Origin of the sequence: Pseudomonas sp. Irchel 3E19 (genome assembly GCF_900187585.1) — a bacterium.
GTDB lineage: Bacteria > Pseudomonadota > Gammaproteobacteria > Pseudomonadales > Pseudomonadaceae > Aquipseudomonas > Aquipseudomonas baetica.
On sequence record NZ_FYDT01000024.1, the window covers coordinates 1 to 57,671 of the forward strand.

Below are 57,671 nucleotides of genomic sequence, written 5' to 3' on the forward strand. Positions count from 1 at the left end.
GAGCACGAGGCCTGCGGCCTCGCGTTTGAATTCAGCGGAAAAAGAACGACGTTGTTTGGTCATCAGACACCTCTATCTGGCGAGCATTCTCGCCTAAATGGGTGTCCGGTTTCATTAGACCACTACAATGCTCATGGAGGCGGCTCAGAAAGTCGACGCGGCACTCAAGCCCATGAGCGACGAAGAAGCCAGCTTCATGGTTCGCTATCAGAGCCAGATAGAATCCATTCTTTCGCAAGGCTCAACATCCATTGGCGTGGGTGAATCGATCTTTGCCAAGAACCTGGAAGATGTGAAAACCTCGCTGAAGGAAATCGAAAACCTGCACCAGAAAAGTTTTCAGCGTGACGGTCATTTGCGTAGCTCAGAGTTCTTTGATGAGCGTGCACGACTGTTTGCCAAACTCGATAGACAGCTCACCGGGCTAACCAGAAAGGGCATCGGGTTCCCTGATCACCCAAGCCTGAAATCAGCCCTTGGCATATCAAGCAAAAGCCTGGTGCATCACTGGAGTCTGGCCGGTGCTCCGGGGCAGATTCCCGGTTATGCCACTCACGCGGATGGTGTCGCCAGAGCAGCCAAAGTTGTGAAGTACGGTGGCTGGATTGGTACAGCCGTAGGGGGCGGGGCGTCTTACATGAAGGTTCAAGAAGTCTGTGCGGCAGGTAATAAAGACGCCTGTGAAAAGATTAAATACACCGAGGGCGGGAGTGGACTTGCCCCTACAAAACCGGACACCAACTCCCTGTTAAATTGATGCCACTGCCAAGCGCCTGAACTCCCTCGGTGAACGGTAGTTCAAGGCGCTGTGCGGATGCTGCTCGTTGTAATGTTCGAAGGCAATTGCCAGGTTACGCAACGCCGTTTCTCGATCCGGTTTGGGCATGTGCGCCACGTAGTCACGCTTGATCGTCTTCACGAAGCTCTCGGCCATGCCATTACTCTGCGGGCTACGCACTGGTGTGGTCACCGGCTGCAAGCCGATCTGCCGAGCAAACAGGCGCGTCTGTTCGGCGGTGTAGGCCGAACCGTTATCGCTGAGCCACTGCACCGGCGTTGCAGGCAGTTGATCACCGAAGCGCTTCTCCACACTTTCCAGCATCAAGTCGCGGATATCATCGCCGCTGTACCCGGTCGGGCTCGCGACCCAGCCGATGGCTTCGCGATCACAGCAGTCCAGGGCGAAGGTCACGCTCAGTTTAGCGCCGTCCTCACAACGGAACTCAAAGCCGTCCGAGCACCAACGCGTATCGCTGGTTTGCACCGCAATACGGCCTTCGTGCCGACGCGGCACGCCGGGTTGTTTGATCCGGCGCTCAAGCAGCAGGTTGTGATCACGCATCACCCGGTAAACTCGCTTCACGTTGATCGCAGGTAGCAGCTGGGTTTCACGGGCGCGACGCAGCAATCCCCAGACTCGACGGTAGCCATAGCTGGGCAGATCGCTGACCTGTTGCTGGATTTCGGCCACCAACTCAGCGTCGTTCACAGGCCTGCTTCGCCGTGTCTTGGGCGATACCGATTGCTTGATTCGAACCGTTAATTGCGAGCGCGCCACACCGAGACATTCGCTGACCAGTTTCACTGGTCGTCCCCCGGCAACAAGGGTGAGTGCGCAATCCATTTTCGCGACCGGGCGATCTCCACGGCCTCTTTGAGGATTTCCGCTTCCATCGTTTTCTTGCCCAACATCCGTTGCAGTTCACGGATCTGCTTGAGCGCATCGCTCAGCTCGGAGGCCGGTACCACGGCTTCGCCAGCACTGACCGCCGATAGACTGCCGTCCTGGTACAGCTTGCGCCACAGGAACAACTGGTTGGCATTGATGCCGTTGCGCCGAGCCACGACCGAAACGCTTTGTCCTGGTTCAAGGCTCTCTCGAACCATGGCCAGCTTTTGCTCTGGGCTCCAGCGACGACGCCGCTCCTGGCCCAAAAGCTCACCACTCTTATCGTTGCTATTAGTCATAAACATAACCGTTTGCCTATCCCTTATCGTAAGGGGGAAACGGTGTCCTGTCTTTCATGGGGCTCGTTCAGGGAGCTTCATAGGTGGTGTGGCCGGTGGCGCGATGACAGGTGCAGCACTAACTGCTCCAGTGGTAGGTGCAATCTGTGTGGGGCTTGGCGTGCCTACGGGTGGATTGGGAACCCTCGCTTGCGGCGTGGTCGTTGTAGCGGCAGGCTCATATGCTGGCGGGGCGGTTGGAGGGGCCGGCGGTGAGATGTTCGGCGAAGTGATTTACGAGGTGACTAAATGAATACCGCTGAACTGATAGTCGGAGGATTGTGTGGCGTAGTAATTATCTCGATGCTCATCTGGATCGGGATTGCTCTCTACATTGCACATATCAAGATGGACGTGATCCTTGAACACCTCAAAAACAGCTCTGCCGGCGCTAGGTTAGCTGCGCTGAAGCACGGAGGTGCGTGGGGCAGATTGCTTTTAGTAGGTGGTGCCTCTGGCCTCGTTACGTTCACGAATTTCTATATGAGACGCGGCACGCTCAGCGCCGATGACGTAGAGAATTTTCCTTCGTCACTCAAGCAGAGACTTGTGTTGATGCAATGGAGCGCAATAGCACTGCTTTCTGCGATGGTTGTGCTGGTTGCTTTGGGGAAATCAGGAGTACTCAAGTAACCGGATGAGAAGTGTGCTCAGCCCCGTTTGAGCGCTTGGAAACTAAAAGCGAGTGAACTGGTGAGAAAATCTACTCGGCAGGGAAGTGAGTTGAACGTGGTTGATAAGGTACTTCTGTCCATTGCCATCGTTGATCTGGCAGGGCTGATTCTTTGGATAGGCCTCTGTTTGCACCTGGCCTATACGAAGATGGATTTGATGTTGGAACACCTGAAGAATTGCTCAGCCATCATGACTCGGGCACCGCTACGGCATGGTGGGCCTTGGGGAAGGCTTCTGCTTGTAGGCGGCATTTCGGGAGTTGTGACGTTCCCTAAGTTTTACTTGAAAAGGGGCGAGCTGAGCTCTGAAGATTTGGCCAGTTTCCCAGCTCCCCTCAAACGGAAGCTGGTAATGCTGCAATGGAGCGTCATTTCTCTGTTGTTGGTCATGATCAGCTTTGGGATCGCTGTTAAGTCAGGTTTTATTTAGCGGTGCTGAACAGTGAGTTATCAAAGCCAAAAAATCTGCTTCCACTTCCGGCACGGCAAAAATGAAAAAGCTTTTAATCGCGGCAATCCTCGCTGTAGCGACCATGCTCTACGTCGGCTACTACAACGCCGTTGAGGATGGCGACATCGAAACCATTGTCTTCATCAAGAAACACCCCACGTTTCAGATGAAGTTCTACAACATCCACGCCAATGATGGAGAGATCAGGAAGGTGGAGCGCCTGACGGCAGAGGAGCGGGGGTGGATTGTTGATTACTGCAGGTACCGGTTGGGCATCGATACAGACCTGAGCACTCAGGATGACGTCGATATGTGCTGGAAGAAATAGCACTGTTTATATGGCCGAGGTTGTCAGTTACGACTGGCAATCTCGGCCATTTTCTTTCGTCTGTTGGGGCGGGGACGGATCTGTCGTGGGGGCCGAGACGGAATGAGGTCTAGATAAACACCAACGTTTAAAAAGACATCTCCAGACACTCTCTCAGGCTACATATCCTTGCGCCTTTGCCTACAGCTACGCCAGAATCCGCCGGCTTGTGGGCTTTATACCTGGTCTATATCGTCTATGGGTCGCTGGCAACCCAGCGACCGGGTTTAGCGACCTGACCAGGTATAAGTACAACGACGCTCCAGTTTGTCGCAGACGTTTGCGACGACGATATGGTGGCTGTGCGTGGGAGACCTTCGGGTCTGCCGGGTCTTATACCTCTCGGTTCGCTAACCCGCGTACAGCTGCCACCCTTACTTGTTTAGCGACAGGTGTTGGTGGTTCCACCAGGTATAAATTTGGAGCGTCACCATGATCAAACCAACACCCAACCCGCCCGAATCTATCTGCACGTCCCCCTACGAATCCATCGATTCCAAAAAACTCCACGAAGCCGCCGACCGCGCGCTCGACCATTACCTCTGTCCACCCGGTTCCATGCCGCCCCCACGTAAAAACCGTGGGATGTACGCCGTGACGGCGGACAATAAAACCGAAGAACTGCTGGTCGATGCCAGTGCAACACTCGCTTCGGCCAAAACCATCGCCCAGAACGTCTCCAGCCTGTTGCCGGCATCGCAGCGCCATGCGCTGGCGGGAATTGCGCAGTTGATTATGCTCGGAGAGTTGGCTGTGAATCGGGCTTTGGATAATTTGCAATTGCCGGAGTGATGCGGGTGTTGGGATCACCTGGTGATTGATCGGGCGTTCATTCTGGCGCTTTCGCGAGCAGGCTCGCTCTCACAGGGTTTTATGCTGATGGCAGATGTTGTGTGCGACGCTGAAACCTGTGGGAGCAGTTGATTATTACCGTGCCATCCTCGTGTGGTTATTGAGGCGCTTCAGGACATTCGCGGGTCCATCGTGTCACGGTCATGTCATTGAATTGCTCACCGATGGTATCGACGCGTAGGCAAGTTCCTTTCTTCGCGTAGTACAAGATGCAGCGCGAGCTATCAAACGAGCAGGTATCCAGTTCGAAAAAACTGCGTGTAGCCAGCTCCTTCTCCACACCACTGTATTCATAGCCGTCGTTGGTATGCATCCGCGTCGGCTTCCATCCTTGTTTGAGTAGCTTGGACTTGGCCGCAGCCAAACGCTCACCGACGACGATGCCTGCTGGCCCTCGCTGGTCGTTTGGCGCCTGTGAGGCATCTGCAAACGTTGCGCTGATACCCATGCAATAAAGTGCGAAAAATGCGAGGGTCGAAGCCTTCATTTGATCGTTCTTATAGCCGCTTTTTAGCTCGACAATGGTGATTTCTTCTGCCTGGCTTCTCATAATCCCCCCGCATCGCCAGCGAAAGAGAATCCTATACGATTAAGTCGGTGGAGCATGGTTTGACGAGGGGTATTCAGGGTTTCCCAATGCCTTTACTATCGGCGCCCCTCACAAATGTCACGGTCAAAACAGCTTGATACAAAACCGAGCGGACCAAAGGAAATGGAAAGCAAGAGTAAGTTATGGAAAAGCAAAGCAAGGTCGAACACTGGGCATATCCGTTCAAGCTAAAGCGAGCAGGTAACCAGCACGTCGAGGCACAGGATCCCAAGCAATACTATGAAGCATTGGCGAAGGCCCACGGTGGGTTCTACCCGATGGGTACTAATGGTTCATGGCATGGTGGAATTCATTTTGATGGAGGAACGGGAGATGTCCTCGATCAATCCTCAGTGCGCTGTATCGCAGACGGAGAGGTAATCGCATATCGAGTCGACGAGACTGCCCCCGTCACAGAGTATTTCGGTGAGCATATGCGTGTTGTACAAGCCCCGTATTCCACAGGACTCGTACTTATCCGGCACCGACTCGAGATACCGAGCCAAAATAGTGATCAAGATGAGAACGCACCACCAGTTGGAGAGCTGATTTTTTACAGCCTCTACATGCACTTGCTTGACTGGGCTGGCTACCAGAAACACGATGCGCCTCTGCCTCCAGCTCTTTTTGGGCCGTTGACCTATAGCCCAAAAGCAGAGAAATCTGCCGATAATTTCCTCGGGTTGAACACTAGGGCTGGAGCCCCTAGAACTGCTGCCCACAGCATCAAAAATGCCATTTTGCCCAAAGGTGTAAAAATCAGAACCGCGGAGTCAGCGGCCGCCCCCAATGAAAATTGGAAGAAGCTGAGCGCCGTGCTTGAAGGGAACTCCATTCCCCAAACGATTAGTGAGGCATGGGTTTACACCGGAGAGCTTGAGGCTGCTGGTCCCGACATCTATTTAGTGTCCGTACGGTCCAATGATTTGAATACGGGGTTGCTGCCTGGGAAAGGGTTGAATGTCTATAAAACCTCAAAGGGGAAACAAAAAAACTCGATAACAGGCGTCTTGCCTTTAGGGGTGAAGCTCACTCTGGAAGACGGTAGCGGAGATCTTCGGAAAATCAGCAGTCTCACCGAGGGCGTGGATACCTTCCCGCTTACAGCTGAAAGTGCCAAAAATATTCATGGTTACGTAGCCATTAGTGCCTTGCAAGCACAGCCAAGCAAGCCGGTTACTGATTCTTTTCATCTTTTGCCAGAACCTTACAAAGTCAAGGCGGGGGAAGTAGTCGGACATCTAGGACCTTATCAAAACGTCACTGACAGTGAATCAAAGTCGCTCCTGCATTTAGAGATTTTTAGCTGTGATGACGTACCAACGTTTATCGCTAAAAGTCGAAATCATGCAAAAGCTTTGGCTGAGACACAAAAAACACTACTAAAAATCCACAAGGGTGCGAGTCGGCTGATTAAGCATAAGGACGGTATTAATGCCCAAAACCCACCTGATATATGTCAGGAAGGGGCAGTTGTTGGAGCCGATCTTATAATTCCTCAGCGGGTTCTTGAGGATCTGCCTGCAACCTATCAGTTGTCAGATAATAAAACCTTTCCCGCGAGCACGCCGGCCCAAACTATTCGCTGGTGGCGCTTGGACAACTTACTCGAAGACTCAGAAGGTCATCCGATCAATGGCTGGCTTGGTGAGCAGGACTTGATTACTACTCGTCATAGTCCTTGGGAGTGGGAGGGTTTTGAATTCATCGAGGAGAGCGGGAAGCCGGTTGAGCATCTTGCCCATCTTCTGGATACACGAGGCTTACTCAGTAACGAAGAGCGAGAAAACTATCGTGCCAAAATTAGCCAGGCAGATAACGGCCCAGTCAAGCAAAGGCTTTACGATATCGTAGATCCTAACAAGGATAATAAATTTAGTGTCGAAGAGATTCACTCTGCATTAGCTAAACTCTGGCATGCTCAATCAATATCACAACTCATGACACGTTATGAAAGTGAGTGGTTTTGGAACGCTGAAAAATGGGACGAGCTTGACCCTCTGCTCAACCATTCGCCATCACAGCCGAATCAAAACTGGGTGAATGAGAAAAAAAGAATCGAAAAGTTGTCGTGGTGGAAAAACGCTGGCTTATCGACTGATGGGAAAGCATGGCACTTTCATCTAATGGGATTGCTTGGGAACTTTACCTATCCGACTGATGATAATGATTTGAAGTGGCTGAAGGTGCCTTACGGACAACTGACATTCAATGTCGAGGGGAACGACTTTGAAGATGCTGGACATCCTGCTCATCGCTATTTCAGCCGAGTCGTGCACTGGCCAGAAGGTGTGTCAGGGGTGACGATCGGTCGAGGATACGACCTGGGTCAACAGGCTGATCCAAGGGCGGACTTAATTAATGCCGGAGTAAAAGAGCCTCTCTTGTCGTGGTTGGTTGGGGCGAAAGGCTTGCATGGTCAAGCCGCAAAAGCATATTTAGATAATGCGAGCCAAGAAATCAGAAAACATGTAATAACAAGAAAGCAGCAATACATGTTATTCATATCTGTTTATGAATTCATGAAAAAAGACATTTTTAGGATTTCGGGCACAACTAGCAACGTAGAGAAATATGGTGCCTTGCAATGGGAAAGTGTTAATAAAAAAATTCAAGACGTCATTGTAGATCTTCGATACCGAGGAGACTATCACGTGGAATCCAGAAAATTCATTCAAAGGCCTTTTACTGATAATGATCTGGCGAAAATAAAAGTAGAAATGTCGAAGCATAGTAATTGGGTAGGTGTGCCACCAAATAGGTTCGCCGAAAGAAAAAGTTACTTGGAGAGTAATTAATGCGTATTTTACGTCTGGCAGCGTACACGGTTTTTGGACTGGCCTGTCTTTCATCTGCGACAGCGGCTGAGTTTGACTACAAACGGGTCTACCAAGCAGATGCAGGGAAAATAGGTAAATATATTGTCAGGTATTTGAGGACATTCGATTCCCCGTGCATACGGGTGCAATCGCTCTTGCCCGGGGGTAACGGCAAAATAGTTAAAGAAAAAGAGCTATGCTCCATTGATGGTAAAAGCTTTCTCGACGGGTACACCCAAGTTGAATTGAAAAAAGGAGAGTTTAAAGAAGAGAAACTGACTTTCTTGTTTGAGATAATGCCGCTTGAGCCAGCACCCGAGTTTTCAAAAACATGTACTGTTCCATTTAAGGATGGCGCGCCTCAGGATCTTGTTTGTGAAACGATAACGCCGTGAGTTGAAAGCTCTGGAGGAAAAGGGGACGAATTTATTTTTTAAAAATAGATCCGTCCTTTTGAATGCAGATGCCCATCTAGCGGTGCAACCTCTGACGGGGCACCGCAACAAGATCTGCCTAGTCGCCAAAATCAACGGCATTACCGCTAGCCCGGACATAATAATTATCGAATTCACCGCTTTCGACGAACACGAAGCCATGGCGAGTGTAAAAACGATTTGAAGCGCTTTCCTTGAGAGCTCCCACCTTGATGGGGCGCCCGATCTCATCAGCCTCTCTGAAAATCCGAGTAAGCACTTCAGAGCCGATTCCTGCTCCTTGAGCACTGGGTATCACATACAAGTGGTCAAGCAGAAGCTCGCTCTGCTGGTCTTTGATTACGACAAAACCGACCAGATCACCTGATACTTCTATGCGGCGTGTGCTGTTAGCGTCGAACCCACCAATAAATCGTTCGCGCGCACGATCCGGGTCAAATCGTCCAAGCCGTTCAAGGCTCTCGCGCATGGCCTCAATCCGGATGGCTACCAGATCTTCCAGGTCGTTACTGGAAGCTGCGCTTAAAACGACAGCGGTGTTTTGATCAGCGGAGGTTGGCATAACAGGCACCCTAAACATGGCCGGTCGGTGATTATAGAGAACAGAATCCGCATAACCACTGCGGCCTCGGTTCAATGGAGACGATGGCTCTATATCAGCTTCAGGGGGATGTGTTCGCCGGACGCTTAGTCTGTTGGGGCAAGGGGACGGACGCAATGAGGATTCCGATAAACACCAACGTTTAAAAAGACATCTCCAGACACTCTCCCAGGCTACATATCCTTGCGCCTTTGCCTACAGCTGCGCCAGAATCCGCCGGCTTGTGCGCCTTGGGGGCGGGTTCTATTGTGGTTCGGTCGCTGACGAATCAGCGATCGGGTTTCGCAGCCCGGATCAATCAAGGCGCACAGCGCTCCCAATCTCGTTGCCATTTTCGGCAATGGTGCTTTATGGCGGCTGTGCGCGGGATACCTTCGGGTATGCCGGGTGCCTTGATTCCCGGTCTGCGAACCTGCGTACAGCTGCCACCTCTCTTCGTTTCGCAGCGAAATGTGGCGGCTCCAATAATCAAGGAGCTCCACCATGATCAAACCAACACCCAACCCGCCCGAAACCGCCTCGGTTTCCCCCTACGAATCCATCGACTCCAAAAAACTCCACGAAGCCGCCGACCGCGCTCTCGACCATTACCTCTGTCCGCCCGGTTCCACGCCGCCCCCACGTAACACCCGTGGGATGTACGCGGTAACCGCGGACAACAAAAACGAAGAACTGCTGATCGATGCCAGTGAAACACTTGCTTCGGCGCAAACCATTGCCCAGAACGTCGCCAGTCTGTTGCCGGCTTCGCAGCGTCGGGCGTTGTTGGGGATTGCGCAGTTGATCATGCTCGGGGAATTGGCGGTGAATCGGGCTTTGGATAATTTGCAATTGCCGGGGTGATGCGGGTGTCGGGATTATCCAGTGATTGATTGGGTGTTCATTCTGGCGCCTTCGCGAGCAGGCTCGCTCCCACAAGGTTTTGTGTTGGTCATTGATGTTGTGTCCGGCGCTGAAACCTTTGGGAGCTGGGCTGGCAGCGATGGCGATGACACATGCGCTGTTTCCGTTGCCTGAGATATTTGTGTGGGAGCAGCCGAAGGCTCGGGCCGCGATCGGACGATCTTTTGATTTTGATCCTGAAAAACAAGATCAAAAGATCGCAGCCTTCGGCAGCTCCTTGTATCTCGACTATCGCTCCATCAGGAGCGATAGTTCTCGACTGATCATCGAGGGAGGGATTTGGAAGCCGTGCAGCTCCTTAGGCTTTTTGCCTGTGATGTAGATCGTGCTCCAGCCCTCCACACTCACTCGTATAGTTCGAACGGTATCTACAGGGGGCGGGTGAGTAGGGTTTCGAGTTTTTCCAGTGGCGGCGCATCCTGGTTGCGGTCGAATACTTGGATGCCGATCTTCAGCAATCGACCATTCTCCGCCGTTGCGATCACTTGCTCGCAGCGCAGCAATAGTCGCCCCTGATCGCAATCCTGCGACTTCATCCCCATCGGCAACCGACCCTCCAGCCGCAACTCCGCCAAACGGCTTTGCCCGGCCAATAGAGCAATCGACCGATCCCGCAACACCCCATTGCTCTGCGTCATCAACCCCGCCACGCGTACAGCCGCTGACATCGCCACGGCAATAATCGCCAGTGCCACCAGCACTTCAATCAGGGTGAAACCCGCTTCTTGCGAACGCGCACGCATAAATGGCCCAAAACCAAAGCACAGCCCTCGACGCTAACCCCCGTCCTTGACGGCTTGACGACGAAAACTCCCGAGGATTTTCAACATCCCTGACATATCTTCTTGCAACACTGCGCGTCGAATCGAATCAAGCCAAGGAATGTCGAGATGGATATCGCACAGTTCAAACCGCTTAAAAAGTCGCCTCGGTTGCCCCATGACCAGCAGGGTTTCACCCTGATCGAGATTATGGTGGTTGTGGTGATTCTCGGGATTCTGGCGGCGATGGTGGTGCCCAAGGTGCTCGATCGTCCGGATCAGGCGCGGGCGACGGCGGCGAAGCAGGACATTGGCGGGTTGATGCAGGCCTTGAAGTTGTATCGCCTCGACCATGGCACTTATCCGAGCATGAACCAGAGTTTGAAAGTGCTGGTGGAGCGGCCGGCGGATGCGAAGAACAGCAACTGGCGTTCGTACCTGGAGCGTTTGCCGAATGATCCGTGGGGCCGTCCTTATCAGTACCTCAACCCCGGTGCCAACGGCGAGATTGACATTTTTTCGCTCGGTGCCGACGGTCAGCCGGACGGCGACGGCGTGAATGCCGATATCGGTTCCTGGCAGCTGTAAGGCCGGCCATGAACAGACATTCGCCTGATGGGGCGAAGCAACAGGGCATGGCGATCATCAGCGCGCTGCTGATTGCGGCCGTGGTGGCGGTGATTGCGGCGGGCATGTTGACCCGCCAGAGCGTGTCGACCCGTGCGCTGGAGGCCGATCAGCAGCGTGTGCAGGGGCGCTGGATTGCGCAGGGCGGCGTGGAGATCAGCCGTCAGTTGCTGTGGGATGCCCGCCAGCGCGATCCGCTGACCCGGCTCGATCAGCCGTGGGCACAGCGCTTGGTGGCCCAGGGTTTCGAGGGGCGGCTGGAGGACGAGCAGGGCAAGTTCAACCTGCGCAATCTGGTGGCCAACGAGCGTGTCGATGAAGCGCAGGTGCAGGCGTTTCAGCGTTTGTGCGAGTTGATCGGGATCAGCGCCGGTTTGAATCAGCGCATCCGTCAGCGGGTGATCGAGTCGTACCCGCGCCTGTTGAATCCGCAAATGGCCGAGAACAACAACGGCTTCGACAGCGGTCGGGCGACGTCGCCTAACGCCTCGCGCAAACCACAAAATCCAAAGTTGCCGATGCTGCGCAGTCTCGATGATTTGCGCAGTGTTGACGGCGTCAATGACGCGGTGATCGGCAAACTGGCGCCGTACCTCACGGTGATTCCCGCGACCACTTGGGTCAACGGCAATACCGCCACCGCACCGGTGCTGGCAGCGTATGTGCCGGGGCTGTCGCTGGAGCGCGCGCAGGCGTTGATCAATGAGCGTGACGCCGGGCGCTGGTTCATCAACCGTGGCGATTTCGTCAACCGCTTGCGCATGCCGAAGCTGGAAGTCAGCAGCGTCAAGGTCGGCATCACCAGTGACTGGTTTCGCCTGCGTGGCGAAGCCCGGCGCGAGCAGCGTCGGGTCAGCCTTGAGGCGTTGTTGCATCGCAGCCAGGACCGGTTGCCGCAGGTGATCTGGTCGCGGGTGGGCGTATGACTCAGCTAAGGGTTGCGCTGCCGCCATTGGCGGAGCTGGAGCTGGACAGCACGGTGAATTGCGCCTGGCTGGATCGTCAGGGCCAGGTCAGCCGTGAAGACTGGCTGACGTTGGCGCAGTTGGGGCAGTTGCCGAAACTGCCGCCGCTGCTGTGTTTTCTGCACCCAGCGGACAGCCTGCTGGCGAGTATCGATCTGCCGCCGCTGCCGGGCAACAAAACGGCAGCGGCGGTGCAGTGTGCGGCGCAGGCGCTGATGCTCGGCGACAGCAGCGAAATGCACATCGCCCACAGTCCGCGTGACGAAGCGGGGCGGGTGCAGATTGCGTGGGCGCCACGTCAGCGTCTGTTGCACCTTGCGCAGTTACTCAAGCAATCCGGCCTTAACCTGCGCGGTCTGTACCCGGCGGCGTACAGCTTGCCGGTGCTGCCGGGCCTTGTCGCGTATGTGCAGGACGGCCATCTGTTGCTGCGCGAAAGCCTGCAATCGGCGCGGGTGCAACCGTTGTTTGATGAGGGCGTCGACAACACGCTGTGGGAGCCGGGCGTAACGCTGCACTGGATAGGCACTGCGCCGCCACCGGGCGCCGAACTGCCCATGAGCGAGGCGCAGCGCTGGACCGGGCCGGTAACGGGTTGGGGCTTGCACGGTGTGCTGCAACAACAAGTCACTGACCATCGTGGTTGGGGGCGGGCGCTAGGGTTGTCGGCGCTGGCCGTGGCGGTGTGGGTGATCGGTTTGAATCTGTATGCCGCGCGCGAAGCGAGTCAGGGTCAGCAACTCAAGACGCAAATGAATCTGCGGGTGAAGCAGGCCTTCCCCGAGTTGCCGGTGATCCTCAATCCGCTGCAGCAGGCCCGCCAGCAATTGGCGGCGCGGCAAAAAGGCGCGGTCGACGATCCGGCGCAGAACTTCAGTCGCCTGGTGTTGCAGGCGGGCACCGGCATGCCGTTCATGGCCGGTAGCGTCGGGCGTCTGGCCTATGTCGACGGCACGTTGCAACTGAGTCTGCTGACCGACGCCCGTCGCAGCGGCAATGACAAGGATTGGCAAAACGCCCTGGCCCAGGCCGGGATCAGCGCGACGGCTGACGACGAGGGCTGGACGTTGCGCCCGGCCGCTGAAGCCACCGCCAGTGAAACCGAAGACAACCGCAGCGAGGCAGAAGATGAATAAGGCTGCGTTGGCGATTTACCGCGCCCGCTGGCAGGGCTTCAACCGTCAGTTGCAGGCGCGTTGGCAGCCGTTGGCGTTGCGCGAGAAACGCATGGTTGCGGGGATGGCCATCGCGCTGTTCGGTCTGTTGGTCTGGGTGGCGCTGATTCAGCCACCGCTGAAAAAAATCACTTATTGGCAAAGCGAAACGCCGAAGCTGCGCGCGCAAACCGAAGCACTGGAAGTGCTGCTGCGCGAGGTCAGCGTGCGCCCGGACGGGCAAAGCGTCGGCCAGTCGCTGGAGCAAACCCTGCTGGCCAGTGGTCTGGCCGGACACTATCAATTACAGGCGGCGGATTCGGCTTCGTGGCAACTGACCTTCGACGCCGCGCCGGCCGACGCGGTACTCGACTGGTTGTTGAGCCAGCCGTCGCAACTTTCTCTGCAAGTGGTCGAAGCCCGTTTGCAACGCGTGGAAAACGCTTCGACCGAAGTCACTGCCGGCACTTTGTCAGGCACCGTTCGCATGGATCAGGCGCTGGGCGCTAAGGAAGCTTCATGAAGGGGTCAGGATCCAAACCGGCACGCATGGCACTGCCGATGCTGCTGATGGCGTTGAGCGCGTGCAGCAACACCAGCACACCGCAGAACCAGCCGCCGTTGCTGGTCGACAGCGAACTCGGTCGGCCATTGGCCAACACTCAGCGCAGCGGCGATGCGGTACTCGACCGCGAGCGGGCGCAGGCACAAGCCCGACCGGCGCCAAAGCAGTTGCACAACATCACCGAGCGCAGCCGTGGCGGCGGCGCGGCACGCGGGACCACGCTGCCGAGCAATCCGCTGGGTGAGCAACCGGTCACGCTGAATTTTGTCGAGGCGGATATTCAAGCGGTGGTGCGCGCGTTGTCGCGTTCGACGGGTCAGCAGTTTCTCGTCGATCCACGGGTCAAAGGCAACATGACGCTGGTTTCAGAGGGGCAGGTGCCGGCGCGTCAGGCTTACGACATGTTGCTGTCGGCGTTGCGTATGCAGGGTTTCGCCGTGGTCGATGTCGGTGGGGTCGCCCAGGTGGTGCCGGAGGCTGATGCAAAACTGCTTGGCGGGCCGATCTACAGCGCTGACAAACCCGCCGGTAACGGCATGCTGACCCGCACGTTCCGCCTGCAATACGAGAACGCGGTGAACCTGATTCCGGTGCTGCGCCCGATCGTCTCGCCGAACAATCCGATCAACGCCTACCCTGGCAACAACACCATTGTCGTCACCGATTACGCCGAGAACCTCAATCGTGTTGCGCAGTTGATCGCCGGCATCGACACGCAGAGCGCCATCGATACCGACGTGGTGCAGATCCAGAACGGTATCGCCGCCGACATCGCACCGATGGTCGCCGATTTGCTCGACGCGCCGGGCAACGATCCGACGCAAAAAATTGCCGTGATTGGTGATCCGCGTTCCAACACCATCATCATCCGTGCCGGTAGTCCCGAGCGCACGGAGTTGGCGCGCAACCTGATCTACAAACTCGACAACGCGCAGAGCAATCCGAGCAACCTGCATGTGGTATATCTGCGTAACGCGCAAGCGGCGAAACTGGCGCAGGCGTTACGCGGTTTGCTCACGGGCGAAAGTGACAGCGGCACCAGCGACAGTGCGCGTTCGGTGCTCAGTGCGATGGGCAGCAGCGGCAATAATGGTGGTTCGAGCGCTCAGAGTGGCACGCAAACCAGTGGCGCTACTTCGACCACTTCCAGCAATGGCAGCACGGGCGGCAGTTATGCGCAGGGCAGCAGCCCGACCAGCAGCAGCGGCACCCAGACCAGCGAGCAAAACGTCGCCTTCAGCGCGGGCGGCGTGACGATTCAGGCTGACGCGACCACCAACACCTTGCTGATTTCCGCGCCCGAACCGCTGTACCGCAACCTGCGCGAGGTCATCGACTTGCTCGACCAACGCCGCGCACAAGTGGTGATTGAAAGCCTGATCGTCGAAGTTGGTGAGGACGATGCCAGTGAATTCGGCGTGCAGTGGCAGACCGGCAACCTCGGCGGCAATGGCGTGATCGGCGGGGCGAATCTGGGTGGTTCGGGGATCAACGTCAACGGCAAGACCAGCATCGACGTACTGCCACAAGGTTTAAACCTCGGTTACGTCAACGGCACGGTCGACATTCCCGGCATCGGCAAGATTCTCGACCTCAAGGTGCTGGCCCGGGCCTTGAAGAGCAAGGGCGGCACCAACGTGCTGTCGACGCCGAACCTGCTGACGCTGGACAACGAAGCAGCGAGTATTTTTGTCGGCCAGACCATTCCGTTTGTCAGCGGCAGCTACGTCACTGGCGGCGGTGGCACCAGCAACAACCCGTTCCAGACCGTGACCCGCGAAGAGGTGGGGCTGAAGCTCAACGTGCGCCCACAGATTTCCGAGGGCGGCACGGTCAAGCTCGATATCTATCAGGAAGTCAGCAGCATCGACGAACGCGCGTCCACCAGCGCGAATGCGGCGGGCATCGTTACCAACAAACGTGCGATCGACACCAGCATCTTGCTCGACGACGGACAAATCATGGTGCTCGGCGGCTTGCTGCAGGATGGCTACAGCCAGAGCAATGACGCGGTGCCGTGGTTGTCGACGATACCGGGGATTGGCGCGCTGTTTCGCAACGAACGCCGGGCGATCACCAAGACCAACCTGATGGTGTTCCTGCGCCCGTACATCATTCGCGACAGCGAAGCGGGGCGCGGCATCACGCTGAACCGCTACGACTTCATGCGCCGGGCGCAGGGTGGTTTGCAACCGGAGCGCAGTTGGGCAATGCCGGATATGCAAGCGCCGCAGTTGCCGACGGCGGCGCAGGGGGTTCCAAGTTCGGTTCCGGCTTCGGGCCCCCGTGCGACCATCAAAGCCGTTCCGATTGAGGGAGGCCCGCGTCTGTGAGTCTTTTGCCTTACGCCTGGGCCAAGGCGCAGCGCATTCTTTTGTGCGATGGCGTGCTGACGGTGTGCCCGTCGACACCGGGCTGGTCGATCAGTGAAGCGCGGCGGCAGTTCGGCGCGAGCACGATACAGCGCGTGCGCGACGATGAACTCGATGGCCTGCTCGCCACGGCTTACGCCGACACCGGCAGCGCCGCGGCGGTGGTCGGTGCGGCAGAAAACGAAGTCGACCTCGACCGACTCATGCAGGACATGCCGGAAATCACCGACCTGCTCGACACCCAGGACGGCGCGCCGGTGATCCGCATGATCAACGCCTTGCTGACCCAGGCCGCCCGCGACGAGGCCAGCGACATTCATATCGAACCGTTCGAAACCCATTCGGTGGTGCGCTACCGCGTCGACGGCACACTGCGCGATGTGGTCTCGCCGCGCAAGGCGTTGCACGGTGCGCTGGTGTCGCGGATCAAGATCATGGCGCAGCTCGACATCGCCGAAAAACGCCTGCCGCAGGACGGTCGCATTGCCTTGCGCGTCGCGGGTCGGCCGATCGATATTCGTGTCTCGACCGTGCCCACCGGCCATGGCGAACGGGTGGTGATGCGTCTGCTCGACAAGCAGGCCGGGCGCTTGCATCTGGAAACGTTGGGCATGGACGCGCAGGTGCTGGCCAAACTCGATCACCTGATCCGCCAGCCCCACGGCATCGTGCTGGTCACCGGCCCCACGGGCAGCGGCAAGACCACCAGCCTCTACGCGGCGCTGGCGCGGCTGGACGCGAGCACCAGCAACATCCTCACCGTTGAAGATCCGGTGGAATACGACCTGCCGGGCATCAGCCAGATTCAGGTCAACGCCAAAATCGACATGACCTTTGCCCTGGCACTGCGGGCGATTCTGCGCCAGGACCCGGACATCATCATGATCGGCGAGATCCGCGATCTGGAAACCGCACAAATCGCCGTGCAGGCCTCGCTGACCGGTCACCTGGTGCTGGCGACGTTGCACACCAACGACGCGGTGTCGGCGGTCAACCGCTTGATCGACATGGGCGTGGAGCCGTTTCTCTTGGCCTCGTCGATGCTCGGCGTGCTCGCCCAGCGACTGGTGCGACGGCTGTGCAAGGCGTGCAAACAGGAAGACCCGGCAGCCCGCGGTACATGGCGGCCGGTCGGCTGCGTAACGTGCAATCACACCGGTTACAGCGGCCGCACCGGCATTCATGAGTTGTTCTGCATCGACGACGACATCCGCACGCTGATCCACCAAGGGGCAGGGGAGCAGGCCTTGCGCGCCGCTGCCGCCAAGGCCGGCATGTTCAGCCTGCGTGAAGACGGTGAACGCTGGATCCGCAGCGGCGCCACCGCCCCTGAAGAAATCCTCCGTGTGACACGGGACGCCTGATGAATCGCTATCGTTTTGAAGCCGCCGACGCCACCGGCAAGATCGAATCCGGGCATCTGGAAGCCGACAGTCAAACCGCCGCGTTCAGTGCCTTGCGCGGACGTGGTTTGACCGCGTTGTCGGTGCACAAGGAAAGCAATGTCGCCAGCCACGGCGGTGGTGGACTGTTCAGCGCGAAACTCTCGGACAACGATCTGGCCTGGGCCACGCGGCAATTGGCGAGTCTGTTGGGCGCGAGTCTGCCGTTGGAAGCGGCGCTGAGTGCCACGGTCGAGCAAGCCGAGAAGAAGCACATCGCCCACACCCTCAGCGCCGTGCGTGCGGATGTGCGCAGCGGCATGCGTCTGGCCGAATCGCTGGCGGCGCGGCCACGGGACTTTCCCGAGATCTACCGCGCGTTGATTGCGGCGGGGGAAGAGTCCGGCGATCTGGCGCAGGTGATGGAACGGCTGGCCGATTACATCGAGGAGCGCAACAACCTGCGCGGCAAAATTCTCACGGCGTTTATCTATCCCGGTGTGGTCGGGCTGGTGTCGATCGGCATTGTGATTTTCCTGCTCAGCTACGTGGTGCCGCAGGTGGTCAGTGCGTTTTCCCAAGCGCGGCAGGATTTGCCGGGGCTGACCCTGGCGATGCTCACCGCCAGTGATTTCATTCGCGCTTGGGGTTGGCTGTGTGCGGCGATCATCGCCGGGGCGTTCTGGAGTTGGCGGCTTTATTTGCGTAATCCGGCGGCGCGTTTGAGTTGGCATCATCGGGCGTTGAAGTTGCCGCTGTTCGGGCGGTTCATTCTGGGGCTGAACACCGCACGTTTCGCCTCGACGCTGGCGATTCTTGGTGGCGCCGGGGTGCCGTTATTACGCGCACTGGAGGCGGCGCGGCAGACGCTGTCCAACGACCGCTTGAGCCTGAGCGTCAGCGACGCCACGGCCAAGGTGCGCGAGGGCGTCAACCTCGCTGCGGCATTACGCGTGGAGAACGTGTTCCCGCCGGTGCTGATCCATTTGATCGCCAGTGGCGAGAAAACCGGTTCGCTGCCGCCGATGCTTGAGCGCGCGGCGCAGACCTTGTCTCGGGATATCGAGCGCCGGGCAATGGGCATGACCGCGCTGCTTGAACCCTTGATGATTGTGGTGATGGGTGGGGTGGTGCTGGTGATTGTGATGGCGGTGCTGTTGCCGATTATTGAGATCAACCAGTTGGTGCAGTAGTGATATGCCTGATGCCTTGGTGGTGTCTGGGCTGGCCTCTTCGCGAGCAGGCTCGCTCCCACAGGGATTGAAGTTGTTAATGCAATTTACTTCACAACACAGAACCCTGTGGGAGCGGGCTTGCTCGCGAAGGGGCCAGTCAGGGCAATAAATAATCCAGATTTTTTTCCAGGACTTCAGCATCACCCGACCGTTGATTCCACCATCCTCGGGTTCTCCTTTCTGTCATCTGCAACGACCCGTCAACGGCTCCAGCCCGATTCAGCCAAACCCCTGAGCCAGACACGTCACCGCGCCCCCCAAACACCCGAGAAATCCCCCCGAAAATCACCGCGCACCTCCCGAGGTTTTTTCCTTTATCTGTCACCGGAAACTGCGAATTTCTCAGTGCGACTTAACCACGGCCAACGCTAGCGAGGGCCAGGTGAGTCTTCCCAGTGTCATGCAAGTTCCCTGAAAACCTGTGTTCACAACCTACGTTGAAAAGGAGATTCTTCATGTTCAAGCGCACTCTGATCGCCGCTTCCCTGACCGTCGCCGCTCTGGCTTCCGCGCAAGCCATGGCCGTTACCGGTGGTGGTGCAACGCTGCCAGCCGCTCTGTACAAAGGCTCAGCCGACAGCATCCTGCCAGCCAACTTCAGCTACGCCGCCATCGGCAGCGGCGGTGGCAAGACGGCCTTCCTGAAGAACAATCCAGCCGGCTTCGGCACCACCGGCACCGTGCATTTCGCCGGCAGCGACTCGATCCTCAGCGCTTCGGAACTGAGCACCTACGACACCGACTTCGGTGCTGCTTACGGCCCGCTGATCCAATTGCCTTCGGTAGCCACTTCGGTTGCCATCCCGTACAAAAAAACCGGTCAGACTGCTTTGAACCTGACCAGCGCCCAGCTGTGCGATGCCTTCTCCGGCGCGAAAACCACTTGGGGCGAGCTGCTGGGTACTTCCGACGCCACCAAGATCCGCATTGTTTATCGCAACGTCTCCAGCGGCACTTCGGAAATCCTGACCCGCCACCTGGCTTCGGTCTGCCCGACTCAGTTCACCACCAGCAGCACCTTCACCAGCGCTCGTCTGCCAGCCGGTTCGACCCTGCCTTCGAACTGGGTCGGCGTAGCCAGCACTTCTGAAGTAGCCACCACTGTGAACGCAGTCGACGGTTCCATCGGTTATGTCGGTCCGGACGGTGTTGACGTTACCAGCAACGCTGTGGTTGCCCGCGTCAACGGCGTTCAGCCAACGTCGCTCAACGTGACCCTGGCCCTGTCGTCGGTTTCCGCGCCTGCGACTCAAGCGGCGGCTTCCAACCCGGCCAACTGGTCGCCAGTGGTGGCTAACCCGGCTTCGGGTTACAAACTGGCTGCCTACACCAACTTCATCTTCGGCCAGTGCTACAAGGATGCAGCGGTGGCCGCTGACGTCAAAGCCTTCCTGACCACTCACTACAGCATCCCAGGCAACAACGCTGCGACTCAGGCTCACAAGTTCGTCGCTGTGCCTAACGCCTGGAAAAACGCTGTAACCGCAAGCTTCATCACCAACACTTCCGGCTACAACCTGGACATCAACAACGCTAGCGTCTGCAACGCTATCGGTCGTCCTTAAGCTCAAGCTGGCGTAATCGAAAGGGCGGCAACCTTCGGGTTGCCGCCCTTTTTTTGCTCGAATACACCGCGAACATGAAGTTTGTGTGACATCCGTTCGGTCGCGCCCCTCGCCAACGGCCTATGTCGTAACAGCAGGTTTTTGCACGCCTGCGGCCTTGCGTGGCAACCCAAGTGTGGCAATCAAAAAGGATCTCGTAGTGATGCTCGCTCGCCCATCCCGTCGTCGTACCAACGTTCCGTCCTTCAAGCGTGATGCCGTGGACCCGGCGCTGTGGCTGCTCAAGCCGTTGGCGCAAGCGGTGGCGTTGTGTCTGGTGGCGGGCAGTGCGCACGCACAGACGGCGTTCAGTTCGGGTTGGTTCGCCGCCAAGGGCGCCGCGCAGCAAGCCGCGGCAGCACGGCCGAGTGTCGGTGGTTTGCCGGGCATGACGCCGCCATTGGCGCAGCAACAGAAGGCCAATCAGCAGTTGCAGCGGTCGATCCAGACCTTGAACAATACGGTCGCAGCGATTGCCGCACAGCAAGCAGCGCAGGCGGCCGGACGTGCAGCGGCGTTGGGCTCGGTGCAGTTTGTCCCGGACGGTCTGGGCGAGGGCGGTTTGAAGGTCGATAACAGCCTTGCGCAAGGTTGGCAGAACGCCAAGGGGCCGCAACAAACCCAGGCCGACGGCAAGACCACGGTGAAGATCGAGCAGACGGCCGACAAGGCGATCCTCAATTGGCAAACCTTCAACGTCGGTCGTAACACCACGGTCGAGTTCGCTCAGCAAGCGAACTGGGCGGTGCTCAACCGCGTTAACGATCCAAGCGCACGGGCCAGTCAGATCCAGGGCCAGATCAAGGGTGACGGCACGGTGATGCTGATCAACCGTAACGGCATCGTGTTCAGCGGCAGCAGCCAGGTCAACGTGCGCAACCTGGTGGCGGCGGCAGCGAATATCACCGATATCCAGTTCCGTGAGCGTGGCCTGTATTTCGACAGCACCGGCACTCAGCCGACCTTTACCGACGCTGCCGGCAAGGTGCTGGTGGAACGTGGCGCATCCATCGCGACGCATAAACCGGCGGCCTCCACCGATGCGGGCGGCTATGCCTTGCTGCTCGGCAACGAAGTGCAGAACGACGGCAGCATCAACACCACCAAGGGCCAGACTGTATTGGCGGCCGGTGACCGTTTCTACATCCGTAAAGGCTCGGGCACCGAAGGCAATGCGCTGTCCACCACCTTCGGCAGTGAAGTCATTCCAGGCTTCAAGGCCGGCGCTGTGGCGGGCAAAGTCACTAACAACGGCTTGATCCAGTCCGCCACCGGCGACATCACCTTGACCGGCCACGAAGTGGTGCAGAACGGTGTATTGCTCGCCAGCACGTCAGTGGCGACGCGCGGCACGATTCACCTGACCAACCCAAGCACCGACAGCAACGGCAGCGTCACGCTGGGGCAGGGCAGTGCCACGGCGATCATGCTCGACAGCAGCGATCTCACCGCCCTCGACAGTCAACATGACGCGGCACTGAGCGGCGTCAGCGCGAACAACCGGATTCGTGGCGATCAGTCGCGCATCGAGATCCAGAGCGGCGGCAGCGTCGAGTTCCAGAACGGCTCGATCACCCTGGCCACCGGTGGGCAGGTCGCGGTCAGCGCGCAGCGCCGCAGCCTGGTACGTGACGGCGCGATGATCGATGTGTCCGGTGCCCTTGGCGTCAAAGTGGCGATGGAAACCAACAACATCAAGATCAACGTGCAGGGCAACGAGCAGCGGGATGCCTCGGTCAACCGTGAGAAGGGCGCGCTCAACAGCAATGACATCTGGGTCGATGTACGTGAGTTGGTCTATGTGCCGGCCGGCACCAACGGCTATGCCACGGATCGCTGGTACACCGCGGGCGGTTTGCTCGAAGTTGGCGGCTACCTCGGCACGCAGGGCCATAGCGTTGGTGAGTGGATGGCGCAGGGCGGCACGGTGAGTTTTGCCGGCAACGATGTGGTCACTGAAAAGGGCTCGCTGATCAACCTGTCCGGCGGCACCCTCGATGTGCAGAGCGGCGAGATTCGCCAGAGCTGGCTGCGTGGCGCCGACGGCAAATTGTATGAAGTCTCCAGGGCACCGGGCGATCTGCTCTACACCGGGCTGTACAAAGGTTATGAAGACAGCAGCGAACGCTGGGGCCAGACGACCTACTTCTACAACCCGCTGATTGCCCCGCGCTCGCGTTTCGAGTCGGGGTACACCGTGGGCCGCGACGCCGGGCAACTGGTGATCGCCACCGCCAACGCCGCGCTCGCCGGGCAGATGATTGGCGAGGTGTATCAGGGCGAGCGGCAGAATCAGGCGCCGAAACCGCTGCTTGATGGCTACGACCAAAGCCAGACGGCGCTGGCGCGTCGTGCGCAATTGATTGTTGGCAGCTATGACCCGGCGTATGTGGCGGCGGCGAGTGGATTGCTTTACACGCTCAACCCGTTGCTTGATCGGGTGCAGATTGGCGGCGAGCGCCCGCTGGCCGGCAATGATCTGGATCTGACCGGTGCGGTGTCCGATTCGCGCAAGGGCAAGTTGTTCCTGGATAACGACGCGCTCAACGGCTTGCGCCTCGGTGCGCTGAAGGTGGCGGCCAAGGATCAAGTTGCCGTGGCTGGCGCGCTCACGGTCGATGCCGGTGGCGACATCACCCTGTATGCCCCGGATGTGCACATTGGCGCTGACCTGACGGCTCGCGGCGGCAGTTTGCGTCTGGGTAACGTGCTCAATCAGTTCAACGGCTCGACAACCACCGATACCCGACTCACGGCGAAATCCGGCCAGTCGACACACGTAGTCGTTGCCAAAGGCGTGCGCCTGGATACCCGCGGTGTGTGGAGCAACCTGCGCACCAACCCGGACGATGGCGCGAGTCTGGCGTATCTCAACGGTGGTCTGCTGTCGATTCGCAGCAGTGGCGATATCGATATCGGTGGGGGTAGCCTGCTTGATGTTTCCTCTGGCGGCGCGATGCTTGCCAACGGCAAGACCCGGGGCGGCAAGGGCGGTGATTTGACGCTGGAATCCAGCGCCGTTAGCGCAGCGGGCAAGACCCATTTGAATCTCGATGGCGAGTTGCGCGGCTTCGGTGTCACGGGTGGCGGCACCCTGACCGTGCAGGCTAACAAGATACTCATCGGGCAGAGCGCCAAGGCGCTGGCCGACAACACCCTGCAGCTGTCCGCCGACCTGTTCAGCAAGGGTTTCTCCGCTTACAACCTGATCGGCCTGAGCGGGCTGGACGTTGCCGAAGGCACAGTGATTGACGTGAACATGCCGGTGTACCGCTTTGCCGATGCCGCGCCGAATCAGGTCAGCGGGGTCGATCCGCAATCGGCACTGGCGCTGTGGACGCCAACGCTGTTCCAGGAAAACCCGATCAAGGGTGTGCTGACCCAGCGCGCCGGTGCCAGCCTGACTTTGCAGGGCGGGGCCAGCCTGATCGATCTGATCGACGCGGCCAACAGTCCGTTGACGCTTGGCCGCGGTTCGCGCATCAGCGTCGATCCCGGGCAGAGCATCAAGTTGCGTGGCGCCGGGCAAATCACGGTTGAAGGTGAGCTCAATGCCTGGGGCGGTACGGTTGATATTCGTCAGCAACAGTTCGGCTCGATCAAACCGGAAACGTCGATTCAATTGGCCGATCCGAATGCGCATAACCGTTCCATCTGGATCGGCGAGCAGGCGGTGCTGGATGTCGCCGGTCGCGCCAATACTGCGGTCGATGCGCTGGGCCGCACTTACGGCCAGGTCGGCAAGGGCGGCAGCATCATCATCGGCGGCGAAATCGATTCGAAACTGGCGACGGCCACGGCGGCCGACGCCTACGTGATTGTGCGTCCCGGCGCGCGGCTTGACGCATCCGGCACCGAGGCCACTGTGGATATCGCCGGGCAGGGGCCAACCCGCGTCGCGACGGATGGCGGGCGTATCAGCCTGAGTTCCTACAACGGCCTGTTCCTTGATGGCAACTTGCGTGCGGCGGCGGGCGGTGTCGGCGCTGCGGGTGGTCGTCTGGACATCGCCCTGGAGACGCCGCTTTACGTTGATTCGGCAAGCAATGCGGTGCGGGCGCCGAGGGAACTCATCATCGCCCAGGGTGCGGGTGATAATTCGCTCGCGCAGGATCTGCGTCCGGGCGAGGTCGCCGAAGGCTTGCGCTATGGCCAGGCACGTCTGAGTGCCGACGGCTTGATGGCGGGTGGTTTCGATAACCTGAGCCTGTTGAGCAACGGCCTGCTGTCGTTTGACGGCGACGTCAATCTGCACATGAACCAAAGCCTCAATCTGTACGCCGGGGCGTTGTCGCTGGCCGAAACGTCCGGGGACATGACACGTGTCGACTTGAGCGCTCCGTACTTGCGGTTGTCCGGTGTGGGCAGCTACTTCGCGGGCGTCAACAGGATCCGGCCACGGTTGACCAATAACCCGACCACTCAACTGTCGGACGCGACATTCAAGGCGTCGGCAGACTTGCTGGACGTGGGCAATGGCCTGTCGGTCGGCACGCAGGGTTCGATTCTGCAACTCAATGCCCCGGCTGTTGAGTACAGCCGCCGGGCGTTCGGTGTGGTGTCTCTGGACAGCCGCGGCGACCTGCGTTTCCTCGCGCCAAACGATGGTGCCGAGAAAACCCGGCTGTGGACGCCGGGTGACTTGAATCTTGGTGCTGCGCAGATCTATCCCGGCACGGGCGTCCAGGCTGAAGTGCGGGTCGGCTATCAGGGCGCCGTTGCGGGTTCTGAACACACCTTGCGCATCAGCGGCCGTGGCGCGGCGCCCGCTGAGGTGCCGTACTCGGTATTCGGCAATCTGAGCTTTTCCGCTGCGTACATCGAGCAGGGCGGTGTTGTGCGGGCACCGCTGGGCAAGATTGTCCTGGGCGACGATTTGCTGACCACCAGCCGCGAGGTGCGTTTGCTTGCTGGTAGTACAACGTCGGTGAGCGGTGCCGGTCTGGTCATGCCTTACGGCGGCACGACTGACGGCATCGATTATCTCTACAACGGCAAGTCGGTGGTGTTGAACGGCATCACTGGCGAAAAAAACGGTGTGGCCATCGGTGGGCAATACATTGATGTGCAGAGCGGTGCGCTGATCGATCTGTCCGGTGGTGGCGATCTTCGCGGCGCTGGTTTCATCTCCGGACGCGGCGGTTCTACCGATGCGCGTTTCAACCCGCTGGTGCGCAATGCCATCGACGGCACTTTCAGCTTGCCGGGGCTTGCCAGCAACCCGGTCTACGCCATTGTTCCGGGCAATCAGAGCCGCTATGCGCCGATGCTGGCGGAAGCGGGCGCGGTCGATCCGCGCGTGGGCCAGCAAGTCACCATTGGCGCCGGTGTGCCGGGGCTGGCGGCGGGCACTTACACGCTGTTGCCCTCCACCTTTGCCTTGTTGCCGGGGGCGTTCCGGGTCGAAGTCAACGGGCAGGCAACACCGGCTGCGACCACGGCGGCGCTGCAACTGCGCAATGGTTCGTGGACCAGCAGCGGGCAGATGTCGATTGCCAATACCGGCCTGCGCGACAGCCTGGCCAGTCAGGTCATCCTGACGTCGGCGGACGTGCTGCGCCGATACTCGCAGTACAACGAAACCGGGCTTACCCGATTCATCCAGAACGATGCCGCCAGGCGCGGGGTGCCTCGTGCGCTGACGCCGCTGGACGGCAAGACCCTGGATTTGCGTTTGAGTACCGGTGGTCAGCAAGACATTGCTTTGCAGTTCAACGGGCGCGCGCTGTTCAACGCCGCCGAGGGTGGGTTGATCGGGACGGCGGTGGTGCGCGGTGGGTATGCCGGCAGTGACCTGGAAATCCTCGGCGCCGGGCAGGCACCGACCGCGCACGCCGGTGGTGTGTCGTTGTACGCCGACACGCTGAACAACCTCAACGCCGGGCGTTTGACCCTCGGCGCAATGCCGGATGTCGTGTACAACACGTCAGGCAATATCATCAGCTTCCTCGGCAGCACCGCCAATATCGCGTTACGTGCGGGGGCGGTCCTTTCTGCGCCGGAAGTCTTGCTGCGCACTACCTTGAGCGCTGGCGGTATCACGGTCGAGGCGGGTGCCGGGATCAACACGCTCGGGCGTGGCAACGTGGCCTACGATTCAACGGTCGGTTACCTCTACCAGCCGGGCGCATCCAGCCTGTTGGTCGTGTCCAACGGCTGGACAAACGTGTTGGCGCCGGACGTGGGCAGTGGCACTAGCGGCGCGGGCAGCATTCGAATCGGCACGTGCGCCAGCGCAGCCTGCAGCAATCCGGCGCTGCTGTATTCCAACGGCAGCATTACTGCGGCCACGGACAATCAATTCGAACTCGGTGAAGCGGTGCGTTTTGGCACGCGGCATCTGGCGCTGTCGGTCGGCTCGGTGAATGCTGGCAGTGCCGAGGCGCTGGCGGCGGCAGGCAGTCGCGTACCGGCCGGGCTGACCCTGAACCAGAACGTGCTTGACCGCTTGCTGCGCGGTGATACGCAGTACGGCGCACCAGCGCTGGAAACCTTGAGCCTGACCACCCGCGATGCGTTCAACTTTTACGGCAGCGTCAGCCTCGATACGCTCGATCCGCAGACCGGCCAAAGCAAATTGCAAAACCTTGTGCTGGTCACTCCGGCGATCTACGGTCTGGGCGATGCCAGCGATGTGGCGAGCATTCGCACCCAAAACCTGATCTGGAACGGCGCCACCCAGACACCCGGCGGCGTCATCACTGGCGGTGCGGGCACGGGCAGCGGCACCCTGGACATTCAGGCGCAACGCATCGAACTGGGTTACGGCCCGATGCCGCAGGCCAGCGGCCTGGATCAGAACAATCGTCTGGCGCTGGGCTTTGCCAACGTCAACCTGACGGCCAGCGAACGCATCACCGCCAACCACAAGGGCAGTCTGGCGGTGTATCAGCAGCAGGGCGCTTACGACCCGCTCAAGGGCTACAGCTACAGCGGCGGCAATCTGAACCTGCGCACGCCGTTGCTCACCGGTGAAGCGGCGTCGGTCAGCTTGCTCAAGGCCGGCAACAACCTGACGCTCAGCGGTGGCGCGGCTTCCGGGGTGGCGGATGCCTTGGGTGCGGAACTCAACCTTGAGGCGCGCAGCATCGTTCTGGACAGCCGTATCGCCTTGGCCAGCGGCAAACTGACGGTGAATTCTGCAGGTGATTTGACCCTCGGCAACGCGGCCGTGCTGGATCTGGCCGGGCGTACGTTGCCGTTCAATGATGTGAGCAAATACAGCTGGGGCGGCGATGTGTCGCTGTACAGCGCCAATGGCAATATCCGGCAGGCGGCGGGCTCGCGGATCGATCTGTCGGCGCAGAACAATCAGGCCGGTACGCTCAGCGCCATTGCGTTGGCCGACGCTGCCGGGATGGTCGATCTGCAAGGGCAGATCCTCGGTTCAAGCAGTGGTTACTACGATGCCGGCGGCACGCTGGTACCGTACAAGGCTGGTGGCGTGGACATTCGCGCGCAACGCTTGGGTGGCGATGCCTCTGAGCAGTTTGCCGCGCTCAACCAGCGCTTGAACGCCGGGCAGGTGTTCGGCAGCCGCAGCTTGCAGCTCAAGCAGGGCAGTCTCGTTATCGGTGATGGCCTCAAGGCGGGCGAGGTCAATGTCTCGGTGGATAACGGCAGCCTTACGGTGGCCGGTCTGGTCGACGCCAGTGGTGAGCGCGTCGGCAGTATTCGTCTGTCGGCGAAAAACGCTCTGACCCTGGCCGGTAACAGCGTGCTCGACGCCCATGGCCGCGTCCTGCGCGTCGACAGCTACGGCAAGATCATCGATGCGCCGAACCGGGCCACGGTCGAACTCAATTCCGGTGATGGTCTGCTGACACTGGCCTCCGGTGCCCGAATAGATTTGCGTCATGGCACTGATGCGGTGCCTGGCTATCTGGCGGGGCAAAACGATGGAATGTTGCGTGGCACGCTGGAGCTGAACGCGCCGCGCCTGGGCATCAATGACATCGCCATTGATGCCAGTGGTGCGCTGAGTATTCAGGGCGCGCGCTCCATCGGCCTCAATGGCGTGCGTCGCTACACCGATGCCCGCGATGGTATTGATCAGGCCGTCACTGGCCGACCGTATCAAGTCATCGACCAAGCCATGCTTGATCGGATTCACGGTGACAGCGACACCTTCATCAACGCCGCCCTGGGCAACACCGATTTGTTGCAACGCAAACTCGCCGGGTTGAACAACGCCACTTACGCCTATGCGTTCCATCTGCGCCCGGGCGTGGAAATCGCCAGCAAAACCGCTGACGGCGACTTGGTGGTGGAGGGTGATCTGGATCTGTCCAGTTACCGTTACGCCAGTCTGAATCCGCACACGCGACGGAACCCATCGGTTTACGGCTCAGGTGAGGCCGGTAGTCTGGTAATCCGCGCTGGCGGCAATCTCGATATTTACGGCAGCATCAACGACGGATTCGCCCCGCCACCGCAAACTCAGGATGACGCTGGTTGGAAACTGATCGCCGGTGTGCAGCCGTTCGGTGGCGATCTGATCGTACCGGGCACCGGCGTTTCGCTGGCCGAAGGTACGCAGTTCCCGATAGGCGCCACGCTCAATTACGACGTGACCATCCAAGGCGCGGTTCTGGCCAGTGGCACGTTGCTGCCGACTCAGGCAGTGCTGGGTGAGGCGTATACGTTCAGCGCCGGTACCGTGCTGGCGGGGGCGATCCACGACCAGAACGGCAACCTGTTGTACGCCGCCGGCACGCTGCTCGGCGACAGTGTGACGCTGCCTGCGCAAACACGCCTGGGTGCCGGCATCCGCTTGAACAAGGCCACGGCTCTGCAAGCGATGAACTGGCCCAAGGGCGTGCCGTTGCCAGGCGTTTACGATGCGGATCTGACCAGCGTTTCCGGGGTGAAATTAAGTGGCGCGCTGGCCTTGTTGCGCGGGTCGCTGATTCCGTCGATGACCGATGTGAAGCTCGCAGAAGGCACTTCGGTGATCGAGCTGCGTCCGTTCAACGGTGACCAGCAAGGCAAAAACTGGGCAGTGGCCCGCATGCTGCCGTCGGGCAGCGCGTCGTGGTCGATGCGTGTGGTGGCGGGGGCCGATCTTGACGCCGCTGACAGCCGTGCCGTGAAACCTGTGACCGACGAGGGCAACCTGAGGTTGGCCGACACTCATTACGGGGTGAAGGTAACGACGTCTCCTGGCAGGCTGGTCTGGGCGGCGGGTAACCAATATGGCTTTCCCGAATTTGAACCCGTACCGGATGATGCGCTGGCGGCGTGCACTATTGAGCCGAGCGATTGCGCACCCATGGCCCGCTGGGTCTGGGCGCCGGGCAGCGGAATGGGGGCTGACTACGAGCCGGTTCCCGAGGAAGCTCAATTCATTTGTGATTTACAACCGGAACTGTGTATCGGCAACAATCCCGGCAAAACCGCCAAAGCCCATATGCAGATGTTCAGCGTCCTGCGCACCGGCTCCGGCGATCTCGACCTGATGGCGGCCGGCAATCTGAGCATGGATTCACCATTCGGTGTGTACACCGCCGGTACTCAATCAGCGAATGTCGACCCGCTCTACAACCAGAAGCGCGGGCATCTCTCGGACAATAATTCGGTGCTGGGCACGGCTGGCGCCGACTACGAAAAATGGGTCAACGGTGGCACTGACAGCCTCTATCAGGCCTGGTATCCGCAGCTGGGCGGCAACTTGACGATCAATGCCGGCGGCGCCGTATCGGGTGACTCGGTGGGCACCAAAGCGCAATCGACGTCAGGGGGATTCCGCGAGCAGATGGCCAGTGCTGCGGTGGGCAATTGGCTGTGGCGCCAAGGCACGGGTAACCCGGACGTGCCTACCGCCTGGTGGATCAACTTCGGCAGTTATGCCTCGCGGTTGATGCCAACCGGAGACGCCAATACCGAACCTTACCTGGTGGGTTTCACCGGTTTCGGCACTTTGGGTGGCGGCAATATCAGCCTGCGGGCCGGCAGTGATGCAGGCATGCTCAAACCGATGGGGAATGAAGGTAATTACCCGCGCAGCCAAGGGCTGATCGTGGCGGTGGGCAGCACCGGTCGCATCGCCAGCGACGGCAGCGTGCAGATGACCGGTGGCGGCGACATGGACATTCGCATCGGCGGCGCGCTGAACCCATCGCTGCTGGCACGGGCCGGGGAAAATGGCACCCGCGCGCCGACACACGATCTGCAAGGCGCGCTGATCAACTTGCGCGGCGCGGCGCAATTGAGCGCCGGTGCGCTGGGCGGGATTGACCTGCAATACGGCGCCGGCTACCAGTTCCATGACGCTCGGGAAACCCGCGCATTTGATCCATTCACCTCCACCACCAGTACCGCTTCCGGTGGAGTGGTGCTGATACCCGGTGACTCGGGCATGAGCCTCAACACCCGTGGTGACCTGGTGCTGGGCGGGGCTGCGGATGCAGGCCGGGTGATTTTGCAGAACGCCACACCGGTCTTGAATGCCAACGGGGAGGTTCAGCAAGGTGGGGTGTTGAGCGGTTTCTCCCTGTGGACGAATCACACGGCCATCGACCTGTTTTCGGCTGGCGGCAACCTGACGCCGAGCACGCAACTCGGCGAGTTCAGTGGCAGTAATGCGTTGATCACCGGCCGTAATACTTCGCCGACCGATGGCCGATTCGTGTATCCGTCCATACTGCGTGCCGTGGCGGGGCAGGGATCTATCTATGCCGGGCCGTCAGCCAGCTACACCGGGCTGCCGAATTTCCCGCTGGCCGGTTATTCATTGCTCCTGGCTCCGGCGGCGGCCGGACAGCTTGAGTTGCTCGCGGGTGACTCGATTTATGCCGGTGGTTATGCGATCAATCAGTCCGGTGCCAGTCCCTTGGCGATTGCCACACCGTTCAATCCGGCCTTCAACCGGTATGTCACCAGCAGGGATAGCAAACCTGCGGCGACCAATTACAGCCGCGACGGTATCGTTGCGGTCGGCAACGACCGCTATCCGTTATTCGCCTTTGGCGCCGACAGCTATTCAGGATTGAGCAATGTGCAGGGCCCCGCGCGGTTCTATGCGTTAACCGGTGACCTGGTCGGGGTTCGCAGTGGCGAGACGTTGAATTTTGCAACGTCCAAACGCACTTGGTATGAAGCGGCGGGGCCGGTCTGGATGAGTGCCGGTCGCGACATTGTCGCCTCCGGTACTAACCTGGGGCAGCCAACGCTCGCTCCCAACGATCTGAGCAACATTACAGAAAACATCACTTCCACGGGCAACCTGTTCGTCCATAACAATCCGCGAGACGTATCACGGGTTTCGGCCGGCCGCGACATCCTTTACAGCAGCTTCGATATCGCCGGTCCCGGTACGCTGGATATCAACGCCGGGCGCAATATTCTGATGGAGGACCGCGCCAGCATCACCAGCATCGGTTCCTTGGTGGCGGGTGATCAGCGACCGGGTGCCAGTGTGGTATTGCAGGCGGGCACCGGCGCACCGGGACTGGATTATTCGCGGTTCATTGCGCGCTACCTGAACCCGCAAAACGTCGCCAGTGCGCAGACCTCCCTCGGCGCGCAACCGGGCAAAGTGGTCAAGACCTACCTTGACGAGTTGCGGAGCTGGCTGACCCTCGGCTATGGCTTCAACGGCGCTGAAGAACAGGCGCAAGCCTTCTACGCCGCGCTGCCGAGTGCCGAGCAGGCGATTTTCGCGCGGCAGGTGTACTTCGCTGAACTGCGTGCCGGTGGCCTGGAATACAACGATGTCGACGGCCCGCGTCAGGGCAGTTACTTGCGTGGTCGCAACGCCATTGCGTCGCTGTTCCCGACGGTTGATGTGGCGGGCAACCCGATTCGTTACGACGGCGACATCACGCTGTACGGTGGCGCCGGGGTCAAGACCCTGTTCGGCGGCGACATCCAGATGCTCACGCCGGGCGGTGGCCAGGTGTTCGGCATCGAAGGCGCGGCGCCGCCATCGACGGCGGGGATCATCACCCAGGGCTCGGGCAATATTCAGCTCTACTCGCAGGGCAGCATCCTGCTGGGGCAGAGCCGGATCATGACGACGTTTGGCGGCTCGATTCTCGGCTGGTCGGCCGAGGGCGATATCAACGCCGGTCGCGGTTCAAAAACCACCGTGGTCTACACCCCGCCAAAACGCATTTACGACACCTGGGGCAACGTGAGCCTGTCGCCATCGGTGCCGAGTACCGGCGCCGGTATCGCCACGCTCAACCCGATTGCCGAAGTGAAGCCGGGCGACATCGACCTGATCGCGCCGCTGGGCACCATCGATGCGGGTGAGGCGGGCATTCGCGTCTCGGGCAACGTCAACATCGCCGCGCTGACGGTGGTCAACGCCGCCAACATTTCGGTGCAGGGCAAGTCGACGGGTGTGCCGGTGGTCTCGGCGGTGAATACCGGTGCGATCACTTCGGCCAGTTCGGCCGCATCGTCCGCCACCCAGGCCGCCGAAGATGTCGCGCGTCAGCAACAAGCGGCGGCGCGGCAAAATCAGGCGTCGGTATTTACCGTGCAGGTGTTGAGTTTTGGTAATGAGCAACTGGCGCCGTCCCGCGATGGCGCCAGCCGTGCCCCGGCCCCGGGCTACAACCGGAACAGCCCGGTGCAGGTGTTGGGCGCCGGGGCGCTGGATGAACAGGCGAAACAGCAGTTGACCGAGGAGGAGCGTGGGCAACTGACGTTGTAACAGACTCTCGTGCAGTACGTTTGGGCGGCCAGTGGTCGCCCTTTTTTTTTCAGCAAAAACTTACCAATGCACTGAAACCTCTGTGGGAGCGAGCCTGCTCGCGAATGCGTTGTGTCAGTCAGCATAAGCAGGGCCTGACACGACGCCTTCGGGAGCAAGCCCCCTCCCACATTGGATTGGGGTTGTTTTCAGAAGGCGTAAGGAATGCTGACTTTCGCCCAGAGCATTTCGCCCACGGGGCAACTGACGTTGTAACAGACTCTCGTGCAGTACGTTTGGGCGGCCAGTGGTCGCCCTTTTTTTTTCAGCAAAAACTTACCAATGCACTGAAACCTCTGTGGGAGCGAGCCTGCTGGCCAATCCGGACATGCCGATCGAGCGGATTACCGAAGAGGTGGGCTACAGCGATGTGCGCAGTTTTCGCCGGGCGTTCAAGCGCTGGACGGGGATGAGCCCGAGTGCGTGGCGGGTTGAGAGCACCGCGACGATTTGAAAGATCGCAGCCTTCGGCAACTCCTACAGGGGATCGCATTTCAAACTGTAGGCGCTGCCGAAGGCTGCGATCTTTTGACCCTGCTCCAGATTTTCAACCCCACAAACCCTCCGGCCACAGGTAAACTCCCGCGCACTTTCCCAAGGAGTTCACATGAGTTACTACCAGCCAGGCATTCTCGCCACCCCTGTACCTGCGCAAGCACGTCATCTGTTTTTTGCCCTCCAGTCGGTTGAAGCACTGCCGCAGGCAATCGACAACCTGATGAGTCTGGTGGATGGCAAGTCGGTGGTGGTCGGTTTCGGTGAATCCCTGGCCAAGGCCCTTAACGTCGAGATCGACGGCCTGCGCAGCTTCCCGGCCATGACCGGCGTCGGCGTCGAAAACCCGTCGACCCAGCACGCCCTGTGGGTCTGGCTGCACGGCGTCGACCGTGGTGAGCTGCTCAACCGCTGCAATGCCTTCGAAGCCGCACTGGCCCCGGCCCTGTCTCTGGTTGAGGCTCAGGAAGCCTTCCGCCACAAGGACGGCCATGACCTGACCGGCTACGAAGACGGCACCGAAAACCCCCATGACGAAGCCGCCATCGCCGCCGCGCTGCTAAGCGAAGGCGCCGAAGGTCTGGTGGGTGGCAGCTTCGCCGCGATCCAGCAGTGGCAGCACGACCTCAAGGGTTTTCACAAGCTGTCTGCCGAAGACAAAGACAACATCATGGGTCGTCGCCTCAGCGACAATGAAGAGATCGACGACGCGCCAGTCTCCGCCCACGTCAAACGCACCGCGCAGGAAAGCTTCGCGCCTGAGGCATTTGTCGTGCGCCGCTCGATGCCGTGGATCGAGGGCGATCGCGCCGGTCTGATGTTCCTCGCGTTCGGTTTTTCGCTGGATGCCTTCGAAGCGCAACTGCGCCGCATGAGCGGTCTGGAAGACGGCATCACCGATGGTTTGTATCGCATCAGCCGTCCGATCACCGGCGGCTATTACTGGTGCCCGCCACTCAAGGACGGTCATCTCGACCTGCGCGCTTTGCGCATCGGCTGATTTTCAAGACACGAGGGAGCAACAATGGACGTGGTGCGCTGGGGCATGATCGGTTGCGGCAGCGTCGCTGAACGCAAGAGCGGGCCGGCCTTCTACAAGGCCCCCGGTTCGGCGCTGGTGGCGGTGATGGGCCGACGCCTTGAGGCCGTCACCGATTACGCCACGCGCCACGGCATCGCGCGGGTTTACACCGATGTCGATGCGCTGATCAACGATCCCGAGGTGGACGCGGTGTACATCGCCACGCCCCCCGACAGCCACCACGCCTACAGTCTCAAAGTCGCTGCCGCCGGCAAGCATTGCTGCGTGGAAAAGCCCATGGCGCTCAACGCCGGGCAAAGCCGCGAAATGCAGCAAGGGTTTGCCGACGCCGGTTTGCACCTGTTCGTTTCCTACTACCGCCGTTCGTTGCCGCGCTTTCAACACCTGCGGCAATGGCTGGCGCAGGGGCGCATCGGCGAAGTGCGGCACCTGAGCTGGACGCTGACCAAGGCACCTTCAGCGGCGGATCTGGAGGGCAGCAACAACTGGCGTACTGATCCGGCAGTGGCGGGCGGTGGTTACTTCGCCGATCTGGCCAGCCACGGTTTCGACCTGTTCCAGTACCTGCTCGGCGATATCACTGAAGTCGCCGGTTTCACTGCGCATCAGGCCGGGCTGTATGCGGCTGAAGACGCCGTCAGCGCCAGTTGGCGGTTTGCTTCTGGAGCACTGGGCATGGGCTGCTGGAGCTTTGTCGCGGACAGGCGAGAAGATCGGGTCGAGATCATCGGCAGCGAAGGGCGCATCAGTTTTTCGGTATTTGATGAGCATCCCGTGCAACTGCATGCCGATGAACATATCAGCCTGGAAATCCCCCATCACGAGCACATTCAGTGGCATCACGTACTGGGCATGAATGCGCATATTCGTGGCGATTCACAACACCCGGCAGTCGCCGAACAAGCCCTGAAAACTGACTGGGTCATGGACCAGATTCTCAAGCGCCACTGATTCCCCAGACCCTACACTCTCTTTTTGTGGGAGGGGGCTTGCTCCCGAAGGGGCCGGCATTGCTGGCATCTCCATTGCCTGATACACCGCCTTCGGGAGCAAGCCCCTCCCACCATGTTCTTTGTGTCGTCGCATCTAAGGATATGCCCAAACAATCTTTCTCAACCTTGTCATAACAACTCTAAGATCACGTCATAACTCGTTATGACAAGTGATCCGAAGATGACCGATAACGTTCTCTCCCTCAGTAGCGTGCCTTTGCACACTCAGTTACGCGATGTCCTGCGCGCGCGCATTCTCGATGGCGAATACCCGCAAGACAGCCAGATGCCGTCCGAAAGCGAACTCGGCGCGCTGTTCAAAGTTAGCCGAATCACCGTGCGCCAGGCCTTGGGTGATCTGCAAAAGGAAGGGCTGATCTTCAAGATCCACGGCAAAGGCACCTTCGTCGCCAAACCGAAAACCTTCCAGAACGTCAGCAGCCTGCAAGGCCTCGCCGAGTCCATGACCGGTCGCGGCTACGAGGTGATCAACCGCCTGCGCAGCTTCAAATTCATCCCGGCCGACAAGCGCGTCGCCGAGCGTTTGCAGGTCGCCGAAGGCGAAACCGTGGCGCAGATCAAGCGCGTGCGGCTGATCAACCGGGAGCCCATCTCGCTGGAAATCACCTACCTGCCCAAAGCCATCGGCGAGCGGCTGGAGAAAGCCGATCTGGTCACCCGTGACATCTTCCTGATCCTCGAAAACGACTGCGGCATCGCCCTCGGCCACGCCGATCTGGCCATCGACGCGGTGCTCGCTGACAGCGACCTGACCCAGGCGCTGAACGTCGAGGCCGGCTCGCCGATCATGCGCATCGAGCGCCTGACCCACGATGCTCAGGGCCAGCCGCTGGACTTCGAACACCTTTACTACCGTGGCGATGCGTTCCAGTACCGCCTGCGGATCGACCGGCAAAAAGGGGAGCAGGCATGACACGCAGCACGCTTGAGCAGGAATACGACATCGTCGTGATCGGCGGCGGCACGGCCGGCCCGATGGCGGCGATCAAGGCCAAAGAGAAAAACCGTGATCTGCGTGTGCTGCTGGTCGACAAGGCTAACGTCAAGCGCAGCGGCGCGATCAGCATGGGCATGGACGGCCTGAACAACGCGATCATCCCCGGCCACTCGACGCCCGAGCAGTACACCAAGGAAATCACCATCGCCAACGACGGCATCGTCAATCAGGCGGCGGTGTATGCCTACGCAACGCACAGCTTCGAAACCATCGAGCAACTCGACCGCTGGGGGGTGAAGTTCGAGAAGGACGAGACCGGCGATTACGCGGTGAAAAAAGTCCACCACATGGGCGCCTACGTGCTGCCGATGCCGGAAGGGCACGACATCAAGAAAGTTCTCTATCGCCAGTTGAAGCGCGCGCGGGTGAGCGTCACCAATCGACTGGTCTGCACGCGTTTGCTGACCGACGAGGAGGGCGCGGTCAACGGTGTGATGGGCTTCGATTGCCGCACCGCCGACTTCCATGTGATCAAGGCCAAAGCGGTGATTCTTGCCTGCGGCGCGGCCGGTCGTCTCGGGTTGCCGTCGTCGGGCTACCTGATGGGCACCTATGAAAACCCGACCAATGCCGGCGACGGTTACGCGATGGCGTATCACGCCGGGGCCGAACTGGCGAACCTCGAATGCTTCCAGATCAACCCGCTGATCAAGGACTACAACGGCCCGGCCTGCGCCTACGTCACCGGCCCGTTGGGCGGCTACACCGCCAACAACAAGGGCGAACGCTTCATCGAGTGCGACTACTGGAGCGGGCAGATGATGTGGGAGTTCCATCAGGAACTGGAAAGCGGCAACGGCCCGGTGTTTCTCAAACTCGATCATCTGGCCGAGGAAACCATCCAGAACATCGAGGAGATTTTGCACAGCAACGAGCGCCCGAGTCGTGGCCAGTTTCACGCCAATCGCGGCACCGATTACCGCACGCAGATGGTCGAGATGCACATCTCCGAAATCGGCTTTTGCAGCGGCCATTCGGCGTCCGGGGTGTGGGTCAACGAACGTGCCGAGACCTCTGTGAAAGGCTTGTACTCCGCCGGTGACATGGCCGCTGTGCCGCACAACTACATGCTCGGCGCGTTTACCTACGGCTGGTTTGCCGGGCACAACGCGGCGGATTTTGTCGCCGGGCGTGAGTTCTCCACACTGGATGCCGGGCAGATCGAGAAAGAGAAAGCGCGGGTCTACGCACCGCTGGATCGCGAACACGGCCTGCCGCCGGCGCAGGTCGAGTACAAGCTGCGGCGCTTCGTCAACGACTACCTGCAACCGCCGAAAGTGACCAAGAAGATGCAGATCGGCCTGCAACGCTTCAGCGACATCGAGCGCGACCTCGAGCAGATGAAAGCCAACAACGCTCATGAACTGATGCGCGCGATGGAAACCAGCGTGATCCGTGACTGCGCTGAAATGGCCGCGCGTGCTTCGCTGTTCCGCGCCGAAAGCCGCTGGGGGCTGTACCACTACCGCGTCGATCACCCGCAACGTAACGACGCTGAGTGGTTTTGCCATTGCCACCTGAAGAAGGGCGACGACGGCCAGATGACCAGTTTCAAGAAAGCCGTCGAGCCTTACATCATCCCGCTCGATGCCGAAGAAATGCAGGCCTACGACCGCTTGCGGGTGGGCGCTTTCGCCGCGTGATGCATCAATAACAGAGATCCCGAACCATGGCCTATCAAGCTCAGGAAATCTTCTTCCGCTCCAACGCCCCCGTCACCGTGGACGAGGACAAATGCATCGCCGAAAAGGGCTGCACCGTGTGCGTCGACGTCTGCCCAATGGATCTGCTGGCGATCAACCCGGCCACACAAAAGGCCTACATGGCCTTCGATGAGTGCTGGTACTGCATGCCGTGTGAAAAGGACTGCCCGACGGGGGCCGTGAAAGTCGATATCCCTTATTTATTGCGTTGAAACGCAATCGAAATGTGGGAGGGGGCTTGCTCCCGAAGAGGCCTGCATTGCTGGCATCTCTATTGACTGAAACACCGCTTTCGGGAGCAAGCCCCCTCCCACAAGGGATCTCCTACATTTGGGATTTGTGGCAAACCATTAGCCATCCGGAAACACCGGACGCTGGATTCATCGAAAACCCCTCGTTTCCCACCGCGCCCTGATCGCGGCGGAGACGAACTCAAATAAATGATTCGAGGGGAAACACTTATGTTGCGTGCAGCAATCGCCGGTCTGGTACTGGCCTCGTTCACCTTATCGGCCTCGGCCGAAACCATCCGCATTGCCATCGGCACCCAGGACACCACCATCAACTGCGCCGCCGGCGGGTTGTTGATCCGTGAGCTTGGTCTGCTCGACAAATACCTGCCCCACGACGGCGCCTACAAAGACGCCAGGTACGATGTGCAGTGGAAGAACTTCACCAGCGGCGCACCGCTGACCAATGAGATGGTCGCCGGCAAACTCGACTTCGGCGCCATGGCCGATTTCCCCGGTGCGTTCAATGGCGTGGCGTTTGAAACCGCCGGCAAGCACAGCCTGTTCATCAGCGTGCTGTCGGGCAGCACCAAGGGCGGCGGCAACGGCATCGTCGTGCCAAGCGCGTCCGGCGTGCAGTCGCTGAGCGAACTCAAGGGCAAGACCATTTCAGTGCCGTTTGCCTCCACGGCACATGGCATGTTGCTGCGCGCGGTGGCAGAGCAGGGCTGGGATCCGCTCAAAGACGTGAACATCATCGCCCAGCCGCCAGAAGTCGCCGGCTCCGCGTTGCAGGCCGGCAAGATCGACGCCCACGCCGATTTTGTGCCGTTCGCCGAGCTGTTCCCGAGCCGCGGTTTCGCTCGCAAGATCTACGATGGCGCCCAGGCGAATGCGCCGACCTTCCACGGCGCGCTGGTGGATCAGGCCTATGCGAAAAAGTACCCGGAAATCGTTGTCGCTTATCTGCGCGCCAGTATCGAGGCCAATCAGTTGCTGGCCGCCGAGCCTGAGAAGTACAGCGAGCTGATCGCCAAAGTCACCGGCGTTGATGCCGAGGTCAACTATCTGTTCCACGGTCCGCTTGGCGTGCAAACCCGTGATCTGAGCTGGAAGCCCGAGTATCGCCAGGCAGTCGGCACGGCCATCGACACGTTGAAACTGCTGAAGAAGGCGGATCGTGGGCTGGATCTGAACACCTTCGTCGACGACCAGTACATCCGCGCCGCGTTCAAGGCCTCGAACCTGGATTACACCGCGCAACTGGCCAACTACGCGCAAACGCCGTTGAAAGCGGTGGATGCGGCCAGCGGTAAAGCCATCACCGACTTCAGCCACGTCGCCGAAATCTGGGTGCGCGGTGAAGACAAGGTGCGCCAGTACGCCTCGGCCGAAGGTGCGTTCACCGCGTTGGCCGCTTTGAAACAGGAAGGCAAAAACATCCGTGCGGTGTATGCGCAGGCCAGTGACAGCGGGATCAAGTTGTTGGCGGATCAGGCGTGGTTTGCCAGTGATGCCAAGGGGCGTTTGAGTGCGTTTCTGCTCAAGGGCCAGGCGCAGCAATACGCCTCGGCGCAGGGCGGCAAGGTTTTCGATTTTACCGATGCTACGACCCAGCCCGTCGCCATCCGCTAACCCAGAAACACCTCGGTCAACTGTGGGAGCGAGCCTGCTCGCGAAGGCGTCAGACCTGCCAATACTTCATCGCCTGACCCACCGCTTTCGCGAGCAGGCTCGCTCCCACAGGGGATCTCGGTTGAGAGGAATTATTGTGTACCGATCATTTTCACGCTGGGTTCCGAGAGCCGCCTCCCTGCTGCTCTGCCTGCTGTTCTGGCAACTCGCCGCCAGCCACCACTGGAACCTCGGCTTGGTCACCTTCGCCAACGTCCCCACGCCATTGGCGGTGATCGAAGCCGCACTCGGTCTGGGCGACTCCGGAAAGCTCCTGCAACACCTGACCGCCAGCCTCAGCCGCGTCTTCGCCGGCTACCTCGCTGCATTGCTGATCGGCATCGCCCTGGGCCTGGCCATCGGCCGTTCGAAATGGGCCGAAGACCTGCTCCTGCCACCGCTGGAAGTGCTGCGCCCGATCCCGGCCGTGGCATGGATTCCATTGGCAATCCTGATGTTTCCGTCGTCGGAGCTGTCGATGGTGTTCATCACCTTCACCGGTGCGCTATTCCCGATCCTGCTCAACACCGTGCACGGCGTCGAAGGCGTCGACCCGCGCCTGATCGCCTCGGCAAAAAGCCTTGGCGCAGGGCGCCGGGCGATCCTGCTGGAAGTGACCCTGCCCGGCGCCGCGCCAAGCATCATCACCGGTCTGGCCATCGGCATGGGCACGTCGTGGTTCTGCCTGGTGACGGCCGAGATGATCTCCGGCCAGTTCGGCATCGGTTACTACACCTGGGAGTCCTACACCATTCAAAACTATGCCGACATCGTCGTCGGCATGTTGCTGATCGGCGTGCTGGGCATGGGCAGCAGTGGGTTGATCAAACGTTTGGGCGGGCTGTTCACGCCTTGGCATCGTCCACGAGGAAAAGCCTGATGAGCGTGATGCAAACCCCGGAGGGGCAGATCGACATCCGTCAATTGTCCATTGTCCTCGGCGAAGGTCGGCAAGCATTTGAAGCGGTGCAGGGCCTCGATTGCCAGATCGAAGCCGGGCAGTTCGTGTGCATTCTCGGCCCGTCCGGTTGCGGAAAATCGACCTTGCTCGGCGCGCTGGCGGGGCATTTGAGCGCACACACCGGCAGCCTGAAAGTCGATGGCAGCGAGGTGTCCGGCCCGTCGCCGCAGCGCGGCATGGTGTTCCAGCATCACACACTGTTCCCGTGGCGCACGGTGCGCGACAACGTCGCGTTCGGTCTGAAGATGCGTGGCATTGGCAAGGCCGAGCGCCATCGCGCTGCTGATGAAATCCTCAAACTGGTCGGTCTCGACGGTTTCGCCGAACGCTGGCCGGATCAGCTCTCCGGCGGCATGCAGCAACGGGTGGAGATTGCCCGGGTGCTGGTCAATCGTCCACGGCTGTTGCTGATGGACGAGCCATTCGGCGCGCTGGATGCGCTGACCCGGCTGAACATGCAGGAACTGCTGCTGGACATCTGGACGCGCATCCGCACCACCGTGGTGTTCGTCACCCACGACATCGACGAGGCGCTGTTTCTCGCCGACCGCTTGCTGGTGATGAGCGCGCGGCCGGGGCGAATCATTGAAGACTTGCGCCTGGATTTTGCGCGTCCGCGCACCACGGAACTGGTGACCAGCCATGAGTTCTCGCGTTTGAAACGCCACTGCCTCGACCTGCTGCGCCACGACAACGACCGACCGCTGCCGCGCCTCAATCCGCTCGGCTTGCCTCCCGAAAACCCTTTGCCGCGATTTGCCCTATGACTTCTATTTTTGCTGTGACCGATAACCAGGACATTCTTGACCTGCAACCGCGCCTGACGGCCGAAGACGCGGGCGTGCGGCGCATTGCCCTGATTGATCTGGCTGACCTCGAAGAACCGGATGGCCTGGTGTGGTTGGTCGATCGCCTCGGGTCAGATACAGCGGAAGACGTCCGTGCTGAAGCTGCACGTCTGCTTGAGGCCTGGGAAGATGAGGCCGTTGTACAAGCTTTGTGTGAAGCACTGACCGACCCGTCGCCGGCGGTGCAATCTGCCGCCGCGCAGAGCCTGAGCCTGCTCAAGACCGAAGCGGCAGGCCGGGTGATTCTGCCGTGGACCGAGCATGCCGACGTCAGCGTGCGGATCGCCGCGTTCCGTGCCCTGCGCGAATTACGTTTCACCGACGCCGCGCCGGCGGCCATCGAGGCGCTGAACGATGCCGACGCCCATGTGCGCCGTGAGGCCGTGGGCGTGCTCGGCTGGCTCAAGCAGCTCGACGCGTTGCCGGCATTGGCGCAGTTGGCCAGTGCTGACCCGGACACCGAGGTGCGCCGAGCTGCCACCGGTGCGCTCGGTCTGGCCTCTGGCGCCGACGTGCTGCCAGCCTTGCGCCAGGCCTTGCAGGACGACGCCTGGCAAGTGCGCGAGGAAGCGGCGACTACCTTGGGTAAAGTCGGCCACATCGACGCCGGCCCGGCACTGGTCGACGCCTTGAGTGACGACTACTGGCAAGTGCGCCTGCGTGCCACCCGCAGCCTCGGCCGCTTGCGTTTCGCTCCCGCGCTGGATGCCTTGATCGACACCCTCGGCCATCGCATCAGCAACCTGCGCAAGGAAGCGGCGTTGGCCTTGGGCGAGTTGAATGATCGCGGTGCAGTGGCAGCGTTGCAGGCCGCGCAGGACGATGGCGACCCGGAAGTGCGTAAAGCGGTGCGGATTGCCTTGAGTCAGCTGCAATGAACCCGGTCTCTGTCGGCAATTCACACCGCGAGCAAACCCTGCGCCTGAGCTGGCCGGATGGCAGCGAGTCGGTGCTGGATCACGCCGAACTGCGCCGCCAGTGTCCCTGCTCGCAATGCCGCGCCTTTCGCCTGCGCGGTTCTGCCCCCCTGGTCGATGATCGCGTGCGCATTATCGAACTCAACCCCCAAGGCTATGGCGTGCAACTGGTTTTCAGCGACGGCCACCAACGCGGCATCTATCCATGGCCCTATCTGGCAAACCTCACTCCTTAGGTTCACCACAATCAACTGTGGGAGGGGGCTTGCTCCCGAAAGCGGTGTGTCAGTCAGCTTAGATGTGTCTGACCCACCGCTTTCGGGAGCAAGCCCCCTCCCACAGGTTTTTGCAGTGTCTGTCGGGTTATTGCGCAGCCGTCATCGCCGGCCGGCAGCCATGAAAAATATCCAGTCCCGGCTGATACAGCGATGTCTTGACGTCAAACAGTCCGAGCACCGAATGGTCGCTGTAGTCCTCACGCGGGAACATCGAGAACATGCACGGCACCGACACTGCCGTCGAGGTGCCGCAGGAATGCACCTGGGTGAAATTGAGGACGTTCAGTTTGCTCAGTTCAGGATTGGTCTCGCGCTCATAACCGTTCAGGGAAAAGTGATCGGCACGGGCGGTTTCACCGACCACCAACACCATCAGCGATTTCCTCTCGCGGCTGGCAGGGTGATCAGCGTGCCCAGCGCCTTCCAGGTCGCCAGGTTGTACAGCGCGACCAATGCCAGGGAAAACAGCAGCACCAGTCGGGTAGAAGTGATGGACGGTAAACGCAGTCCTTTGCCCAAAGCCATGTCAAACATTCCTCTACTTAAATAGAAACCACACACGGTTGCGTGTGTAACTGTAGAAGAACATTGGTAAAAAAATCCTAAACATCCTGTAACAACTGCCCGGCGCAGATCGAAACTGTGGGAGCGGGCTTGCTCGCGAAAGCGTTGTGTCAGTCGAATAATATTTTGATGACCTACCGCCTTCGCGAGCAAGGCCGCTCCCACAGGGGGGTTACTGTGTCAGAAGGATTTGCTGACGCTGGCGACAACGGTGGCGGTGCACACATCCTTGAAGCCCCAATTGCTCAGGCACTGGGTCTGCGAAAGATCGGTATCGATGTAGCTCAGGCCCAGCACCACGCCGGCCAGATTGTGGGTGAGTTTGACTTCCCATTCCCGATAACTGTCCTCCGCCTGCCCGGACGTCGAGTACAAGTGCGGATCCTTGAAATCCATATTGCCGTAACGCAGCTTCAGCCCCGAATCGAAGGGCAATTCGGTTTCATAACTGACATAGCTGTAAAGCGAGCTCTGCTTGCTGTCGATGCCCGGCGCATCACTGGAGTAATACGCCGCGAGCTTCACCCCGTAAGCCCCAAGAATCGCGTACACCTCGCTCTGGTTGAACTGACTTTCCCTGGGATAGGCGTATTTCAGGTAGCCCAGATCCAGGCTGACGGCTTCGCTGGCCTGCCACAGCCAGCCGGCGTAGTAGTCGACTTCCTGCCGGGTTTTCAGACCGCCGCCGAAGTCGACGTTGGAACTCCAGGCGCCGAGGTACAAACCGCTGCTGTGGGCCAGGGTCAAACCAGCCTGCGCGGCGGGATCATTCTGGGTTTGCGAGATGCCGCGGGTGCGGTAGTCGCTGGCCAGGGTCAGATCGACCAGCACGGCGAAGTCGTCGTTCAAGGGGATCGCAAAGCTGCTCAACGGCAGCGCACTCAAAAAACTCAGGGCGAACAGAGGCAAGGCTTTCATGTGAAGTCCCGGTGTTGTGATTGTTATGGGAGGGCAGGCCGAACACTTTGTGGGAGGGGGCTTGCTCCCGAAAGCGGTGTGTCAGATAGCGAAGTGTTGTCTGACCGCACTCTTTCGGGAGCAAGCCCCCTCCCACAAAAGTGGGTGATGTTATTGGGCGGCGGTGTAAACCTGACGGCCGGCGAACCAGGTTTGCAGCACCTGGGTGTCGTGCAGGGCCTTGTCGTCGACGCTGAACACGTCACGATCCAGCACGATAAAATCAGCCTGTTTGCCCGGTGTCAGCGAGCCGATCTGCTGCTCCAGGCCGATGGTTCGCGCGGCATTGGCGGTGTAGGCGTAGAACATGGTTTCGCGGTCCAGACGCTCGTCGGCATTGAGCACGCCCAACGGGCCGACGCGGGTGATGGCCTGGGCCATGGCGTTGAACGGGTTCGGTGATGACACCGGCCAGTCACTGGCGCCGGCAATCGTCGCGCCCTGTTTGAGCAGCGAATGCGCCGGGTATTGATAGCGAAAGGCGAGGGCGCTGACGTAGGGCTTGATCATGTCGGTGGTGTAGTCGTCGGCGCTGGCCCACAGCAGTTGCATCGAGGCGATCACGTTCAGCGGCTTGAAACGGGCGAACTCTTTCGGATTGACCATTTGCAGGTGGGTGATCGAGTGCGTCACGCCGCTTTGTCGATCCTGGCGTGCCTGGGCGATGCCATTCAATGCTTCGCGCACCGCGCGGTCGCCAATGGCGTGGATGTGCACCCGCCAGCCGCGCTGGTCGATGGCACTGACCAGTTCGCCGAAATGCTGCGGATCGATGAGCAATTCGCCCTGTTTGTGCGAGTTGCTGTACGGGTCGATCATCGCCGCGCTCTGCGCCGGGTATTCGATCACGCCGTCAGCGAAGATCTTGATGCCGGGCAGGGTGAGGTTGGGGATGCCCTGAAACTGCTGGCGCACCTTGTCGAGGGTATCGAGATCGGCAGGTACACTTTTCGAGTTGGCTACCAATAGCGCCGCGACGTGGACGCTCATCTCACCGCTTTGCGACAGCGCCTTGTAGGCCGGCAGGACGCCGACGGTTTTCTCCGTGGGTTTGAGCGCAAACACCGGCTCACCCGGTGCGGCGTTGGCGGCGGGGTCCATCCAGGCGGTGATGCCGAGGCTGTTGTTGTAGCGCACTGCCGATTTCGCCGCTTCGAGCATGGCGGCGGGGCTCGGTACCGGCATTTTCGAGGCGACCCGATCCCAACCGGCGTCGACCAGAAAGCCGTTGGGTTCGCCGTCCGCCCGTTTGCCGATCGTGTCTTTCTCGGCATCCGGCAAGCTTTTCAGCAGCGCAGCATCGATGCCTGCACGCTTGAGCATGACGTTGTTGGCCCACGCGGTATGGTGGTCGCTGCCGGTGAACACCACTGGCACGTTAGCCCATTCGCCGCTGTTGAAGGTTTTGCCCAGCGCATCGGCCTGCGCCCAATACGCCGAACTCATGCCGGCAATGCTCAGCACATCGCCATGCCGGGCCTTGCCGTCGTCGCGCCAGGCGCGCAGGCGTTTTTCCAGTTCGTCGAGGGCGACGACTTCATCCTCCATGTTCGCCGAGACCATTTCCAGTCCGCCGAAAATCGCGTGGGAATGGCTGTCGATCAGACCGGGCAGCAGCGCTTTGCCTTGCAGGTCGATCACTTGAGTGCCGGGTTCGATCAGGGTTTTGATCTGCGCGTCTGTGCCCACTTTCAGCACTTTGCCGTTCTCCACGGCCAGCGCCTGCACCTTGGGTTGAGCGCGGTCGGCGGTGAAAATCTTGCCGTTAAGCAGCACCAGATCGGCCGCGGCCATGGCTTCCATCGAGGCAAAACTTACTGCAGCGACAAGCAGATTCGGGATGAATCTTTTCATTGAAGATTTCCTTGTTATTGCGTCTGATGGCCAGATTAGTGGCTGGCAACGGCCGACAGAACGCCTTCCTCACGAAAAACGTTTTTGCCTGAATGGAAAAAGCATGGACAAGTTGGGTGCATTGAAAATGTTCGTGGTCACGGCGCAACTCGGCAGTTTCAGCCGCGCCGCCGAGCAACTGGGTAAAACCCCGTCGGCGTTGACCAAAGCGGTCAATCACCTGGAAGCCGAACTCGGCGCACGCTTGTTCGAGCGCAGCACGCGGCGGATTTTGCTGACCGAGATCGGCCGGGTGTATCTGGAAACCGCACGGCTGGTATTGCAGCGTCTGGACGAGGCCAGTGAGGAAATCGAGCAGTTGCAGCACGGTTTGCGCGGCAGCCTGAAAATCACCGCGCCGCTGGCCTATGGCCGGGCGTTTCTCGATCAGGTGTGCGACGGCTTTCTGCAGCAGTATCCGCAGATCAGTCTGCAAGTGGATCTGTGCGACGCGTTCGTCAATCTGCTGGAAAGCGGCTACGACCTGGCCTTGCGCGAAGGACACGATGACCTGCCGGGGCTGATTGCGCGGGTAGTCGGCAGCAATCGCCTGGCCTTGTGTGCAAGCCCTGAGTACCTGGCGCGCAAGGGCTTGCCGGTGACTGCGCAGACGCTCGATCAGCATGAATGGCTGTTGTACCGGCACCCGTTGCTCAGCCGCGAATTCTGGTGGGCCGAGCGTGACGGCCAGCGTCTCAGCCTGCCGCAACCCGCAGCGCCGCGCTTGCGCAGTGACAATTATGACTTGCTGCTGGCCAGTGCCCTGGCCGGGCGCGGTTTACTGCATACACCCTTGTGGAGCGCTGCGCCGTTTATCGCTGACGGGCGACTGGTGCGGGTCATGGCCGACTATGAGATCGACCCGGACAGCTTCGGCCCGCACATTCTGGCGGTGTACCCGAGCCATCGACGGGCTACGGCGAAAGTGGTGGCGTTTATCGATTACATCGCCGCCTTCCTTGCCGAACGCGGTCTCACTTGACTTGATCGTTCCCACGCTCTGCGTTGGGAACGATCAAGGTGGGGTGGGCCGACTGGCGGTGCTTGTCAGGAAAATCCGACAGGAGTACAAATGTACTCCATGACGAACCTGACTCCCCGCCGTACCGCCATTCTGACCTTTATCCGCGAACGCATCGCCGAACACGGTCAGCCCCCAAGCCTCGCTGAAATCAGCGAGGCTTTTGGTTTTGCCTCGCGCAGCGTGGCGCGCAAGCATGTGCTGGCGCTGACCGAAGCCGGGTTCATCGAGGTCAATCCGCATCAGGCCCGGGGCATTCGTTTGCTCGGGCAACCGGCGCGCCCGGAGTTGCTGGAAATTCCCGTGCTTGGCCGCGTGGCCGCCGGTGCGCCGATTGGCGCCGACGCCGACATTCATAACCGCCTGATGCTCGACCCGGCGCTGTTTTCCCGCACACCCGACTACATGCTGCGGGTGCAGGGCGATTCGATGATCGAAGACGGCATTCTCGACGGTGATCTGGTCGGCGTGCGACGCAACCCCGAGGCACTCAACGGCCAGATCGTCGTGGCGCGGCTCGACGGTGAAGTCACCATCAAACGCTTCGAGCGCACCGGCAATGAGGTGCGGCTGCTGCCGCGCAACCCGGCGTATCAGCCGATTGTCGTGCGTGATGATCAGGATCTGGCCATCGAAGGGGTGTTCTGCGGTCTGGTGAGGCAAGGCTGATGGGCGCCGTCATTGCGTTGGATACGCTGTTCAATGGCGGCCAGGTCTGGAAGGGCCGGCCAGCGCCACCGGCCGCCAGCCCGCAACCGACCGGGCATGCCACGCTGGACGCAGCGCTACCCAGCGGCGGCTGGCCGGAAGCGGCACTGAGCGAAATCCTCTTGGCCGGCCCCGGTGTCGGGGAGTTGCAACTGGTGTGGCCGACGCTGGCAAGGCTGTCGGCGGCGGGCGAGCGCATCGTGCTGGTGGCGCCGCCCTTCGTGCCGTACCCGCAGGCGTGGGAAAACGCCGGGGTCGATCTGCGCCAGTTGTCGGTGATCCAGGCCAGTGAGCGCGATGCCTTGTGGGCGGCGGAACAATGCCTGCGTTCGGGCAGTTGCGGCGCGGTGCTGTGCTGGCCGCACAAGGCTGATGACCGCGCGTTGCGGCGTTTGCAGGTGGCCGCGGAAACCGGCCAGACCCTGGCCTTTGCCTGGCGACCGTTGAGCGAAGCGGTCAACCCGTCGCCGGCGGCGCTGCGCATTGCCATCGATGCAAAACCTGCCCAACTGCGCGTGCTCAAGTGCCGTGGCGGACTGGCACGCACGGCGCCGATTGCTTTTACCGTGGGTCACTGAGGTCGTCATGCGCTGGGTCTGTATCCTGTTCCCGCAATTGGCCCTCGACGCGGTGTTACGTCAGCGGCCCGATCCCGATGAGCCGTTGGTGCTGCTCAGCGGCCCGGCCCAGCGTCGGGTGCTGCAAGCGGTCAATCCGGCAGCGCGCCAACTCGGCTTGCGTCCCGGCCAGTCGATGACCGCCGCGCAAGCCCTGAGCAAAGGTTTTGTCACTGCCGATTACGAGGTGGCCGAGGTTGAGCACTGGCAGCAGTTTCTCGCCGCGTGGGCCTACCGTTTCAGCTCACAGGTCAGCGTGCATTACCCGCGCACCGTGGTGTTCGAGATCGAATCGAGTCTTGGCCTGTTCGGTTCCTGGGCGCAGTTCGAAGCGCGGTTGCGCAAGGAACTGACCGATCTGGGTTTCCGTCATCGCATCGTCGCTGCGCCCAACCCGGTGGCGGCGCGGATCCTGGCCAATGCGTATGACGGCCTGGTGGTGCCGGACGGCGAAGCCTTGCAGCATCACCTCGGGCAGTTGCCTATCGACCGCGTGGGGCTGGAGCCGCACGTGGCCACGGCGTTGTCGCGCATGGGCCTGCGCAATCTCAGTCAGGTGCAGAGCCTGCCGCGCCAGGCGCTGGCGCGGCGCTTCGAAGCGCCGATGCTCAAACACCTCGACACCCTGTTCGGTGCGCGACCGCTGGCGCTGGCGTTCTATCTGCCGCCGGATCGTTTCGATGTACGCATCGAACTCAACTTCGACGTGCAATCCCATCAAGCCTTGTTATTCCCGCTGCGGCGCCTGACCGGCGATCTGTCGGCATTTCTCTGTGGGCGCGACAGCGGCGTACAGCGTTTCGACCTGCATCTGGAGCACGCCGGGTTGCCGGACACCTTGATCAAGGTCGGCCTGCTCAGTGCCGAACGCGATCCAGCGATGCTTTTTGAACTGGCCCGTGGGCGACTGGAACAGGTGCAGGTTGAAGCGCCGGTGCGTGGTTTTCGTTTGCGCGCCGAAGATCTGCCGAGTTTCGTCCCGCAGTTTCAGGAACTGTTCGACGACCGTCCGCAGCAGACCTTGCCGTGGGAGCAATTGCGCGAACGCCTGCGCGCGCGGCTGGGCGATGACGCGGTGCAGGGCCTGCGCTTTCAGGCGGATCATCGACCGGAATGCGCGTGGCAGAACGGCGTCGACAAACACCGTTGCGCCGGTTTGCCGAGCGTCCAGCGTCCTGGCTGGCTGCTGGGCGAGCCGCAAAGCGTGGCAGAAGGTTCGGCGCGAATCCTCATGGGCCCGGAGCGCATCGAGTCCGGCTGGTGGGACGGTGACGATGTGCGCCGCGATTATTACCTGATCCAGAACCGCGCCGGCCAGCAGGGCTGGGCTTATCGGGCCGTAGGCGAGGGCGGGCCGTTGTGGCTGCAAGGCTGGTTCGCATGAGCGATGGCTATGCCGAACTGCACTGCCTGTCGAATTTCAGTTTCCAGCGCGGTGCGTCCAGTGCGCTGGAGCTGTTCCAACGGGCGAAAAAGCACGGCTATCAAGCGCTGGCGATCACCGACGAATGCACCCTGGCCGGGATTGTGCGTGCCTGGCAAGCGGCGAAATCCGTTGAGCTGCCGCTGATCATCGGTAGCGAAATCCGCATCGAAAACGGCCCGAAACTGGTGCTGCTGGTGGAGAACCTTGAGGGTTATCAGGCGCTGTGCGGCTTGATCACCCGCGCCCGGCGGCGTACGCAAAAGGGCCAGTACCAAGTGCTGCGCGAGGACTTCAGCGCAGCGCTGCCGGGGTTGCTGGCGTTGTGGGTGCCGGACGCGGTGGATGAGGTCGAGGAGGGCCGTTGGCTGCGGCAAACCTTCGACGAACGGCTGTGGCTGGCGGTGCAACTGCATCGCGGGCAGGACGATCAGCGGCGCTTGGCGGATTTACTGAGTCTGGCCTCTGAGTTGCAAATTCCGCCCGTGGCCAGTGGCGATGTGCACATGCACGCCCGTGGCCGGCGCGCCTTGCAGGACACCATGACGGCGATCCGTCATCACGTGCCGGTGGCCGAGGCCGGTTTGCGCCTGCACCCCAATGGCGAGCGGCATTTGCGCAGTCTCGACGTGTTGCGCGAGTTGTATCCGCCGGCACTGCTGCAAGCGTCGGTCAATCTGGCCCGGCGCTGCACCTTCGATCTGGGCCAGTTGCGTTATCAATATCCCAAAGAGCTGGTGCCCGATGGCCACAGCGCCAGTTCCTGGCTACGACACCTGACCGAAGAAGGCATCGCCTGGCGCTGGCCGAAAGGCCCGCAGGCCAAAGTGCTCACGCAAATCAACGATGAGCTGAAACTGATCGCCGAACTCGGCTACGAAAGCTACTTCCTCACCGTACACGACGTGGTGCGCTTCGCCCGTGAGCAGCACATCCTCTGTCAGGGCCGGGGGTCGGCGGCCAACTCGGCGGTGTGTTTTGCCTTGGGCATCACCGAGATCGACCCGGATCGCACCACGCTGCTGTTCGAACGCTTCATGTCCAAGGAGCGCAACGAGCCGCCGGACATCGACGTCGATTTCGAGCACGAGCGCCGCGAAGAAGTCCTGCAATACGTGTTTCGCCGGTACGGCCGTCATCGCGCGGCGCTGACAGCGGTAGTCAGCACCTATCACGCCGCCGGTGCGGTGCGCGATGTGGCCAAGGCCTTGGGCCTGCCGCCGGATCAGATCAACGCGTTGGCTGACTGCTGCGGCCACTGGAGCGATGAAACGCCGCCGCGGGCACGCTTGCTCGAAGGTGGCTTCGACCCGGACAGCCCGGTGTTGCGCCGGGTACTGAGCCTGACCGGGCAACTGATCGGCTTCCCCCGGCACCTGTCGCAGCACCCCGGTGGTTTCGTGATTTCCGAACAGCCGCTGGACAGTCTGGTGCCGGTGGAAAATGCCGCCATGGTCGATCGTACGATCATTCAGTGGGACAAGGACGATCTCGATGCGGTCGGGCTGCTCAAGGTCGATATCCTCGCGCTCGGTATGCTCAGCGCGATTCGCCGCTGTTTCGATCTGCTGCGCCGTCATCGCCATCTGGACCTGACACTGGCAACGATTCCGCCCGAAGACAAACCGACCTACGAGATGATCAGTCGCGCCGACACCATCGGCGTGTTCCAGATCGAATCCCGCGCACAGATGTCGATGCTGCCACGGCTGAAACCGGCGAAGTTCTACGACTTGGTGATCGAAGTGGCCATCGTCCGCCCGGGGCCGATTCAGGGCGGCATGGTGCATCCGTACCTGCGCCGTCGTAACAAGGAAGAAGAGGAAACCTATCCGTCGCCGGAACTCAAGGTCGTGCTGGAAAGAACCCTCGGCGTGCCGCTGTTTCAGGAACAGGTGATGCAGATCGCCATCGTCGCTGCCGGCTACAGCCCCGGCGAAGCCGATCAGTTGCGCCGCTCCATGGCCGCGTGGAAACGCCACGGCGGGCTTGAGCCGCACAAGGAACGACTCGCCGCCGGCATGCAGAAAAACGGCTACACGCCAGAGTTTGCCGCGCAGATTTTCGAGCAGATCAAAGGCTTTGGCAGTTACGGTTTTCCCGAATCCCACGCGGCCAGTTTCGCCTTGCTGACCTACGCCAGTTGCTGGCTCAAGTGCCACGAACCGGCGGCGTTCGCCTGTGCGCTGATCAACAGTTGGCCGATGGGCTTCTACAGCCCGGACCAGATTCTGCAGGATGCGCGTCGGCATCAGTTGCAGATCCGTGCGGTGGATGTACGCGCCAGTGACTGGGATTGCAGCCTGGAACCGATCAGCGGCGCACAACCGGCGATCCGCATGGGCCTGCGCATGATCAAGGGCTTTCGCGAGGACGATGCCCGGCGTATCGAAGCGGCAAGGGTGCGCGGGGCATTCGCCGATGTCGCCGATCTGGGCGAGCGGGCCGCGCTCGACAGTCGGGCGCAGGCATTGCTGGCGGATTCCGGGGCGTTGCGCGGTTTGGCCGGTCATCGTCACCGGGCGCGCTGGGAAGTGGCCGGGGTGCAGAAACAGCTTGGCCTGTTTGCCGGTTTGCCGAGTCAGGAAGAACCCGATGTGATGCTGCCAAAACCCAGCGTCGGCGAGGATCTGCACGCCGATTACACAACTGTCGGCACCACGCTGGGGCCGCATCCGCTGGCGTTGTTGCGCGGCGAGTTGAAGGCCCTGCGCTGCCGCAGTTCGCAAGAACTGCTCGACGTTGAACACGGGCGACCGGTCAGCGTCGCCGGGCTGGTGACGGGCCGACAACGACCGGGCACCGCTAGCGGCGTGACCTTCGTGACCCTGGAAGACGAGTTCGGCAACGTCAACGTGGTGGTCTGGCGCGACCTGGCCGAGCGTCAGCGCCAGGTGCTGGTCGGCTCGCAACTGCTCAAGGTCGATGGCCGCTGGGAACGCCAAGGCGACGTGCGCCACCTGATCGCCGGACGCCTGAGCGACCTGAGTCCACTGCTCAACGGCATCCGCGTGCAGAGCCGCGATTTCCACTGACTCCCCCTGAATCTCCGAAGGAACTGCCGCAGGCTGCGGCAGCACCTACAGGTATTCAGCGGTTAGAGCGTGAAGTTATCCCGACCTTCGATCGAGAAGCTCCCCGACTTGATAATTGCACTGGCAGGGCCCGGTCCTTTTGACTCGAAGGAAAAATTGCCTTCGTAGAGTTCCTGTTCGTGATCAAACGACAGCGTGATGGACCCGTCGTCCGCGTTGTACGTATGGAACAGGGTGTCGTCGCCATTGGCCCACATTTTCCACCAGGTAGCCGAAAACTTTCCGTCCTTGATGGAGTGGGTACCGCTGACAATGTCGGAATTGAAGACCATTTCAAGACCTCTGATGACCTTATTCCCTTGCTTGCCTTCAATGGTCTGAACGGCGCTGAGGGTCAGACGCAGTTTTTTATCGGTGGTGTAGTAGTCGTAGGCGAAGTTGAGGCCGTCGGCATTGAACGTCGATTCACCCTGCACCTCGGCAGCTACGGTGCCAGAGGAAGGATTGGTTTTGGTATGGGGAAGAGCGTGTTCCGTCAGCATGTGAAGCTCCTTGGCAGCGAGTGCCCTTGATAAAAATAGTGTCCAGCAGCAACCCCAAGCTATGCCTAAGATACTGGGGCGTAAACTGTCATACCTGACAGTTGACAACCCCTCAAAAAACAAGAAGGTCAACACCACATCACACCTTAGGAGCTGCCGCAGGTGGAGGTATTTGATTGTTGCGATGTGACGCGAGGGAAATAAAAGCCAATTTGCAGGCGTCAAAAAAAACTGTCGCCAGTAGTGGCACTTTGTCATAATGCCGCCCCTTTTCCGCTCCCCCACCGCGTTGCTGTGCCGGGACATACCGTTTTTCAATAAGGAATACCCAGTGAGAAAGATCTCCCGGATGCTGGTCTCAGGCCTTGCGATTGCCGTGCTTGGCACACTGGCCAGCACGCTTGCCGGTTGCGCCAACGAAAGCTCCCGCGCACTGCCGGTGGCCAAGGTGGAAAGCGCCACGCAAGTCTGGACCGGCGTTCGCGTGCCGATGGCAGTGGGCAAGTTCGACAACCGCTCCAGCTACATGCGCGGGATTTTCTCCGATGGCGTCGACCGTCTCGGCGGTCAGGCCAAGACCATCCTGATCACGCACTTGCAGCAGACCAACCGTTTCTCCGTACTGGATCGCGACAACATGGGCGAAATCCAGCAGGAAGCAGCAATCAAGGGCCAGGCCCAGCGCCTCAAGGGTGCCGATTACGTGGTCACCGGTGACGTCACCGAGTTCGGCCGCAAAGAAACTGGCGACCACCAGCTGTTTGGCATTCTCGGTCGCGGCAAGACTCAGGTGGCCTACGCCAAGGTTAACCTCAATATCGTCAACATCAGCACCTCCGAAGTGGTGTATTCGACTCAGGGCGCTGGCGAATACGCCTTGTCCAACCGCGAAATCATCGGCTTCGGCGGCACCGCTGCCTACGACTCGACCCTCAACGGCAAAGTCCTCGATCTGGCCATGCGCGAGGCGATCAATCGTCTGGTTGATGGCATGAACGCCGGTGCCTGGAAACCGGGCAACTGATTGACGCCCATCGCAAGGAGCAACACGCAATGAATCTTTCTCTGTCTCGGCCACTCATGGCCCTGACGCTGGCCGCCAGCGCCTTGCTGGCCGGTTGCAGCAGCCCGCAAACCCTGTACCAGTGGGAAGGCTACCAACCGCAGGTCTACGAATACTTCAAAAGCGAAACGCCGACAGAAGCCCAGGCCGAAGCGCTGGAAGCCGATCTGCAAAAGATCCGCGCCAGTGGCAAAGCCGTGCCGCCGGGTTACCACGCGCACCTCGGTCTGCTGTACCTGAGCATGGGCAAGGACGATCAGATGGTGCAGCAACTGCGCACCGAGAAGACCCTGTTCCCCGAGTCCGGCACCTACATGGATTTTCTGCTTAAAAACGCCAAGAGCGGAGCTGCGCAATGATCTCGCGTGCAGTAAAACTGCTGGGCGCGGCTTTGGCGCTGACCGTACTCGGTGGCTGTGTGGCCCCCAAGAGCGTGGATTATTCGGCGTACAAACAGGCACGCCCGAAAAGCATTCTGGTGCTGCCGCCGCTGAACACCTCGCCGGACGTCAAGGCCTCTTACAGCCTGTTGTCACAGGTGACGTTTCCGCTGGCCGAGGCCGGTTACTACGTGCTGCCGATCACGCTGGTGGATGAAACCTTCCGCCAGAACGGCCTGACCACCCCGGATGACATTCATCAGGCGCCGGCCAACAAACTGCAGGAAATCTTCGGCGCCGATGCGGCGCTGTACATCACCGTGACCGAATACGGTACGCGTTACATGGTCATCAGCAGCGAAACTGCAGTGACGGCGACGGCGAAACTGGTCGACCTGAAGTCCGGCACCACCTTGTGGACCGGCTCCGCTCGGGCGTCGAGTGAAGAGGGCAACAACAACGGTGGTGGCGGTCTGATCGGCATGCTGATCACGGCGGCGGTAAAGCAGATCATCAACAGCTCCACCGATGCCGGTTATCCGATTGCCGGTGTGGCCAGCAATCGTCTGTTGTCGGCCGGACATCCAGCGGGGCTGCTGTATGGGCCGCGCTCGCCGAAATACGGCACGGACTGACAGCGTAAATCAAAAGATCGCAGCCTGCGGCAGCTCCTACAGAGGGAACTCATTCCAATGTAGGAGCTGTCGCAGGCTGCGATCTTTTTGCTTTAAACACCCTTGATCAAGAACCTGCATCTTCAGCCTGGAGGCGATATCCTGCGCGACAGTTCATGCGCCACGGCAACGTTGCCAGCACTGAAGGAGCTTTCGAGTGACCGAGAAGAAACCGGAAACCACGGTCGACCGCGTCTACCAAGGGGTTTACGAGGCGATCAGCAAGCGTTCGCTACGCCCGGGAATGAAACTGGGCGAGACCTCGCTGGCCGAGTTGTTTAATGTCAGCCGCACGTCGGTGCGTGCCGCACTCAAGCAACTGGAGGCCGATGGACTGGTGACCACCGAGCCCAATAAAGGCGCCTCGGTGTCGTTGCCCAGCAACGAAGAGATCCGCTCACTGTTCGAAACCCGACGCCTGATCGAGATCGGTATTGTCACCGAGTTATGCCGACGCAAGGACATCGCCGCCATGCAAGTCCTGCGCGAACACCTGCTGCTGGAGGATGAGGCCCACGCGGCCGGCGATCACCCGCGGCTGATCTACCTGCTCGGCGAGTTCCACCTCAAGCTGGCCCGCAGCCTTGACAACCCGGTGTTGCTCGACTGGTTCCAGAAGCTGATTTCCCGCGCCTCGCTGTACATTGCCGCGCTGGACGACGACAGCCATGAAGCCTGTCGCGACAATGAACACCTGCGCCTGATCGAGTACATCGAGGCCGGTAATCAGAGCGCCGCCATCGAGTTGACCTGCACGCATTTGAACGGCATCGAGAAGGCGATTCTGGACGTCGCCGCCAAGATGAAAACTGGCTACCATCCGCTCAAACACCTGATCGGTGTGTAATCCTGAATTGGCTTGAAAATCGGCTATACCTCTAATGAAACCAATGCGCTCGACGGTGCTCGAAACAGACGGGCATCGCGTCATTTTGGCGTCGCGATCAGTCGGACAAACACCACAGGACACCGAGTCAGTCGATGCAGTTTTTATCCGATAGCCACGGTTGTGACGGCTGGCAAGGCGAGATGGCCGGGCGCATCTGTGCGTTCGACTGGAGCCTGACCGAACTGGGGCCGCTCAATACCTGGCCCACCAGTCTGTGCAGCGCCGTGCAGATGATGCTCGCCTCGCCATTGCCGATGGTCATGCTCTGGGGGCCTGCCGGCTACATGATCTACAACGATGCCTATTCGCAGTTTGCCGGCGGTCGCCATCCGTACTTGCTCGGCACCCCGGTGGAACTGGGCTGGCCGGAGGTCGCCGAGTTCAACCGGCATGTGCTCGACACCTGTCTGGCGGGCGGTACCTTGTCGTTTCGCAACAAGGAGCTGGTGCTGCTGCGCGACGGGGCTCCCGAAGACGTCTGGATGGATCTGTATTACAGCCCGGTGGCCAACGATAAGGGACGGCCGGCCGGCGTGATGGCGATGGTGGTGGAAACCACCGAGTTCATGCATTCCGAGCGCAAGCGTCGGGAGGCAGAGCAAGCTTATCGCGCCGATAACGAGCGCGTGCGCCTGGCACTTAACGCCGGGGCATTGCTCGGCTCGTTTGTCTGGGATGTGAAGAA

The 57,671-nt window shown here is 60.3% G+C and carries 44 protein-coding genes and 3 pseudogenes (1 of these 47 running past the window's edge); 38 read left to right on the top strand and 9 right to left on the bottom strand.

Annotated elements, in window-relative coordinates; genetic code table 11:
• Nucleotides 1-127: 127 nt before the first annotated feature.
• Nucleotides 128-712: pseudogene (locus CKW18_RS16280) on the top strand (hypothetical protein); the annotation flags it as partial.
• Between the two features lie 36 nt (nucleotides 713-748).
• Here the strand turns inward: CKW18_RS16280 and CKW18_RS16285 are convergent.
• Nucleotides 749-1,968, bottom strand: a protein-coding gene (locus tag CKW18_RS16285) for an IS3 family transposase (protein ID WP_371857637.1) whose coding sequence is annotated in 2 segments (ribosomal slippage) — nucleotides 749-1,623 and nucleotides 1,623-1,968 — 1,221 coding nt in all. Because the reading frame shifts where the segments join, the coding sequence is not laid out codon by codon here.
• A 288-nt stretch (nucleotides 1,969-2,256) separates the two neighbouring features.
• Between CKW18_RS16285 and CKW18_RS16295 the strand changes: the two genes are divergently transcribed.
• From CKW18_RS16295 to CKW18_RS16310, 4 genes are all read left to right on the top strand, one after another.
• Complete coding sequence (locus CKW18_RS16295; protein ID WP_095189732.1) at nucleotides 2,257-2,640, top strand: hypothetical protein; 384 nt, start codon at nucleotides 2,257-2,259, stop codon at nucleotides 2,638-2,640.
• 90 nt (nucleotides 2,641-2,730) lie between these two features.
• The gene (locus tag CKW18_RS16300; RefSeq protein WP_095189733.1) at nucleotides 2,731-3,111 is read left to right on the top strand and encodes a hypothetical protein; all 381 of its coding nucleotides are present in this window, start codon (nucleotides 2,731-2,733) and stop codon (nucleotides 3,109-3,111) included.
• Nucleotides 3,112-3,172: 61 nt separating this feature from the next.
• Nucleotides 3,173-3,460: a hypothetical protein gene (locus CKW18_RS16305; protein ID WP_095189734.1), complete on the top strand. Its 288-nt coding sequence runs from the start codon at nucleotides 3,173-3,175 to the stop codon at nucleotides 3,458-3,460.
• A gap of 471 nt (nucleotides 3,461-3,931) precedes the next feature.
• Entirely contained in the window at nucleotides 3,932-4,291 is a 360-nt protein-coding gene (locus CKW18_RS16310; protein WP_095189735.1) for a DUF6124 family protein, read from the top strand.
• 157 nt (nucleotides 4,292-4,448) lie between these two features.
• Here the strand turns inward: CKW18_RS16310 and CKW18_RS16315 are convergent, their stop codons facing one another.
• Nucleotides 4,449-4,901: a hypothetical protein gene (locus tag CKW18_RS16315; protein ID WP_256586985.1), complete on the bottom strand. Its 453-nt coding sequence runs from the start codon at nucleotides 4,899-4,901 to the stop codon at nucleotides 4,449-4,451.
• A gap of 182 nt (nucleotides 4,902-5,083) precedes the next feature.
• Between CKW18_RS16315 and CKW18_RS16320 the strand changes: the two genes are divergently transcribed.
• Nucleotides 5,084-7,738 (top strand): hypothetical protein, encoded by a 2,655-nt coding sequence (locus tag CKW18_RS16320; protein ID WP_095189736.1) that lies wholly within the window; start codon nucleotides 5,084-5,086, stop codon nucleotides 7,736-7,738.
• Complete coding sequence (locus tag CKW18_RS16325) at nucleotides 7,738-8,154, top strand: hypothetical protein (protein WP_095189737.1); 417 nt, start codon at nucleotides 7,738-7,740, stop codon at nucleotides 8,152-8,154. Before CKW18_RS16320 ends, CKW18_RS16325 begins: the two co-directional genes overlap by 1 nt.
• A gap of 118 nt (nucleotides 8,155-8,272) precedes the next feature.
• Here CKW18_RS16325 and CKW18_RS16330 read toward each other — a convergent pair whose 3' ends face one another.
• Nucleotides 8,273-8,755, bottom strand: a complete 483-nt coding sequence (locus CKW18_RS16330) for an N-acetyltransferase (RefSeq protein WP_095189738.1) — start codon at nucleotides 8,753-8,755, stop codon at nucleotides 8,273-8,275.
• Nucleotides 8,756-9,277: 522 nt separating this feature from the next.
• On the opposite strand from CKW18_RS16330, the gene CKW18_RS16335 reads away from it, so the two are divergent.
• Nucleotides 9,278-9,637: a DUF6124 family protein gene (locus CKW18_RS16335; RefSeq protein ID WP_095189739.1), complete on the top strand. Its 360-nt coding sequence runs from the start codon at nucleotides 9,278-9,280 to the stop codon at nucleotides 9,635-9,637.
• A 428-nt stretch (nucleotides 9,638-10,065) separates the two neighbouring features.
• Here CKW18_RS16335 and gspI read toward each other — a convergent pair whose 3' ends face one another.
• Complete coding sequence (gspI, locus tag CKW18_RS16345; protein ID WP_095189741.1) at nucleotides 10,066-10,440, bottom strand: type II secretion system minor pseudopilin GspI; 375 nt, start codon at nucleotides 10,438-10,440, stop codon at nucleotides 10,066-10,068.
• Nucleotides 10,441-10,587: 147 nt separating this feature from the next.
• Between gspI and gspG the strand changes: the two genes are divergently transcribed.
• The 20 genes and pseudogenes from gspG (at nucleotide 10,588) to CKW18_RS16445 (ending at nucleotide 43,178) form a co-directional block, all read left to right on the top strand.
• Nucleotides 10,588-11,046 (top strand): type II secretion system major pseudopilin GspG, encoded by a 459-nt coding sequence (gene gspG, locus CKW18_RS16350; RefSeq protein WP_095189742.1) that lies wholly within the window; start codon nucleotides 10,588-10,590, stop codon nucleotides 11,044-11,046.
• Between the two features lie 8 nt (nucleotides 11,047-11,054).
• Nucleotides 11,055-12,011 carry a type II secretion system minor pseudopilin GspK gene (gene gspK, locus CKW18_RS16355; RefSeq protein WP_095189743.1) on the top strand — a complete coding sequence of 319 codons (957 nt, stop codon included), beginning with the start codon at nucleotides 11,055-11,057 and terminating at the stop codon, nucleotides 12,009-12,011.
• Nucleotides 12,008-13,186 carry a type II secretion system protein GspL gene (gene gspL / locus CKW18_RS16360; RefSeq protein ID WP_095189744.1) on the top strand — a complete coding sequence of 393 codons (1,179 nt, stop codon included), beginning with the start codon at nucleotides 12,008-12,010 and terminating at the stop codon, nucleotides 13,184-13,186. The genes gspK and gspL overlap by 4 nt, the downstream gene beginning before the upstream one ends.
• Nucleotides 13,179-13,727 (top strand): type II secretion system protein GspM, encoded by a 549-nt coding sequence (gene gspM / locus CKW18_RS16365; RefSeq protein ID WP_095189745.1) that lies wholly within the window; start codon nucleotides 13,179-13,181, stop codon nucleotides 13,725-13,727. The genes gspL and gspM overlap by 8 nt, the downstream gene beginning before the upstream one ends.
• Nucleotides 13,724-16,102 carry a type II secretion system secretin GspD gene (gspD, locus tag CKW18_RS16370; protein ID WP_095189746.1) on the top strand — a complete coding sequence of 793 codons (2,379 nt, stop codon included), beginning with the start codon at nucleotides 13,724-13,726 and terminating at the stop codon, nucleotides 16,100-16,102. Before gspM ends, gspD begins: the two co-directional genes overlap by 4 nt.
• A complete protein-coding gene (gspE, locus tag CKW18_RS16375) occupies nucleotides 16,099-17,505 on the top strand; it encodes a type II secretion system ATPase GspE (RefSeq protein WP_095189747.1) in 1,407 nt (468 codons plus the stop codon). Before gspD ends, gspE begins: the two co-directional genes overlap by 4 nt.
• On the top strand, nucleotides 17,505-18,716 hold the full coding sequence (gspF, locus tag CKW18_RS16380) for a type II secretion system inner membrane protein GspF (RefSeq protein ID WP_095189748.1): 1,212 nt from the start codon (nucleotides 17,505-17,507) through the stop codon (nucleotides 18,714-18,716). Before gspE ends, gspF begins: the two co-directional genes overlap by 1 nt.
• 497 nt (nucleotides 18,717-19,213) lie before the next feature.
• Complete coding sequence (locus CKW18_RS16385; RefSeq protein ID WP_095189749.1) at nucleotides 19,214-20,323, top strand: substrate-binding domain-containing protein; 1,110 nt, start codon at nucleotides 19,214-19,216, stop codon at nucleotides 20,321-20,323.
• A 202-nt stretch (nucleotides 20,324-20,525) separates the two neighbouring features.
• A complete protein-coding gene (locus CKW18_RS16390) occupies nucleotides 20,526-33,023 on the top strand; it encodes a filamentous haemagglutinin family protein (RefSeq protein ID WP_095189750.1) in 12,498 nt (4,165 codons plus the stop codon).
• A gap of 343 nt (nucleotides 33,024-33,366) precedes the next feature.
• Nucleotides 33,367-33,516: pseudogene (locus tag CKW18_RS16395) on the top strand (helix-turn-helix domain-containing protein); the annotation flags it as partial.
• Nucleotides 33,517-33,669: 153 nt separating this feature from the next.
• Nucleotides 33,670-34,557, top strand: coding sequence for a Dyp-type peroxidase (locus tag CKW18_RS16400; RefSeq protein WP_095189751.1), 888 nt, complete (start codon nucleotides 33,670-33,672; stop codon nucleotides 34,555-34,557).
• A gap of 24 nt (nucleotides 34,558-34,581) precedes the next feature.
• The gene (locus tag CKW18_RS16405) at nucleotides 34,582-35,550 is read left to right on the top strand and encodes a Gfo/Idh/MocA family protein (RefSeq protein ID WP_095189752.1); all 969 of its coding nucleotides are present in this window, start codon (nucleotides 34,582-34,584) and stop codon (nucleotides 35,548-35,550) included.
• A gap of 222 nt (nucleotides 35,551-35,772) precedes the next feature.
• Nucleotides 35,773-36,525 carry a GntR family transcriptional regulator gene (locus CKW18_RS16410; protein WP_042559452.1) on the top strand — a complete coding sequence of 251 codons (753 nt, stop codon included), beginning with the start codon at nucleotides 35,773-35,775 and terminating at the stop codon, nucleotides 36,523-36,525.
• Nucleotides 36,522-38,252, top strand: coding sequence for a fumarate reductase/succinate dehydrogenase flavoprotein subunit (locus CKW18_RS16415; RefSeq protein WP_095189753.1), 1,731 nt, complete (start codon nucleotides 36,522-36,524; stop codon nucleotides 38,250-38,252). The genes CKW18_RS16410 and CKW18_RS16415 overlap by 4 nt, the downstream gene beginning before the upstream one ends.
• A gap of 26 nt (nucleotides 38,253-38,278) precedes the next feature.
• Nucleotides 38,279-38,524: a ferredoxin family protein gene (locus tag CKW18_RS16420; protein ID WP_003225615.1), complete on the top strand. Its 246-nt coding sequence runs from the start codon at nucleotides 38,279-38,281 to the stop codon at nucleotides 38,522-38,524.
• Nucleotides 38,525-38,752: 228 nt separating this feature from the next.
• A complete protein-coding gene (locus tag CKW18_RS16425; protein WP_170947268.1) occupies nucleotides 38,753-40,177 on the top strand; it encodes an ABC transporter substrate-binding protein in 1,425 nt (474 codons plus the stop codon).
• Nucleotides 40,178-40,313: 136 nt separating this feature from the next.
• On the top strand, nucleotides 40,314-41,096 hold the full coding sequence (locus tag CKW18_RS16430; RefSeq protein ID WP_095189755.1) for an ABC transporter permease: 783 nt from the start codon (nucleotides 40,314-40,316) through the stop codon (nucleotides 41,094-41,096).
• Nucleotides 41,096-41,944 (top strand): ABC transporter ATP-binding protein, encoded by an 849-nt coding sequence (locus CKW18_RS16435; protein ID WP_095189756.1) that lies wholly within the window; start codon nucleotides 41,096-41,098, stop codon nucleotides 41,942-41,944. The genes CKW18_RS16430 and CKW18_RS16435 overlap by 1 nt, the downstream gene beginning before the upstream one ends.
• Nucleotides 41,941-42,903, top strand: a complete 963-nt coding sequence (locus CKW18_RS16440) for a HEAT repeat domain-containing protein (protein ID WP_095189757.1) — start codon at nucleotides 41,941-41,943, stop codon at nucleotides 42,901-42,903. The genes CKW18_RS16435 and CKW18_RS16440 overlap by 4 nt, the downstream gene beginning before the upstream one ends.
• The gene (locus CKW18_RS16445; RefSeq protein ID WP_095189758.1) at nucleotides 42,900-43,178 is read left to right on the top strand and encodes a DUF971 domain-containing protein; all 279 of its coding nucleotides are present in this window, start codon (nucleotides 42,900-42,902) and stop codon (nucleotides 43,176-43,178) included. The genes CKW18_RS16440 and CKW18_RS16445 overlap by 4 nt, the downstream gene beginning before the upstream one ends.
• 199 nt (nucleotides 43,179-43,377) lie before the next feature.
• Here the strand turns inward: CKW18_RS16445 and CKW18_RS16450 are convergent.
• The 4 genes and pseudogenes from CKW18_RS16450 to CKW18_RS16460 form a co-directional block, all read right to left on the bottom strand.
• Nucleotides 43,378-43,617, bottom strand: a pseudogene (locus CKW18_RS16450) (sulfatase-like hydrolase/transferase); the annotation flags it as partial.
• Nucleotides 43,593-43,745, bottom strand: coding sequence for a hypothetical protein (locus CKW18_RS30595; RefSeq protein WP_157815133.1), 153 nt, complete (start codon nucleotides 43,743-43,745; stop codon nucleotides 43,593-43,595). The pseudogene CKW18_RS16450 and the gene CKW18_RS30595, both read right to left, overlap by 25 nt.
• Nucleotides 43,746-43,964: 219 nt before the next feature.
• Nucleotides 43,965-44,702, bottom strand: a complete 738-nt coding sequence (locus tag CKW18_RS16455) for a TorF family putative porin (protein WP_095189759.1) — start codon at nucleotides 44,700-44,702, stop codon at nucleotides 43,965-43,967.
• Nucleotides 44,703-44,852: 150 nt separating this feature from the next.
• Complete coding sequence (locus CKW18_RS16460) at nucleotides 44,853-46,595, bottom strand: amidohydrolase (protein ID WP_095189760.1); 1,743 nt, start codon at nucleotides 46,593-46,595, stop codon at nucleotides 44,853-44,855.
• Nucleotides 46,596-46,698: 103 nt separating this feature from the next.
• Here CKW18_RS16460 and CKW18_RS16465 point away from each other — a divergent pair, with 103 nt between their 5' ends.
• From CKW18_RS16465 to CKW18_RS16485, 5 genes are all read left to right on the top strand, one after another.
• Nucleotides 46,699-47,616: a LysR family transcriptional regulator gene (locus CKW18_RS16465; RefSeq protein WP_095189761.1), complete on the top strand. Its 918-nt coding sequence runs from the start codon at nucleotides 46,699-46,701 to the stop codon at nucleotides 47,614-47,616.
• A 90-nt stretch (nucleotides 47,617-47,706) separates the two neighbouring features.
• Nucleotides 47,707-48,324 carry a transcriptional repressor LexA gene (lexA, locus tag CKW18_RS16470; RefSeq protein ID WP_095189762.1) on the top strand — a complete coding sequence of 206 codons (618 nt, stop codon included), beginning with the start codon at nucleotides 47,707-47,709 and terminating at the stop codon, nucleotides 48,322-48,324.
• Complete coding sequence (gene imuA / locus CKW18_RS16475; RefSeq protein ID WP_095189763.1) at nucleotides 48,324-48,941, top strand: translesion DNA synthesis-associated protein ImuA; 618 nt, start codon at nucleotides 48,324-48,326, stop codon at nucleotides 48,939-48,941. Before lexA ends, imuA begins: the two co-directional genes overlap by 1 nt.
• A gap of 7 nt (nucleotides 48,942-48,948) precedes the next feature.
• Entirely contained in the window at nucleotides 48,949-50,364 is a 1,416-nt protein-coding gene (locus tag CKW18_RS16480; protein ID WP_095189764.1) for a DNA polymerase Y family protein, read from the top strand.
• Nucleotides 50,361-53,438, top strand: a complete 3,078-nt coding sequence (locus CKW18_RS16485; RefSeq protein ID WP_095189765.1) for an error-prone DNA polymerase — start codon at nucleotides 50,361-50,363, stop codon at nucleotides 53,436-53,438. Before CKW18_RS16480 ends, CKW18_RS16485 begins: the two co-directional genes overlap by 4 nt.
• 62 nt (nucleotides 53,439-53,500) lie before the next feature.
• Here CKW18_RS16485 and CKW18_RS16490 read toward each other — a convergent pair whose 3' ends face one another.
• The gene (locus CKW18_RS16490; protein ID WP_095189766.1) at nucleotides 53,501-53,980 is read right to left on the bottom strand and encodes a hypothetical protein; all 480 of its coding nucleotides are present in this window, start codon (nucleotides 53,978-53,980) and stop codon (nucleotides 53,501-53,503) included.
• 349 nt (nucleotides 53,981-54,329) lie between these two features.
• Here CKW18_RS16490 and CKW18_RS16495 point away from each other — a divergent pair, with 349 nt between their 5' ends.
• The 5 genes from CKW18_RS16495 to CKW18_RS16515 all read left to right on the top strand — a co-directional run.
• Nucleotides 54,330-55,004, top strand: coding sequence for a CsgG/HfaB family protein (locus CKW18_RS16495; RefSeq protein WP_170947270.1), 675 nt, complete (start codon nucleotides 54,330-54,332; stop codon nucleotides 55,002-55,004).
• Between the two features lie 29 nt (nucleotides 55,005-55,033).
• A complete protein-coding gene (locus CKW18_RS16500) occupies nucleotides 55,034-55,402 on the top strand; it encodes a DUF4810 domain-containing protein (RefSeq protein ID WP_095189768.1) in 369 nt (122 codons plus the stop codon).
• Complete coding sequence (locus tag CKW18_RS16505) at nucleotides 55,399-56,058, top strand: DUF799 domain-containing protein (RefSeq protein WP_095189769.1); 660 nt, start codon at nucleotides 55,399-55,401, stop codon at nucleotides 56,056-56,058. Before CKW18_RS16500 ends, CKW18_RS16505 begins: the two co-directional genes overlap by 4 nt.
• A 196-nt stretch (nucleotides 56,059-56,254) precedes the next feature.
• The gene (locus CKW18_RS16510) at nucleotides 56,255-56,944 is read left to right on the top strand and encodes a GntR family transcriptional regulator (RefSeq protein ID WP_095189770.1); all 690 of its coding nucleotides are present in this window, start codon (nucleotides 56,255-56,257) and stop codon (nucleotides 56,942-56,944) included.
• 134 nt (nucleotides 56,945-57,078) lie between these two features.
• On the top strand, nucleotides 57,079-57,671 hold the 5' portion of the coding sequence (locus CKW18_RS16515; RefSeq protein WP_095189771.1) for a PAS domain-containing sensor histidine kinase. The gene runs 1,519 nt beyond the window's last position; the window shows 593 of its 2,112 coding nt (coding positions 1-593); the start codon lies at nucleotides 57,079-57,081; its stop codon lies beyond the right edge, outside the window.

Bases quoted from the DNA above. Each gene is read 5' to 3' on its own strand.
- CKW18_RS16400 (WP_095189751.1), top strand. From the start codon at position 33,670: ATGAGTTACTACCAGCCAGGCATTCTCGCCACCCCTGTACCTGCGCAA.
- CKW18_RS16330 (WP_095189738.1), bottom strand. From the start codon at position 8,755: ATGCCAACCTCCGCTGATCAAAACACCGCTGTCGTTTTAAGCGCAGCT.
- gspK (WP_095189743.1), top strand. From the start codon at position 11,055: ATGAACAGACATTCGCCTGATGGGGCGAAGCAACAGGGCATGGCGATC.
- gspG (WP_095189742.1), top strand. From the start codon at position 10,588: ATGGATATCGCACAGTTCAAACCGCTTAAAAAGTCGCCTCGGTTGCCC.
- CKW18_RS16385 (WP_095189749.1), top strand. From the start codon at position 19,214: ATGTTCAAGCGCACTCTGATCGCCGCTTCCCTGACCGTCGCCGCTCTG.
- gspM (WP_095189745.1), top strand. From the start codon at position 13,179: ATGAATAAGGCTGCGTTGGCGATTTACCGCGCCCGCTGGCAGGGCTTC.
- gspD (WP_095189746.1), top strand. From the start codon at position 13,724: ATGAAGGGGTCAGGATCCAAACCGGCACGCATGGCACTGCCGATGCTG.
- CKW18_RS16410 (WP_042559452.1), top strand. From the start codon at position 35,773: ATGACCGATAACGTTCTCTCCCTCAGTAGCGTGCCTTTGCACACTCAG.
- CKW18_RS16305 (WP_095189734.1), top strand. From the start codon at position 3,173: ATGAAAAAGCTTTTAATCGCGGCAATCCTCGCTGTAGCGACCATGCTC.
- CKW18_RS16295 (WP_095189732.1), top strand. From the start codon at position 2,257: ATGAATACCGCTGAACTGATAGTCGGAGGATTGTGTGGCGTAGTAATT.
- CKW18_RS16415 (WP_095189753.1), top strand. From the start codon at position 36,522: ATGACACGCAGCACGCTTGAGCAGGAATACGACATCGTCGTGATCGGC.
- CKW18_RS16405 (WP_095189752.1), top strand. From the start codon at position 34,582: ATGGACGTGGTGCGCTGGGGCATGATCGGTTGCGGCAGCGTCGCTGAA.
- CKW18_RS16465 (WP_095189761.1), top strand. From the start codon at position 46,699: ATGGACAAGTTGGGTGCATTGAAAATGTTCGTGGTCACGGCGCAACTC.
- CKW18_RS16500 (WP_095189768.1), top strand. From the start codon at position 55,034: ATGAATCTTTCTCTGTCTCGGCCACTCATGGCCCTGACGCTGGCCGCC.
- CKW18_RS16390 (WP_095189750.1), top strand. From the start codon at position 20,526: ATGCTCGCTCGCCCATCCCGTCGTCGTACCAACGTTCCGTCCTTCAAG.
- CKW18_RS16460 (WP_095189760.1), bottom strand. From the start codon at position 46,595: ATGAAAAGATTCATCCCGAATCTGCTTGTCGCTGCAGTAAGTTTTGCC.
- gspF (WP_095189748.1), top strand. From the start codon at position 17,505: ATGAATCGCTATCGTTTTGAAGCCGCCGACGCCACCGGCAAGATCGAA.
- CKW18_RS16440 (WP_095189757.1), top strand. From the start codon at position 41,941: ATGACTTCTATTTTTGCTGTGACCGATAACCAGGACATTCTTGACCTG.
- CKW18_RS16505 (WP_095189769.1), top strand. From the start codon at position 55,399: ATGATCTCGCGTGCAGTAAAACTGCTGGGCGCGGCTTTGGCGCTGACC.
- CKW18_RS16495 (WP_170947270.1), top strand. From the start codon at position 54,330: ATGCTGGTCTCAGGCCTTGCGATTGCCGTGCTTGGCACACTGGCCAGC.
- CKW18_RS16310 (WP_095189735.1), top strand. From the start codon at position 3,932: ATGATCAAACCAACACCCAACCCGCCCGAATCTATCTGCACGTCCCCC.
- CKW18_RS16435 (WP_095189756.1), top strand. From the start codon at position 41,096: ATGAGCGTGATGCAAACCCCGGAGGGGCAGATCGACATCCGTCAATTG.
- CKW18_RS16485 (WP_095189765.1), top strand. From the start codon at position 50,361: ATGAGCGATGGCTATGCCGAACTGCACTGCCTGTCGAATTTCAGTTTC.
- CKW18_RS16455 (WP_095189759.1), bottom strand. From the start codon at position 44,702: ATGAAAGCCTTGCCTCTGTTCGCCCTGAGTTTTTTGAGTGCGCTGCCG.
- CKW18_RS16315 (WP_256586985.1), bottom strand. From the start codon at position 4,901: ATGAGAAGCCAGGCAGAAGAAATCACCATTGTCGAGCTAAAAAGCGGC.
- CKW18_RS16420 (WP_003225615.1), top strand. From the start codon at position 38,279: ATGGCCTATCAAGCTCAGGAAATCTTCTTCCGCTCCAACGCCCCCGTC.
- lexA (WP_095189762.1), top strand. From the start codon at position 47,707: ATGTACTCCATGACGAACCTGACTCCCCGCCGTACCGCCATTCTGACC.
- CKW18_RS16480 (WP_095189764.1), top strand. From the start codon at position 48,949: ATGCGCTGGGTCTGTATCCTGTTCCCGCAATTGGCCCTCGACGCGGTG.
- CKW18_RS16325 (WP_095189737.1), top strand. From the start codon at position 7,738: ATGCGTATTTTACGTCTGGCAGCGTACACGGTTTTTGGACTGGCCTGT.
- imuA (WP_095189763.1), top strand. From the start codon at position 48,324: ATGGGCGCCGTCATTGCGTTGGATACGCTGTTCAATGGCGGCCAGGTC.
- CKW18_RS16445 (WP_095189758.1), top strand. From the start codon at position 42,900: ATGAACCCGGTCTCTGTCGGCAATTCACACCGCGAGCAAACCCTGCGC.
- CKW18_RS16335 (WP_095189739.1), top strand. From the start codon at position 9,278: ATGATCAAACCAACACCCAACCCGCCCGAAACCGCCTCGGTTTCCCCC.
- CKW18_RS16425 (WP_170947268.1), top strand. From the start codon at position 38,753: ATGATTCGAGGGGAAACACTTATGTTGCGTGCAGCAATCGCCGGTCTG.
- gspL (WP_095189744.1), top strand. From the start codon at position 12,008: ATGACTCAGCTAAGGGTTGCGCTGCCGCCATTGGCGGAGCTGGAGCTG.
- CKW18_RS30595 (WP_157815133.1), bottom strand. From the start codon at position 43,745: ATGGCTTTGGGCAAAGGACTGCGTTTACCGTCCATCACTTCTACCCGA.
- CKW18_RS16490 (WP_095189766.1), bottom strand. From the start codon at position 53,980: ATGCTGACGGAACACGCTCTTCCCCATACCAAAACCAATCCTTCCTCT.
- gspI (WP_095189741.1), bottom strand. From the start codon at position 10,440: ATGCGTGCGCGTTCGCAAGAAGCGGGTTTCACCCTGATTGAAGTGCTG.
- CKW18_RS16320 (WP_095189736.1), top strand. From the start codon at position 5,084: ATGGAAAAGCAAAGCAAGGTCGAACACTGGGCATATCCGTTCAAGCTA.